The organism is Pseudoxanthomonas putridarboris, assembly GCF_038321125.1.
Taxonomy (GTDB): domain Bacteria; phylum Pseudomonadota; class Gammaproteobacteria; order Xanthomonadales; family Xanthomonadaceae; genus Pseudoxanthomonas_A; species Pseudoxanthomonas_A putridarboris.
In genome coordinates, this window is record NZ_JBBWWT010000003.1 from 283,474 (window position 1) to 340,982 (window position 57,509).

Sequence of the window (57,509 nt, forward strand, 5' to 3'; positions counted from 1 at the left end):
GGCAGCCACGCCCTGACCGGTGCCGTTCGCCACATATGCGGTGGCCGGCCACGGGTCATGAAGATGACGCGTGGCCGGTCGACCTGGGACGCCAGTCAAGAGCGCAAGCAGGCGGTACATCAGGCAGTCACATCCAGCGCACGCCACAACGCCTCGATCCGGCGCAGTGGTTCGTCGTATCCCAACCGACCCGGATAGGCACTCAGGCGCACCGTCATGCACAGCACGACGATCATGTCCTGCTGGATCGCCGCATCCAGATTCCAGATATCGGTCAGGTCGAAACCTCCGCAGCGTGGAGCATTCCACCAAGCCAACAGAAAGTTGGCGACCTTGCGGCTCTGGCCGCTGTCGTGCAGCGCAACGGCGATCAGCCGCTCTAGTGCGACACGCTCCAACTCGTTCATGGCTCCGGTCCCAAGTCTTCCCTTTCCCCAGCTTCCTCTGCCTGTCCGCGCCTGCAACCTGGAATCCCCGCCCAACCCGGCGGATTTCACTTTCAGCCTGTTCCGGGGTCGCCCTCCTCACCGCTTTTTTTCATGACTTCCGGCCGTTACGGGGCTGGTCGCCTCGCGTAGGATTGACGCCATTCCTCTTCAGGAGCTTCACGCATGCGCCGTGCCGTCCTGCTGTTGCTGACCCTGGTTCCCTTGGCCGGAGTCGCCGCCCAACCGCCGATACCTACGCCCTCTCGTATTGATGCCGAGGCGCAGCGCCTCATGCGGGCAGCAAATGCTCGTGGAATGGCAATAGCGGTGATCGACGGGGGCAAGGTGGCCCACATAGCGGCCTATGGCGAGCGGAATTCTGCCGGCGAGCCGTTGCAGACCGATACCGTGATGTATGCAGCGTCGCTGACCAAGATGGCCTTCGGCCACTTGGTCGCCCAGTTGGCGCAGGACAACGTGATCGACCTGGATGCCAGCATCGCCCGGGGTCTGGACAGACCGCTGCCGGACTACCCGGCCGAGCCGAAAAAGTACGCCGACTACACCGTGCTGGCCGATGACGAGCGTTGGCGCCGGCTGACTCCGCGCCTGCTACTGAACCATAGCAGTGGCTTCGCCAACTTCGGATTCCTGGAGCCGGACGGCAAGCTGAAGTTTCACTTCGATCCGGGCAGCCGCTACGGCTACTCCGGCGAGGGGCTGATCCTGCTGCAGTTCGTGCTGGAGCGTGGGCTGGGGCAGGATGTCGGCACGCTGATGCAGCAGCGCGTGTTTGACCGCTTCGGCATGCCCCGGACCAGCATGATCTGGCGCGAGGACTTCGCCACCAACCTGGCCGATGGCTGGACCGCCGACGGAAGCAGCGAGCCGCACGACGAACGCAGCCGTGTGCGCGCGGCGGGCTCTATGGATACAACCATCGCCGACATGGCCCATTTCGCGGCAGGCTACGTGAGCGGTGAAGGTCTATCCGCCGAGTCGCGTCGGGAATTGGTCCGTCCTCAACTACCGATCACCACCGCCAGTCAGTTTCCGACGCTGCAAGCCGAACTGCCGCCGTCGCAACGCCGCGCCGACTTGGCCGCCGGCCTCGGGGTGGTCACCTTCAGCGGACCGCAAGGCGCAGGCTTCTACAAGGGCGGCCACGATGATGCTGTGGGCAACACCTTGGTTTGCATCGAACAAGGGCAGAGATGCGTCGTGATTCTGGGCAACGACGTGCGCGCCGAAGCGACCTTTCCAGCCTTAGTAGCATTCGTGCTCGGGCCGACGGGGACGCCTTGGGAATGGGAGTATGGAACGAACAAGGCGTTCGTTCACTAAGGAGCCGGTGGTCCGCCTGCTCAACAGTGGTCAACCCATCCACAATCACCGCTGGCGGGCCTGGCTGGCGTCCAGCCACCGGTCCCCTGCACCGGTGAGCAGGAGTACCTCGTTTTGTTTTCAGGATCCTGGCCGACGGCTTGAAACATCTGGCCGGTGGCACGGTGTAACTCGAGATCCACACGAGCCCACCTTCATCCGTATGGAAACAGACTTCGAGCAAGCATGGGAGCGCCGCCCAGAGGGCCAGGTGAAGCTGCTGGCTTATCCCATTGCCTGCACAACCCGGATACCGGCCCGAGTGACGACTGACGGGAACCGGCGCGCATCGAATCGGGCGGCAACGACTTCGGCGAGTTCTTCGACCCGAGGGAAGGCGTCCATCGGCCGAGGAGATGCGGCGCGACATCCCGATGCATGTTCGGGGCGGGCATCCCATGCCAAAGGGAGGGGGGGATTACTCGCTCGTTCCGTATAGTGTTTTGAGAGCCGCCTTTAATCCCATGCTGGCGCCTATGCGTCCGTTCGGCAACCGATTCAAGCAAGGAGGAACTCAATGAAAGACCTCTCGGGCCGCACGGCCTTCATCACCGGTGGGGCCCAAGGCATCGGCCTTGGCATTGCGCGTCGCCTTACCCGCGAAGGCGTCAAGCTGGCCTCGGTGTTCGGGAACTGATAGCGTCGGCCGGACTGACCCAAGGCGCGTTCGCCAAGCAGTTCGCGACGAAAGAGGCATTGGCGGCGGAAGCCTGCACTTTTGCCTTTGAGGCGGCCGAGCACGCGCTCGGTGCTGCAGCACGCGGTAACGCACTGCAACTCACAGAGTACTATCGATGACCACGCTTGCCATGGACGCGGCCCGATCACTCAAAGATGGTGTGTTCCGCGAAACTTATACCGATGGACTTGAGCGCCTTGCAGAGCTGATCGCGGGCAACCCAGGCTCGGCAGCCCGTCTCACGCTGCTGGCAGCGATGGTCGGCGCTTCCGTAATGCGGAAGGCGACAGGCGAATGTGCGCTGATGGATCAAGTTGAGGCCGCGGTTCTGGAATTCAGCCGGTCCGTCGACTGAGCAGTGCGTGGCGCCTCAAGGTATCAACCCTATTCTGGTTTCCAGCGCAGCGTTTCGATCAAGGCCTTCAACGCCGGCGTGATCTGCCGGTTGGGATAGTAAAGGTGGCATCCCGGAAAGCTCGGACACCAATCGTCGAGTACCTTGACGAGCCTGCCCTGCGCTACCTCTTCCGCAACTTCATGCTCCATCAGGCCTCCCAGTCCGGCGCCGGCCCGCACGGCGGCTGCGGCGAGAAGTCCATCATTGACAATCAACTGCCCCTTGGCACGAACAGTGATCTCACGACCGTTGCGCAGGAAAGTCCATGGACGCAGCCCGCCGCCGCCCACCAGGCGATAATTGATGCAGAGGTGGGCCTCCAAATCTCGGGGTGTCCCGGGCTTGCCATGACGATCAAAATAGTCCGGCGTGCCTACGATTACGGCGCGGACGTCAGGCTCGAGCCGGACCGCAACCATGTCGCTGTCAATCGCCTCGCCGAGGCGGATCCCGGCATCAAAACCTTCGGCGACTATATCGACAGGCCGGTCATCCGCTATGACCTCCACCGACACATCAGGATGTTTCAGCAAGAAGGCTGGAAGCCGCGATGCGAGAACCGTTCGAGCGCCATAGTGAAGGGTCGTAAGTCGCACAGCGCCGGATGGAGTTCCGCGCCAGTCCGCCAGCGCCGCAAGGCCGCTGGCCACTTCGGCAAGCGCAGGATCGAGCGATCGCAAAAGGCGTTCCCCTGCGGCTGTGGGAGAGACCGACCTCGTGGTTCGCGCCAGCAAAAGCACACCCAGACGCTTCTCCAGACTGCGCATTGCATGGCTGAGAGCGGACGGAGATAGGCCCATCTCCGCCGCCGCGCGCGTGAAGCTGCGCGCTCTCGCCACTGCTGCGAATGCCGCCAAATCGTCCAGGCTTCCGCGTCTCATTATTGCATCCAGTTCATAAAGCCTTGTCACGATACCCCCCTAATGACGCCAGAATATCACCCCATTTCATACCCTACTGATTAGGGAGATGCAGCAATGAATATGACCCACTATCGTACGCTCGGCCATTCAGGTCTTGCGGTAAGCCCACTGGCTCTTGGCACCATGACCTTCGGTGCGGGACGGTGGGGCGCTGATGAACGGACTTCGCGTGCCATCTTCGATGCATATGTCGAGGTCGGCGGCAATTTCGTAGACACAGCCGATGTCTATTCGGGTGGCAACAGCGAAGTGATGCTGGGCCGATTCATTGCCGATCACGGCAACCGTGACCGGATGGTCATTGCAACCAAATCCGGATTCCCACGGCGTCAGGACACCCCCCTCGCCGGTGGAAATTCGGCGCGCAACATCCGCGACGGCATCGAGGGATCGCTGAAGCGGCTCGGAACTGACTATATCGACGTTTTCTGGACCCATGTCTGGGATCAGACCACCCCGCCGGAAGAGGTGCTGCGCGCTCTGACAGATGCTGTCCGCCGTGGAGACATCTTATACTACGGTTTTTCGAACGCGCCGGCGTGGTATGCCACGCAGATCGCCACACTAGCGGCCGCGCACGGTTTGCCTCGACCTGTTGGCTTGCAATATTCCTATTCCCTCATCGACCGTGGCGTCGAACTGGAAATAATCCCCGCCGGCAATGCCCTCGGGTTGGGCCTGGTTGCCTGGAGTCCCCTCGGCGCCGGCCTCTTGACCGGAAAATATGGTCGGGAAAAGCTTGCCGAGGCCGGCCCCGCCGGAAGCCTGCCCAACCGGTCAGGCGAGACGAACATGGGTGGAAGCGACGGACGCCTCAACGGTGACAATCCGGTCGGCGGCATGCTGTTTACCGAGACGAATTTTCGCATCGTCGATGTGCTTCGAGAGGTCGCTGAAGAGGTCGGCCGTCCAATGGCGCAGGTCGCGCTTGCCTGGGTCGCAAAACGACCGGGCGTCTCTTCGGTGCTGATCGGCGCCAGCCGAGCGGAGCAACTGTTGGAGAATGTTGCCTCCATCGATATCGAATTGACGACCGATCAGCAGTCGCGGCTGGACGCGGTGGGGCGCCCGCCCTTGCTGAACCCCTATTTCATCTTCGGCCTACCGCGAGAGCGTGTCTTCGGCGGGCGCTCCATAGAAGCCTGGAGACGATGAGGAGCGCTTGGATGGGGCCGTGTTCGGCGCATCTGTCGGGCACTTGATTCGTGTGCTGGGCGCGGCGACGTAACTGCAGGGTGATACTGACGTTCACGACGAGTTTTTCGAAACCAGTCTCTTCGTTCGCCTCGGTAAGCAGGGAAGTAAGTCCGAGGCATCGAGTCTCCGGCAAAGAGTGGCGCCATCCTGGCGGATTGACGGATGGGCGCCGCGAGGTTATATTTGAACACGCAGCCATCTTCATGGCTATGCCGCAGGCGTTATCGTCATCCAACGCGCCCAGTACCGAGTGGGCCTCAGCAGAGGGAACTCGGAGAATCTGCGCTGCGGCAGTACGCCCTCCCATCGCCCCTTCTCCTTGTAGCTCCGTCATGGCTTGGCCATGCGCTTGCTGAGGGATTCAAGCGGCATGTCATGGGAGAGCCGTGGCCTTTTCCTTTGACCCCCTGACGGAAAGGCAACAACCATGAAGATGACTGGGAACACCATCCTGATCACCGGCGGCACCAGCGGCATCGGCCGTGCGCTCGCCGAAGCATTTCATGATCTTGGCAATCGCGTGATCGTCACCGGGCGACGTCAAGCCATGCTCGACGAAATCACTGCAAGCCGTCCCGGCATCGTCGGCTTGCCGCTGGATCTGGGCGACGCGGCTTCGCTGGCCCGCCTCGTGGACGACATTCGCGCCAAGTTCCCCGAACTCAACGTGCTCATCGCCAACGCCGGCATCTCACGACCTGAGGATGTCACCGCGGATCGCTGGGACGGTTCCGATGCCGAGGCGATCATCGAAACCAACATCCTGGGCGTGGTACGCGCGACAGCAGCTTTCCTGCCGTTGTTGAAACATCAGCCGAACGCGACGATCCTTGCGACCAGTTCGGCCCTGGCATTCCTCCCGCTCGCCAGCTTCCCGACCTATTGCGCGAGCAAAGCCTTCCTGCATTCCTGGCTTACATCGTTGCGCCATCAGCTTCGCAAAATCCCTATAGAAGTGCTGGAGCTTTCTCCACCCTACGTACAAACGGAACTGACCGGCGTTCAGCAGGCTGCCGATCCTCGCGCCATGCCGATCGGTGACTACATCGGACAGGTGATGAGAATGCTCGAACATGGTGATCATCCCCATGGGGAGCTAGTGCTGGAACGCGATCACGCCCGACGCTGGGCCGAAAGAGATGGCACATACGACGCCATCTTTGCCACGATGAATCCCTAGGGATGAGCTCAGACTAAAACCAGACACCGCCCTAGAGTTGGGAGCCACGCTGCCGTCCAATTTCCCAGGACACGTTTCCGCCACGCACCGTGATGGTAGCGATGCACAGCACTATAGCGCGACCGGCCATGCCTCTTGGCCGGCGATAGACAGCTGATCGCGCGAGCCGCAATAAATGCAACTCTGCGCGTGACGCGAGGCAAGCTCAGCCATGGAGCTGAGGCCTTGAGTGTTGATGTCAACTATCTGGACATCTTCTGAGATTGTCCGGATAACTTCCTCTCCGTTCGCCTTGACCCGCTTGATGCCGATCTCGGTCTTAACTTTCATCCAGCTTCTCCGTAGACATTTCGCATCTCGATGTCCCTTCAGCGGCAGATTTCCACCGAGCCACTTAGAGGCCATCAGCCAGAAAATTCGGCCTTCTCATACCCCCGATAAACATCCCTAATCGAATCCGAAAGTGTTCGGGTCAAGTCGGGACACGCATGGGGTAGGAAATGCATGCCGTGGCCGAACGCCTCACGCAACGACCGCCGATGTCACGATTTCAATATGAAATCGTCCAAAGATACTGTTCTGTGCACGTTGGAACCTTAGCTCCCGTGCGCTACTCTACGCCGATGGGCCGACCACAGCTGCTCGACTACCGAATACCGGCGTGATCGCAAGCATCGATCATGCCCCTGTTGCTCATGTTGGTCAGAGCGCCGGTCTTATACCCCGGTGAGAGCACGCGCCAGATAAGCGCGTCAACGTCGGTTCGATTCCTACCAGGAGCACCACCGCACAAGCGGTTGCTCTTGGAGAATGGACAGCATGCGCTTGTTCCTCGACTGCGAATGGAGTGATGCCAAGAGTCGCCCAGCTGGTCAAGCTGGTGCTGGCCGATGTGTCTGGCCAGCATCGGTTCTATGCGGAGCGGGATCCATTGTCGAGCATTCCATCGGACTTCGTTCGCGAAGTCGTTTACTCACTGCTCGACCGTGGGCTACCGCCTGCCGGACCTTGCCTTCACCGATGCCCTATGCTCCTCCTGGCGGGCTTCGAGGATCCGTTGATCCAGGCCGACGCTGGCGAGGACTTCACGCTGCTGCTCCATGCACTGAGCGGTTTCGGCCGACTTGGCTTGCCGCAGGCGCTAACTTGGCGCCAAGTGCGGTTCACCTTCGGCGACGTACTGATGCGCATTGAGGGCTATTTCGAGGCTCGGCCAGAGGCCAGGACGAGGCGCCACGATGCGATGGTCGATGTCGGAGCACTGCGCTGGGCATTCGAGCAGATTGGAGGCAACAGAGCATGACCCGTCTATTCCTCGATTGCGAGTGGGCCGATAACATCGGCAGCGAACTGGTCAGCCTCGCTCTGGTGAGCGAAGACGGCCAGCGCCGTTTCTATAGTGAAGTGTCGCCGCTCCCGAAGCAGCCCAGCGACTTCGTCCGGACCATCGTCTATCCGTTGCTCGATCACGGCTTCCATGCCCGGCAGAAGATCGATTTCACTCGCGACCTGCGCGCCTTCTTGATCCGTTTCGATGCGCCGGTGGTGCTGTTCGATCATGTCGCCGATGGCGTTCTGCTCGATCACGCTTTGACCGGTTTCGATCTGCCGGCGAACGTGGTCAGCAAACTCGGGACCGTACCCTCTGTTACCGCGACCTTGATCCAGAATGAAAGCGTACGTGATTGGATCGAACACTATTTTCGCGAGCACCCCGATCAGGAACGGCGTCGTCACCACGCCAGCGTCGACGCCGAGGCTTTGCGGTGGGTGTTCTTGACCGCTCTTAGTCGTGCCTTAACGGCTTTTCGACTGCTACGACATGCCCAATTGCGACACACGGTCGTCAAGGAAAAGCACTGGGCGAATCACGTTCTTCATTGAACTATCCCTCTTGCTTTTCCTTGTTGCATACACCTCACCTTTCATTGGTGTATGAATTCTATTCTTCCTTACAAATCAATATGTTGAGTGGCACCCTCGGGACTGCTACTGTCGGAGTCCATTAGTCTTCGAAATGCCTTCAAGGCTTCCGAGCCTCGCCCTGCTCATTTCGATAAAGGAGGTTGAGACCAGACGACAGATCCGCTATGCGCCCGCCCTAAGCGGAAATGAAAACCCCCGGGTGCGAACCGGGGGCTGGGGTTCTGCAATGACTACTTTTCTTAGTCTGAAGACTACCCCCGTTTCTCGCCAACGTCTACCCCTTCCTGCATGGAACCCGGGGTACGGGCATGTTTTCCCTAACGGAGCCTACAGATGACTGATTCCTGCGCTACTCAGGCCGCATGCGGGCCTAAGTCGACACAACATCGCTGTTTCCGATCTCGCGCCAATAGACGTATCGCGCAGCGAAATCGGCTGCCTTCTGATTCCCTTTGACAATCGACCGAGAAAGCCCGGTCCCTCGCCATGCGCCTAAGCGCGCGAAGGAGTTGCCATGACTGCTGGAACCACCGCGACCGCGGACGCTTCGTCCGCGTCGTCGCATGCCATCGATCCCACCCTGCCCTACACACCTCGCAAACTGACCCGTGGCGAACGTAATCGCCGCGAAGTCTTCGTCTTCTTTTCGCCACGTAACCAGCGGGTCGTCACGATCGCCGACGTCGTCAACGCCACAGTGGCGCTAAAGTTTGAATTCGACCCCAACATCCAGAAATACGTCGAGCGTCCGCGCCGCATCCAGTTCACTCCTAAACAACAGATCGATGTTTCGTTCTGGACACGTGACATGTCGGGCGATGAGCGCTTTTACTTGGTTGTTCCCGATACAGGCATCGTCGGCAGTACGACGGGGACCGTCTCCATTCGGGATCGAAGCGAACTCGATGACGCCGCCCAGCGCAATGGCATCCGTATGCACTATGTCACCGAGCCGGAGTTGCTGTCGGCACGAACCTGGCTTGCAACCGGCTTCGAACTGTTACCGCTGGTGTGGGACTACGGACGACTGGCGACGCGCTCACTTATTCGAAACCAGATTCGTGCACGCCTCACCAACACCGGGCGTGTCTCGCTATCGAACCTCATCAAGACTTTGGATTTCACGCCTGCAAATGTTCGTGCAGTCGTGGCCGGCATGATTCATCAAGGCGAGCTGCGGCTGGTGGACTACTTGCCAGGCGCTGCCGATGCCGTCCTGGAGGTGGTCCGTGCGTAGCCTCTACACGTGCTATCCCACCGAGGAGCTTGATGCCTGGTACAAACCCAAGGAGTCCGATCTCGCTGAATCGATTCGGTCGCGCTTCAGGGAAGCATGTGCCGCCCTGACGGCGGTCCTGACAGGTGACATGGGCATTACCCGTGCGGCAGACGCACACGGGTTGTGCCACAAACGCCTGCGCGCCATGGTCAAACGCGCACCGCAACTGGCCCACGACGGGCAGCCGTACGGATTTAGGGTATGCGTGCCGTGGGGCACCTACCAGCGCGGCAAACAAGAAGGCGATGCAGAAATGCCGCGCCTGGCTGGCCCACATGCGATGAGCCATCTCCTCTCGGCACGCCCCGAGATCGCGATCTGAATCGACGAATTCGGACAGCCCTTGCCACCCGGACGACCGCCGAAAGCCTTCGACCGGTTGCACGCGAAGATCGTGGCCGAACTCAAACGTCTGGACCTGCGGGACTTCTACCCACTGAACCAAGCGGACCAGGGGCGTCGCGCCCTGCTCCGCTTTATCCGTCAGCGCCGCATCGACCATGCGGACGTCGGCAACCTCGATACCGCCGATGCGCCGCCTTCCACCTTGTCGGGAATTTTCCAGGGAAGCCCATTCGCTCGCACGGAAATCGACGGACATCGCATCGATATCGAGGCCGTCCTCGGCGTAGCATTGCCCAACGGCGGTTCCGTCAAGCGCCAGATCACCTCGATGTGGTTGCTGGTCGAGATCGAGGTCGAGTCCCGCGTCATCGTCGGCTGGATCCTGCGCGTCGGCAGGGCGTACAACAACCTCAATCTCGCCTCCTGCATCACGAAGTCCCTGCAGCCGTGGAAGCGCCGGGAACTGACGATCCCTGGCTTGGAATATGCACCGGGTGCCGGCCTACCTTCGGGCTCACTGGGCGCACACTCGCCATGGCGTTCGCGTTTTCTGGCGTTGGACAACGCGAAGGCGCATTCGGCTTTGGACTTCGAACAAGCGTTCTGTCGCGCCCGTGGCGGCATGCTGTTTTATGGGCGCGCCCACGAGCCACGTTCTCGCCCCATCGTCGAACAGTTCTTCTCACGCTTGGAGCGCGGCGCGCTCCGGGACGTGCCGGGCGGTTTCGAGCCTGCCAAGCGCCTGGGCGAGAACAAGATCCGCATCAGCAATTTCGCGCCGAACGACTATCCGATCCAGTTGCATGTATTCGAAGAATTGTTGGACGTCATCATCGCGAACTACAACGCAACGCCCCACCCCGCGCTGGGCGATCTGAGTCCGCTGCAGTTCCTGCAGATGCAAGGGCCGAAGGCCTTCGCGTTCATGCCGGACAAGGCTGAGGAAGACGCCAGCGACATGGGCAGCGTGCTGGTACCGCTGACGGTCCACGGCAATCGCAACGAAGGTGTGATGCCGCACGTCAATTACATGTACGTGCGCTATCGCAGCCCGGATCTGGACAACAAGTGGGAACTGGTCGGCAAGACGATCCTGGCCCGCGTCTATCGCCACGACCTGCGCTCGTTCGTGCTGATGCGCACCGCTACCACACCCCTGTGCGCCGTCCGGGCGGCCGCGCCATGGAACCGCACAGCGCACGATGAAACGACGCGAGCCATGATCATGCAGTGGTCGAAGTTGAGGACAGGATTCTCGATCACCGGCGTGGATTGCGCGATCGCGGCTTACGTTGCGTTCCTGCGTGCGCTGGCACCTAGCTCCCAGCAGGCCGTGGATCAACTTGCTCGCATGGAGCAGGTCCACAACGGCACGCCACCGAGCTCACGTCCGCCAGCGATCAATGCCCCCATGAAGATCCCTCCGGGTGGCTGGATCAGCCTCGACGACGAAAATGACTTCTGACGCTCTGGTTTTCCACCTTCCCGCATGGCGCGCTCGCGCCCAGGAGAACTCATGGATAACAACGAACACCCCATTTTCATTCCCAATAGCTATCAGATCTATACCAAGCCGACCGAGTACCTCGCCAACTTCATCCTCTCTAATATCAGTCAAGGTCATCACGGTTGCTCGGTGTACGGCGGTGGCGGGCTGGGCAAGACGACCGCGCAACAATATCTGACTGACAATGCGTCTCGCTGGCTGGTCAACAACAAGACGAAGCAGCAGATCGGCGTCGCGGCGCGCATGGTGATGCCCAGCGGCATCCGTCGCTCGGACCGTGCGTTCTGGACCGCCATGAACCGGCGCCTGAAGCTCGTCAACGCCATCCGCATGGATCCGGGCCTGGGCCTCGAACGCCTGGTGAATTTCATTCGCACGCGCTGCGGCCAGGCACGGCAACGCCGCATGGTGCTCTTCATTGACAACGCCCAGCGCATCACCGAGGCCGAGTACCAGTACCTCGAGGATCTGGATGGTTTGGTGCTCGACGAGAACCTCAGCCTGTTCCTCGTGCTGGTTCGCCAGAGCGACGCCGAGGGCATCGATGTTGGCGACGACTGGCTGGAACGCCCGTCCCACACCGTGCGCCGCTGGTTCATGGACACCGCCCCGTTCCGGCCGCTGGTGGGGATTGTAGAAATCACCCATGCCTTGGGGCGTTATGATCGTTCAGTCGCTTGGCCGACGCCGGACATGCCGTTCTCGCGTTACTTCGCCAAGGACGCGTTCGACCGCGGCTGGTGCCTGTCAAAGGATGCGCCGTTGATCTTCGAGGGCGTCCGGTCGCTGCGCAACGAGTACAAGTTGCCCGAAACCGATGCGTGGCCGATGGCAACGTTTACCTTGGTCGTGCACTCGCTCCTGGCCGACATCGCCCACGAGAAACCAGATTTCAACGGTTTCACGCCAGAGCAGGTCAGGCACGTCCTCCTAGCCAGTGGCTATCTCCGCCTGGAGTTCGTCCGCGCCAAGATGCGCATGCCGGACATGGGCCATGACGAGGCCGCCTAATGACTTGGCGTGACGTCATCCAAGGAGGGCCGGCATTGGCGGCCCTCCTTGGCGCCGAACTCGAACCCTATCCCTACATCTCCGGCTACGGGCTGCTTCGGCGGATGACGCAGTTGGGCCGGTTGATGGGCGTTGAGCTGACAGCGCTAGGGATTCGCAACCGAGTGACATCCGACGCACTGACCGCGACCCAAAGGCCTGGCGCCCCCAAAGCGGGGCTGCTTCACGCGCTTGGGCTGCAACGGACGCGCGTGGGCGACTATTGGTCACCAGAAGTGTGGAGCCCGCTGCGCACCGGGCATGTACTGGAGCGCCACAACGTCCCCCTCCGCGATTGCCCTCTTTGCGCAGCCCACGGCTACCACTGTGCGCTTTTCCAGCTGCCTTTCATCGATCACTGTCCGTGGCATGCCGCCAAGCTGCACACCGGCTGTCCTCAGTGTGGTCGAACCTGCTGGGCACGCTTTCACCCGGATCTTCGTCTTGGTCGCTGCGAGTGCGGGTACGACGCGTTCGAGGTCAGGACGGCTTCGATCGACATGTGGCATTTCCCGGCTGCCGAAGTCGACGCATGGGCCAGCCGATATCTGGATTGGGCGGCCGAAGAGCGAAAGTCCCGTCTGCTCGTAGTCCCCGCCCTGCATACCGACTGGATGCCGGGATACGCCGCGCTGGCTCGCCAATCGCTTGAACTCGAGAGTATGCTCGTAACCACCAAGCCCACAGCCGAACTGACGGAGTTTTCCGACGTTGGGGAAGATCCGCCTGAAGGCGAGTTCTGGGGCTGGAGCCTTCTGGGTGGCGAGCGTCCACTGACGTTCGTGCCGCTCCCCGCCACGATGCACGCCAAGCTCGCTCAGGCAACCCGAGATGCCGTAGCTGCGTTTCCGGCCGATACCCCCACCCCGCTCGAGCTCGCCACCCTGAATGGCTTGGAGGAAGGACAGACCCTCGAACAGAACCTCGTCAACCGCCCTGAATGCCTGATCGCTCCTCACGGGTTGTCCAGCGACCAAAGCACTTGGCTCAACCTCTCGGCCGTCGACCCGACAGCAGCCTGCTTTTGCGGCGAGTTGCTGGACAGAGTGATCTCCGGCCTGGAGGCACGCGACGACGGGTGTAGCCGATCCCTTCAAGCTGCCCGATCCCACGCGCTGGATGGGATCTCGGGGCGACGCCACGTGGCCAGAGCTCTGGAAGCCATCCTTGCCCGCGCGTATACCCAAGGTTTGGAGACGGTACTCAGGTCGATGATGGCCGGCGGGAAGGCATCGATGTGCCAGCGCTGGTCCTTGCCAACAGCAGAGATCGTCATCGCGAACGACGAAGTCCGTTCGGTCTGGGTGTGCTGGACGGCGACACGTCCGCCCCCTTCCTGGCGTACTGTCGACATCCCGGTGCCCGTCTCGCCCGCGCCGAAGACCAAGACCGGATCCAAGTCGTCGGCAATGCGGCTGCAGACCCGGAACCGCCTGACGCGCCGAGCTGGCAAAGTACGGCAGAAGAAATAGCGGGCAGATCGTCGGCGGTTCGAGGAAACAATGGGCGGTTGCTGGTAGTTCTGGGAATTCCGGGCGAGTTGTTGGCAAGGAAAGCTCCGACGAAATGCCCGGCCAGTTCGCGCTTCTCTTTTGAAATCAGGTAGTTAGTCTCATGGCGAATGCTCGGCGTCAATCACTCGCCCCATAGTCAGAGCGGTTACAGACAATTCGTTCGTGACCGCCGATAGGCGTGTACGCAGTTGCTACCTGCCGACCGTTGTGGGCGCGCGACGAGCGCTAAAGTTGTTCAGGAGCAGCTTGTTTGGCCGGCCGGTCCCGAGCTCGCGGGCGATCCTTTCCTTGGCGCTGCCGCATACAGCCTTCGTCCGGCGCGATGGACTTAAACATCTGTTGCTCTGGATAAGAAACGAATATTGCTGGCCTCGCATCACAAAGCGCCTGACTAAGAGCCTGTTGCTATGGAATGGAAATGTGTGCCGCCTCACGTGGTCTCCAGACCCCGAAAGCGCACCGTCATCTTGGCTTGTCTGCCAAGTCGGCGCTCAAGCGCGACTGAATTACGAGCGGGGACCCTAGGGGGAGATGACTTCCAGATAACGCCTCCTGCCCCTGATAACCATTCCTGATCCCCTGCCCTAGTGACGTCAACTATCGGTCAGCAATGAACATCCCTCTCTCGATCCGCCCCGAGGGGGGATCTCCAACATACTGCTTGGGCGACGCTTGCCCTTACCAACTTGGTTGAGATGAGACTCGGTTTCACTCTAACATCCGCATGCTGCCCGATCCTTCGATGCCCATGACCCTTCCATCGATACACCGCGTGGTTACCGGACATGATGCCGATGGCAAAGCCATCATCGCAATCAATGGACCACTACCCAAGGTTGTTGAGCTGGATGCCATACCGGGCATGATATTTCATGAAGTCTGGGAGACCACCGGCACGCCTGCCGCAGTTGACAACAGCCTCGACCCCACGACCGGCCCACTAGTTCATCAACCGCCAGTACACGGTACGCGCATTCGTTTCGTTGATATGCCACCCGATACGGCCTATCTGGCTGAAGCCGATGACCGAATGAAGAAGCTGTTTGATGAGGTCAGTGACAAGAAGGGCCTAACGGCCAAGGCCGATTCGCCTCATCCGATGATGCATCGGAGCGAGGCAATCGACTACGGCGTTGTCATCGATGGCGAAATATTCCTGATTCTCGATGATTCGGAGGTACTTCTTAGACCAGGGAGTGTCGTGGTCCAGCGCGGCACAAATCATGCCTGGGCGAACCGGTCCGGAAAGAATTGCCGCATGCTCTTCGTCCAGATCGATGGCCGGTACGATCCTTCGGTAGCGGCATCAATCGCAGGAAGATGACATTTACCTGTGCCAGCATCAACTTTTCCGCTTGCCGAGAGAAGCGAGAAGATCGCTTGCCATCATCAAGTCGTGCGTAAGGAATCCTTCGCGAAACATGCCGAAGGTTGCGGACAATACTGCATGAGCTTCTTCTGTTCTTGAGCCGACTTGCCATAGCCGCGCGAGGTCGATGGCTGTTCTCAGCATCCAGGAAAGCGCCCCCATTTCTCTGGCCATATCCAAAGAGGTTTTCAAGAAGGCTCCCGCGTCCTCCGCATGACCTTCCAGACGGAGGATTGATGCTTTTATTCGCAAGATTTCCGGCATGCACCATAGATCGTTCTTCGCGCGCGCCCTGTCCAACGCCGCCTTGATAGCCACCCTTGCTTCGTTGAGGAGCCCTGATCTGGCCAAAGCCTCGGCATACACACTGAGATAGAAAGGCATTCTGGCCAAATGTCCAGTAGCCCGGAACTCGGACAATGCCTGATCGAGCCCACGTACGGCATCTATCGAGATACTGTCGCTGGCACACGCCAGAGCGTGACGATAAAACGAGACGACTGGTCGCCTGACCACAAATCCATTGCGACGCACCTGCTCGTCCAACATTGAAACATGGCGTTCGCAGTCCTCGGACCTTCCAGCCAGGAAGAAAACCGGACATACCCAAGAGAGCGCATTGCTGAGCGACAGATTGTGCTTGGTGCGTTGCGCGTATTCGACCGTCGACATGGCCGTCGCTATGGCGGCGTCGGGAGAGCCTGTGAGCCATTGTGCATGCGACAGTAGATTCGTGACGTCAACTATCCTATCCGAAAGATAACGCACGTGGTACCTGACACGCTGCACATCGTTGATCTCCAGAAGGTCATTGTCATGTCTGGCCTCGAAGCGCTCTCTTACCTCACGTAGTCTCCCGACAAAGAGATGGCCTATGCCCAGTGCAACTTCGGCCTCAAGGCTGGCCGACGGCATTTCCTCTGCCGCCAGCGATGAGAATTGCTCCAGAGTTGCAATGGCGGCCTCGTTTTCGCCGCTGAAGAGCTCATAGACCCCAATGAGTCGCAAGCAGCGCACGCGATAATCCGTGTTGCCTAGTCGTTCGGCGATCTCCAATGCTCTCTTCATTGCAGCCACCGCTTGCGGCATGAGCCCGCAGGTGAACATGGTTGCGCCGCCCAGCCAAGCCTGAAGGCGCATTTCTGCTTGCGTCCCCGCCAATCCCACGGCGTTTATCTCGTCAACCGCTTGAGATACATGCGATCGGCACTCTTCAGTCAGCGAGAAGTGATTCCAAAGAAGAAGGCCAGCTACAGTCAGTCGAATGCGCATGGGACCGTTGGCAGGATCTCTCCTCGCCCATGCCAGCGCCGCACGCAAATCATCCAGTGTCCGGAAATAGGCATCCCCCCACTCGCCAGCCGGACGCTGTGGCCACTCTTCCTCAGCGAGTTCGAGGACGCGGCAAACATACTCCGCATGACGTAGTCGCAAATCTTCCTCTTCGCCGAAATATCGCAAGCGTTCGATTCCATAATTCCGGGTAGCATCCAGAACCCTGAAGATGATTTCTTCGGCGCTTACATCAACCGCTACTAGCGACTTGGCGGAGAGCTGCGCCAGAAGATCAAGCGTATCGGAAGGCGCGTAACCCGAAAGCGCGGCCGCCGCGTCAGTGCTGAATACTCCAGCGAACATCGAGACACATCGCAGCAGCCTGGCCTCGCGATCTGAAAGAAGGCTATAACTCCAATCAAGCGTTGCCCTGAGAGATTGGTGGCGCGGCGGCGCATCTGAAGCCTCAAGCCTCAATAGCCTGAGCCAGTCGTCCAGCATCCGAAGAATCTGTTCCGGATCGAATGCCGCCGCTTGCGTCGCGGCAAGCTCGATCGCCAAAGCGTTGCCGTCCAGGCGCCGGCAGATCTCGGCCACAGCAGGAGCGTGCCCATCTGTAAGTTCATAGTTCGCTCTCTCGTACGCACGCGTAGCGAATAGTTCAATCGCTGCGAACTTCAGAGCGTCGCTTGCGCTGGAATCCGATGCGGGGTCGCACTCAAGCCCTGTCAGGCGGTATACGTGCTCGTTTCGCATCCTCAACGGCTCACGGCTCGTGACAAGGATTCTTAGTCCGTCAATTCCCCGCATCAGCCGATCGACTGCGCTCGCCGTTGCGGAAAGCAGATGCTCACAATTGTCAAATACCAGCAGCTTCTCTTGTGAGCGCATCGCGTGGATGGCGGTTGCCAGCGGATCCGATCCGGACAGGTTGAGCCCGAGGGCAGAAGCGATCGCGAGAGGGACGAATTGCGAGTCGCCGATGGTAGACAGATCGATGAAAACTGCGTGTTCCGCACTCTCTCGTGCTGCCGCGATGGCTACGGTCGTTTTTCCTATACCGCCGGATCCGACGATTGACACGAGACGGGTCCTGGTCAGCTCCCTCCGGATAGTCGCGATATCGCTGGATCTGCCGACGACGTGTTGGACTACAGGAGGGAGGTGATGTCCACACACAACATGCGGCGCACGCTCGTCTCCCGGGTCGATGGCGGACTCGACGGTCGCCACGAACTTGTAACCTCGCCCAAAGACGGTTGCTATGTACTGGAAGCCACCGGGCCCCTCACCCAGGACCCGCCGTAGAGCGGTCATATTGACCTTCAGATTGCCCTCTTCAACAATCGTTTTTGGCCACACCCGGGCCACCAACTCGCGCTTGGTAACAAGTTCGCCCTGTCGTTCCACGAGTGCGGTCAACAGATCAAGGGCACGTCCACCTATGCGAATGGGTATCCCGTCCCGCAGCAGAAGCTGCTTCGATGGTACGAGCACGAAAGGGCCAAAGCTGAAGGCGCGTGCAGCCGATTCAGAGGAGTAGTCCACCATATATAGTTCCAAGGCTGAAGACGCCACGTTTCTCCATGCTAGACCTATAGCTTGGGTACCCGCGAATCAAAGTAGATCAAAAGATGTGGAGGAAGCCAGATCGAGTGTAATGGGCTTCCAGGAATATCAATGGATCAAATCGGATTGGAACAGCATCGCGCCTGATTTGTTGTCCGCTTGTCCGAAGGACGGACGACAATCCGGTTCCGTCGATGAATGAGGGCGCCCGTCGGGCGCCCTGCAGAGTCCGGCCACCAGCATGGCACCATGACCGATCGCTCGCGTGGACCGCCTAGCCCATGCCCACTGCGCGGCTCTTGCGCAGATGCGCCTGGAATGCGTCCTGGAAGGTCTTCTTGACCGGCCCAAGCGCCTTCACGAATTCCAACTGCTCACCCTCCGGACCCTTGCAGTAGATCAGCGTCCAGCCATCAGACTGGCCCTCCGTGATGGGATTCGAGTTCGCCTCCAAGGGTGCCGCCAGACGCTGTTGCTCGTTGGCGACGGTGACGACGCGATTGGCCCTTACCTGGGTCATTCCACGATGCGCGCACTCCGCTTCCAGATCGCGAATGAAGACATTGAAGTCCACGTCGTCTCGCAAGTAGAAACAGATGTGCATCGAGCGCGGGTAGGCCGGACTCATATGGTCACGCGGCTCTGCGAATGCGTTACCCCGCCCCATCGGCTGATCGGCATCCCGGTACTGCAGCAACTCGATCACCACGTTGTCGAACTGGATGAAACGCACGTCGAGCCGTTGAGCGCCTCCCTTCAAGTCCGGGACACCGAGTGTCAGCGGATTCACCCCTCGTTCCCGGGCCAAGATTTCCTGATCCGTCAGAAGCGTGTTGTGGATGCGTTCCCCCTGGAAGTCGCCATCGCGCATGACCTCCGTGCCACCCAGCACTTCCGTGTAGAACTCGTAGGCACGATCCATGTTCTGGACGGTCAGGCCGAAGTGCTGGACGCCCTGCAAGCGGGTGCCAAGAGAGCCACTGACCTCCGACACACCGGCGCGGCGCGCTTGTTCGGTGGCGGAGCCGATGCCCGGCAAAACGCTCGCGGCCAAGCCAGCCAGAACGGCGGTACCCGTCGTGCGCAGCGCATCGCGACGTCCTGTATCGATTTCAGGATTCTTAGGTAGCTCTTTCATGTCTTTTCTCCAGGCATTGAGGGATAAGCACGGCCACTGATCAGAACGGATAAGAAATTGATCGAGCCCTAGACAACCGCCGCATTTGCGGACAGCACGTCAGCTACGATGAACGGGACCACGACGTAGGACTGTCTCTCAGCCATTGAGTCGATGACAGAAAAGTAGTGCTTGAAATGCGGTGTCTCACGGTGTTCCGCCACGGCTGAAACATCGCGGTACAGCTCATCGATCACAAATCGGCCCGGGTGGGCGGGGTCTTTCCAGAGGTCCCAGCGCAAGTTGCCCGGTTCGCTGCGGCAGGGTTCGACCATTCCCCGCAGAAGGGACTCCAGCGCCTGTTCTTGTGCCGGTCTGGCTGTCAGCGTTACCGCAATCTTTGCTTGTGGTCCAACGATCTTCGCACCTTCGAACCAGTCATCCAGCCTCATTGAAGTTCCTCGCTTGGCGTATGGACTCCCAACGTATCGAAGGCCGAGCCTGCCGAAGTCAATATTGGTTCCAGGGCAGGAAGCGACCGCCTTGGCGATCAGCATGTAGTCGAGGTTTCCCGGCTTGCCGGCCTGCGGTGGCAGTGTCGCGCGGCGACCCACTGAGGGATAGTTAAAAGTCGTAAAGAGCGGGTCACCTCATCCGCAGATGGGATCGAGGCTTCGATGCTCATCGACATCGGTTTTAACCACTATTAACGAGCCAAGTGCGTCGCGGGGCGCTAGCCTCAAGCGAAAGGAGCCCAACATGGCGCACCCTCTTGCATCTCGTCGTGCAGTGCTGAAAGCGGTAGCGGGCGCGGCTGCGGGATTGGCGCTGTCTCGTGCCGATGCGGGCGCAAGGCTGCCGATCATGCTGGGGCAAGTCTCGCTCAGCTTCTACGCAGTCGTGGGTAGCGTCATCAAACACGTACTGATTGGCCTTGGACATGAGGTCGAAGTACGGGAGGGGCCGCATGACCAGATGTTTCCGCTGCTTGGCTCCGATTCCATCGATCTCATGGTGGCCGCTTGGCTCCCTGAGGGGCATGCCGGGTACTGGCAGAGATATGGGCAGAACGCCATCGAAGTGACGCGCCTGTATGAGGGGGCGCGCTTCTACTGGGCCGTTCCTGAATATGTGCCGAGCACATCGGTCGGCAGTATTGCCGATCTCGGCAAACCCGAAGTCGTCCAGCGGATGGTCCGCGAGATCCAAGCCATCGGCCCTGCCGCAACCATCACGACAGCATCTCAGCAGGCTGTTGATCGATATGGCCTGAATGGTCATTTCCGTGTGCTTCCAGGGACGGCGAGCGCCTGGATCGAAGCCTACCGGCAGCATCTGGCCGACGAGCGCTGGTTCGTGTTCCCCGGCTGGACGCCGCAGTTCCTCAACAACGCGGGCACGCTGCGCGTACTGCGCGATCCCCTCGGCGTGCTGGGTGGCATCAACCACGCAGCGCTGGTCGCCCCCACCCGGCGGTTCGACGCCCTCCCCCCGTCGACCCGCCGGATTCTGGGCCGCGTGCGGCTGAGCCTGGACGCCGTGAACCGCATGGATTGGGCGGTGAACGTGGATGGAGCGTCAGCGCAAGACGCCGCACGTGCCTGGATGCAGGCCCATCCCGATCTCGTTGCCCAGTGGCTGGAAGACGCATGAGCCCCCCTCACAGGAGAGAAACGATGAAGTGCACTCCGATTTATGCCTTTGTAGCCGCTTTCGTACTGGCTTCCTGCGCGAAGCAGGATGCTACGGCCCTCCAATCTGACGCAGCCGCGGCCGCTGCATTGTCTGCAGATGCGACTGCACCCGCGACCCCTGCGGTGGGCCAGATCGAGATCGTCGCCGAACTCGACATAACGCCTGGCAACGTCACCGCGTCCAAGGACGGACGTGTGTTCGCCAGTGTGCACGGCATGCGACGTGGCCCTGTGCAGATGATCGAGGTGACCGGCCGGAACACCTATATCCCATTCCCGGATGAGGCCTGGAACGCCGAGCCCGGCTCCGGCAAGGACGTCTTGAATACCCCGCATGGCGTGGTCATCGATGGCCTGGACCGGCTGTGGGTGATCGATCATGGCAACTGGATGGCCACGCCGCAGCCGCCGAAGCTGCTGGCATTCGACATCAACACGCGCAAGCTGGTCTACCGGCACGACTTCGACAAGACCACGGGGCCGGACGGCCAGATCCTCCAGGACCTGGCCGTCGACGGCGAACGCGGGTTCGTCTACGTCGCGGATTGCGGGCCTGATCCGGCCATCGTGGTGGTCGACATCAACAAGAACACCGCGCGTCGCTTTGCGGGGCATCCTTCCCTGCAGGCCGAGGACGTGGAACTGGTAGTGGAAGGCAACCCGCTGCTGTTCCCTGGTCCAGGAGGACGGATGGGGCCTGCACGCGTGGGCGTCAATCCGATCACCTTGTCCGCCGACGGCGAGACGGTCTACTTCGGGTCCATGAACGGCACCAGCTGGTACTCGGTACCGGCCCGTCTGTTCCGGGAAGGCGCGGCGGATGCAGCCATCGCCAGAGGCATCATCCGCGTAGGGGCCAAGCCCCTTTCCGACGGCGCCGCCACCGATGCCGAAGGCAACCACTTCATCACCAACTTGCCGGACAACGGCATCGACATGCTCACCAAGGACGGCGAGTTGCGACCGCTGGTCAGGGATCCTCGCTTCCTGTGGGCGGACAACGCGCATTTCGGCCAGGACTCCTGGCTGTACGTCGCCATCAACCAGCTGCACCGCAACCCGATCTTCACGGGTGCAGGCGACCGCGGTGTACCGCCGTACCTCATCGCCCGCGTCTGGACGGGGACGCCCGGGCAGCCCGGACGCTGACGCGGGCTGCCCCACGGCGACACCACCGACCAGGTGCCGCCGGCCTTTCCGCACGCCCACAGGCCTGGAGGCCACATGACGTACACGCCCGATCCGGATCGCTACAAGCACGCCACGTTCCGTCGTTGCGGCCGGAGCGCCTTGGTCCTGCCGCCGATCTCGCTGGGTACCTGGCAGAACTTCGGCGACACCAGCCCGTTCGAGACGGCGCGCGCCATCGTGCGGCGCGCCTTCGACCGCGGTGTCACCCACTTCGACCTCGCCAATATGTATGGACCACCACCCGGCAGCGCCGAAGACAACATAGGCCGAATCCTGCGCAAGGATTTCCCGGGGATGCTGCGCAGCGAATTGATCCTCTCGTCCAAAGCGGGCTACGAGATGTGGCCTGGTCCGTACGGCATCGGCGCATCGCGCAAGCATCTCATGGCATCGATCGACCAGACGTTGTGGCGCCTTGGGACCGATCATGTGGACATCTTCTACGCGCACCGCCCATGGCCGGACGTGCCGATGGAGGAAACGATGGCCGCACTGGCGCAGATCGTCCGCCAGGGAAAGGCGCTCTATGTCGGTGTGTCCTCCTACAGCCCCGAGCGTACGCGACAGGCGCACGCGCTGCTACAGCAAGAAGGCCTGCCACTACTGATCCACCAGCCGTCGTACTCGATGCTGAACCGGCACATCGAGGCCGGCTTGCTGGATACGCTGGAGGAATTGGGCGCGGGCTGCATCGGCTTCTCGGCGCTGGCCCAGGGCTTGCTTACCGATCGCTACATCGGTGGCAAACCGTTGCATGGGCGCGCACTCGAGCAGGGCGGGACATTCAATGCATCATTCCTTTCGGAAGACAACCTGAGGAACATCCGCAGTCTCGCCGCCATCGCAAAGCAACGGGGACAGACGCTGGCACAGATGGCGATCGCCTGGGTGTTGCGCGACCCGCGCGTGACCAGCGCGTTGATCGGTGCGCGCACCGTCGAGCAGTTGGACGATTCGCTGGACGCGCTGGAGAACCTGTCATTCACCGCCGGGGAACTCCACGAAATCGACCAGTACGCGCAGGAGGCGGGGATCGATCTGTGGAGGAACCTTTCGTCCCTGTGACGCCCACCACAATGCCCTGGAGGCCGCAACATGCCCAACCTCATCACGCCCATGCGGCGACTCGCCGCCGCGCTACTGGCATTCGCCGCACTAGGCGCGGCCCCGTCCGCATTTTCCGCCGACGATACCGGCAATGGGCGAGTGCTGATCATCGCATCCGCCGCGGACACACTGGAACTCCGTGCAGGAAAGCGCATTTCCACGGGCACCTATCTCAACGAACTCGCCATTCCCGCCAAGGCGATCATCGCGGCCGGTTACGACATCGTGTTGGCTACGCCGACCGGTACCAAGCCGGTCATTGACGCGCGGTCGCGACAAGCGTCCCACTTCGGTGGCGACGAGGTGGCCCTGCACGAAGCCGAGGAGTTCTTCGCCACCCATCCGGCCATGCAACAGTCGCGCAGCCTGCGCGCCGTCAAGGACGCAGGACTGGATGAGTACGCGGCCGTCTTCGTCCCCGGCGGCCACGCTCCCATCACCGATCTGGCGCGGGACGCGGACTTTGGCGCCATCCTCCGTCACTTCCATGAGCGCGCCAAGCCCACCGCGCTGCTATGCCACGCACCGATCGCGCTGATTGCTTCCGTCCCCTACCCCGCTGCATTCCATACCGCCATGGAAGCCGGCAATGCGCCGGGCGCCGCGCAGGCCGCGAAAGGCTGGCCTTACGCCGGATACAGGATGACGGTTTTCTCAAACGAAGAGGAACAGGGCGTGGAAACACGGACGTTCCAAGGACGCCTCAAGTTCTATGCCGTCGATGCCCTGGAAGCTGCGGGAGGCCGTGTGACGACTGCTTCAAAGCCTTTCGAGCCAAACGTGGTACACGACCGCGAACTCATCACCGGACAAAACCCACGCTCAGACCATGCACTGGCCGCCGCGCTGGTTGCAGCACTTGAGGCGCAGACGCCACAGATCAGTTCAACCGATTCAGACGCCCGGTAGCGTGCGGAACCCCGGCGGCAACATGAATCTCACACTTGTCACTGGCACCAGGATGGAACAGGCGCAGCAGGATAACCGCTTCGATCCAACCCCTCAAACCATTGAGCAGGGACTGCACGAGAAGCAGGATGGCCTTCGACCCGGCGGGCAAACCCACCTCCCAAGGCAACGGCCATGGATCGTCATCACCTTGGAAAAAATACGCGTATGGACGAGGCCGAGCTTGATGGAGCTATCGAAGCAGGAACGCACGTATCGCGGACTCGCGGTTTCCGTCTGGCGCGATGACTGCACGGGCGCCTGGGAATGGGAAATCTTCGATAGAGAAAGCGACCTTCATGTCGATGGTGGGAGCGCAAAGACACGAAACCTGGCGATGCTGGTGGCTGCATGCCGTGAAGCAATACTCCCTCGCGACGCCCCGTGCGGTTTGCGCCCGGGCGGCGCATCTCGCCGCTGGTGGGCCGACGCCTCGCGTACGGCCTCGGCCCACATCCTTCTCACGCACCCGACGCCAGAAACGGAGCCGTAATGCTCACCGAGGATCGCATTGCCACTACCCATCACCGGATCAACGGCTGGTCTGATCGTATTGCATACTCGATTACCAGAAGCCTGCGATTCTTGGCCGATGTTCTTTTTGCCAAACGCTATGGGAACCGAGCCATCGTTCTCGAAACCATCGCCGCGGTTCCCGGGCTGGTAGGAGCGGCGATGATTCACTTGCGATGCCTCCGCTGGATGAGGCACGACGAAGGCTGGATCCGCATCCTCATGGATGAAGCGGAGAACGAGCGGATGCATCTGATGACCTTCATTGAAATCGCGCGCCCCAGCTGGTTCGAGAGAATCATGGTGCTGATTGCCCAGGCTCTTTTCTTCACATTCTTTCTGACGCTTTACGTGGTTTCCTCCCGCACGGCCCATCGCCTGATGGGTTACTTCGAAGAAGAAGCGATTGTCAGCTACACCCGTTATCTGGAGCAGATCGACGCAGGCCGCATCGATAATGTTCCGGCACCCGACATAGCCATTGGCTACTGGCAACTGGCACCCACCGCCCATCTGCGCGAGGTGGTCATTGCCGTCCGGCAAGACGAGGCTGGCCATCGCGACGTGAATCACGAGTTTGCCAATCGACTGGGCTAGCGGCGCTCGCTCCAAGCGGCGTGGAAGGCAACACGCAGTTCAACGCCCCCCTGGCGAACTTGGCCCAGTCAAGCCCAGGCCGTGCCTTCGCTCCATTCGCAACACCCGATCACTCAGGAGTCCACCATGTCCCTCAAAGACCTTCTCCCCGGCAAGCTCGGTTTCGGCACGGCCCCGCTCGGCAACATGTTCCGCGACATCCCGGAAGCGGAGGCGCATGCGACGGTGGAAGCCGCATGGAACCACGGCATCCGCTACTTCGACAACGCGCCCTTCTACGGCGCCGGCCTGGCGGAAATCCGCATGGGCGAGGCGTTGGCCGGCAAGCCGCGCGAGGAGTACGTCATCAGCACCAAGGTCGGCCGACTGATCCTGGGCGAGGTGGAGGACGTCGGCGCCCGCGACCTCGGCGAGAAAGGCGATGTCTTCAAGTACGGCCGCCCCAACAAGATCGTCAACGACTACTCCTACGACGCCACGCTGCGTTCGATCGAGGGCAGCCTGGAACGTCTGAAGACCGACCGCATCGAGATCGCCTGGGTGCATGACGTGGCGCAGGACTTCTACGGGGACGACTGGCTGTCGATGTTCGAGAGTGCGCGCAAGGGTGCGTTCAAGGCGCTCGACCGGCTGCGCGATGAGGGCGTGATCCAGGCCTGGGGCCTGGGCGTGAATCGCGTGGAGCCAATCGAACTGCTGTTGGACTTGGAAGGTCCGCGCCCCGACGGTTTCCTGCTGGCCGGCCGCTACACCCTGCTGGACCATGGCCGGGCGCTGCAGCGTGTGATGCCGAAGGTCGCCGAGCGCCGACTGGGCATTGTGGTTGGCGGGCCATACAGTTCGGGCGCGTTGGTGGGTGGTCCGAACTTCGAGTACGCGCCGGCCACGCCCGCGCTCCTCGACAAGGTCGCACGCATCAAGGCCCTCGCCGACCGTCACGGCATCAGCATGAAGGCGGCCGGGCTGCAGTTCGCCCTCGCCCATCCGGCGGTGGCGGCGGTCATCCCCGGCGCCAGCAGGCCGGGTCGGATCGCGGAAGACCGCGCTGCGTTGCTGGAAGCAGTGCCCACCGACTTCTGGCGCGATTTGCGCAACGTCGGCTTGGTCCATTCGGATGCACCGTTACCCATCATGAGTTAGTCATATCAGACCAGCCGGAATCGGAACAGCGATATCTCAACAGGAGCGGCACTCTGTTTTTTATCGCGGAAGTCTGGCCGGCATTCATCTGATGCTTCACATCAAGGTCCGCCTCATTTCATTTCAAGAAACCTCATTCATCAATGAAGGTTATCGCCATGAAAAAACTATTCACATTGGTCGCCGCTCTCGCACTCACAACCTGGACATTGCCCGTACATGCAACCGAGCCCGCACCGGTCAAGAACATCGTCTTGGTGCATGGTGCCTTCGTTGATGGTTCGGGCTGGTCGCAGGTCTACCGCAGCCTGCGGAGCAGCGGCTATAACGTCACCATGGTCCAGAACCCCACCGCCTCGCTGGCCGACGACGTGGCCGTTACCCATCTGGCCATATCCCAGCATGATGGCCCGGTGGTCTTGGTCGGCCACTCCTATGGTGGCGTGGTCATCACCGAAGCAGGCACCGACCCCAGAGTGAAGAGTCTGGTCTATATCGCTGCCTTCGTCCCGGACAAGGGCGAGTCGGTCCAGACGCTAATCGCCAGCGCACCGCTGGGCGCCCCGGAGCCTCCGATCCTGCCACCACAGAAGGGTTTTCTGTTCCTGGACCGTGCCAAGTTCGCTGACTCCTTCGCTGCCGACGTCCCACCCGAAGAAGCCTCCTTCATGGCTGACTCGCAAGTGCCGTGGGGGCTTGATGCGCTAGGCGATGCTGTGACCGAGCCAGCCTGGAAGAGCAAACCGAGTTGGTACCTCGTGGCCACCGATGATAAAATGATCCCTCCTCCGGCACAGCGATTGATGGCCCAGCGCATGGGCGCTACGGTCTCCGAGGTCGCGGGTAGCCACGCCATTTACGTCTCTCAGCCGACGGCTGTCACCGAGCTAATAAAGCAGGCTGCAGAAGGATCCAAGTAAACGGCGCATCTGGCCGCAAAGGAAGAAGCGTCTCGGCCGTTATGCGACCTGTGCGGCAAGCGTCACGGCGTCCGCGCCGGCCGGGATGCGAAGCGGAGAAGACGCATCGGTCACGGCCCGCCAAACCGCTTCCGCCACGTCGCTCGCGGTGGTGACTTCGACGGGCTGCGGTGGCGCTGCGGAGAACACCTGCTTGGCCCAGGCGGCATAGGCTTCGGGTATGCCGTTCTGCGAGCGGGCACGGGCGGTCGCGCTAAAGGACGTTTCCGGCGCTCGACCGGGGATGACCAGCCGCACGCGCACTCCGAACGGCTCCACCTCCAACGCGAGGTTTTCGCTGAATGCCTCCACGGCCGCCTTGCTGGCCGTGTAGGCGGACAGCATCGGCAACGGCTTGAGCGTCACGGCGGACGACACGTTGACGATCACGCCCGTCCCTTGCTTACGGAAGCCGGGCAGCACGGCTTGCGTCATCGCCATGGTGCCGAACGTGTTCAGCTCGAAAAGCTGGCGCGTTGCGTCGATCGACACGCCTTCCAGCGCGCCCATGAGGCCGGCTCCCGCATTGTTGACGAGGGCGTCGATCGGTCCTGCTTCGTCCACGGCGCGAGCGATGCTGGCAGCGTCGGTCACATCGAGCGCAACGACGCGCAGACGTTCGGATGCGGGCAGCACGTCCCCATGAGGCGCGCGCATCGTGGCAATGACGGTCCAGTCGCGATCGAGGAAATAGCGGGCAGTCTCAAGCCCGAAGCCGGACGAGCTGCCGGTGATGAGAATCGTGTTCATGCAAAACTCCTGTTTGTGGTCATGGCGTAGCGCGACCGTGGATGGGGCTGGACGCGCGTTGCGAGGGAGTCGGAACAGGCGTGTCCGGCTTACTTCGTCTCGACGCTGCCTTCCGGCGCGATATCGGCTGCCGGTGTCGCGATCGCCTCGGAAGAACTGTAAAACGGATCAATGATCCGTTACACTATATACGGATCATTGATCCGTTTATCAAGAGGGATTCCAGAAATGGCATTGCCAAAATCCCGGAAGGCGGTTGGGGGCGCGTCCCCGACTGCGGACGATACGAAGACACCCCTGCCACGGATGCGCGCCGATGCTCGCAGGAACGAGGAAGCGGTTCTGGAAGCCGCGAAGATCGTGTTCGCCCGCTCGGGGGTTGATGCGCCCATCCGGGAGATCGCGACACAAGCGGGTGTTGGGCTGGGTACGCTCTACCGCCGTTTCCCGACCCGCGCAGATTTGGTGGCAGCGGTGTTCCGCCGCGAGGTCGATGCCTGTGCCGATGCGGTCGGGCCGCTTGCCGCCGAGCGAGGACCAACCGAGGCGCTGGCAGCCTGGCTGATGCGCTACACGCGTTTCCTGGCCACCAAGCAGGGGTTGGCTGCTGCGCTCCATTCCGGCGATCCGGCATTCGCCACCTTGCCGGACTATTTCCGAAGCCGGTTTGAGCCCGCCTTGTCGATGCTGCTGAATGCCGCTGCCGATGCGGGCCAAGTCCGTGCCGACGTTGCGCCCTATGATCTGCTGCGCGCGATCGGGAACCTCGCCGTGGCTTCCGGGGACGATGGGCCAGCGCATACCGAACGAATGGTCATGCTGCTGCTGGATGGCCTGCGCTATGGTGCGGCAAAGCCGAAATAGACCGGATCGCTGCGAGGACGCCCGAGAGGACCATTCCTGATCCACGCATTTAAAGCAGCAGCGATGCGCTGCGCGTCAGCTGTTCGCCGAGAACCGCCGCGCCAGATCCTGTTCGAGGAACGCGTCAGTGACATGGTCGATGAATACGCGGGTCTTGGCCGGCAGCAGTTTCTGGCTGCTGAAGTAGAGCGAGATCGCACCCAGATCCGAATGCCAGTCGGGCAGTACACGTTGCAGTTTGCCGCTTTGCAGATGCGGCAGTACGAACGGTACGGCGATCAGGGCCACGCCCAGACCCATCAACGCGACGCGGCACAGCGCTTCGGGGTCGTTGGCCACGACGCGCGCCTTCTGTTCCAACACAGCTTCGGCGCCATGATGATGTCGCATCTTCCAGACCCGCACGCGACCACTGTGAGCCGAACGCATGACGATGCCATCCAGCGCCGCAAGATCATCGGGATGCTGCGGCAATGGCCGATCTCGCAGATAGTCCGGTGAAGCGACGGCGATGATGTGCAGCGGCGCCAGTTGCCGCGCCACCACGCCGGCCGCCAGTTCCATGCCCCCGCCGATGGCGGCGTCGAAACCCTCGGCGATCAGGTCGACCTGCCGATTCTCGAAACTCCAGTCCGGCACCACGTCGGGATAGCGCTGCATGAAGGACGGCAGCAGCGGCAATACGTAGTCCAGGCCGAAACCGAACGCCATGCTCACCTTCAGCGCACCAGCGGGCTTGCCGGCATGCGTGGCCGCGCCGGCAATGGCGGACTGGATGGATTCCACCCCGCCCACCACCGAAGCCAGGAAGCGCTCGCCTTCCTCGGTCAGGGTCAGGTTCCGGGTGCTGCGCTGGAACAGGCGCACGCCCAGGTTGCGTTCGAGCATGGCCACGTTGCGGCTGACCGCAGCCGGGGTCAGGCCCAGCCGCCGCGCAGCCGCGGAGAAGCCGCCGCATTCGGCGCTGCGGATGAAGGACTCCAGATTGGCGAGCGTCTCCATCCGCAGATCTTAAAGGAACCATTGAAGCTGATTCCAGCCATTACCGGCTTATCGCACGCCAATCCCGGCGCCAAGCTGCTTCCTCGCCCACAGAGCCACCGCATGTCCATCTCATCCGACACCGCCATCGACTACGACGGCCTGATGCAGGCAAACCTCGTGCGCGTGTTCGGCGAGCGCGATGCGGGGCGGCGCCTCGAGGCGATCCGCGAGCTTTACGCCGAAGACGCCGTGCTGAACGAGCCCCACGCCACCGCCACAGGGCATATCGCGATTCGCGATGCCGTCACTGCACTGCTCGCCAGCCTGCCATCCGACTTCGTTTTCACCGCGATTGGTCCGGCCATTGGTCACCACGGCATCGGGCGTCTGCAGTGGCGCTCCGGTCCGGCAGGTGGCCCCGCCGTCGTCACCGGCATGGATATCGCCCATTTCGTGGGTGGCCGCATCCACTCCCTCACCGTCTTCCTCGACCCCCCTGCAGCCTGACAAGCCACCCATCCAAGGAGTTTCCCGTGTCCGCCAAGCCAGCCAAAAACGGCCTCGATGCCCTGCTTCGTCCCGAGGACAGCGTTCTCGTGCTGATCGACCACCAGCCTTACCAGCTCGCCAACCTCAACAGCCACGAGCCGCAGATGGTGATCAACAACACGGTGGGCCTGGCAAAGGCAGCCAAGGCATTCGACGTTCCTACCATTCTGACGACCGTGGTCGCCGAGCGTGGCGGCTATATTTTCCCCCAGATCACCGATGTGTTCCCCGGTCAGGAGGTGATCGACCGTACGCTCATCAATACCTGGGAAGATCCGAAGGTGGTAGACGTGGTCAAGGCGACCGGCCGCAAACGGCTGATCATCGCCGGACTGTGGACCGAGGTGTGCGTTGCGATGCCGACGATCCAGGCGCTCGGCGAGGGCTGGGATGTGACGGTGATTACCGATGCGTGCGGCGGCGTTTCGGTCGAGGCCCACCAGGTCGCCATCCAGCGCATGATCGCGGCTGGCGCCAACGTGATGACCTGGGCGGCGCTCGCGGCCGAATGGCAACGCGACTGGGCGCGGGCGGAACAGGCCGCCAAGCTGACGGAGGTGATCAAGCAGCACGCCGGTGGTAGCGGTATCGCCTATCTATGGGAGCAGCAACTGCTCAACACGCCGGTGCCGAAGAGCGCAGGCTGATCCGCGAGGGGATGGCGGCGTTCCTGAAGGACGGGGCGCGAAAATCGGACCGTCGTTCAGGCATCGTCGCCCCCGTCTTTCAGCAGTTCCGTACAAGACCGGGATGCAGGCTTCTGGTCGACTCTCGACCGGGAGCCGTGCTGCTTTCGTCGCGCGCGGATTGGACGCAGGAGCATCCTTGGGCAGGCCAGCGGGCTGTTTTCTTGCGTCCGATTCCGGTGCGCTCGAAACATGCGCCATGGCGCAGCCCCTGCAGCCGGTATCCGCGACCACGGGCGGAAGCGCCTGGCTATTCACCACCTACGCAGGATGAGCCATAAAGATGTCGATGGACGGTTTCCCCGTTGGCCTGGAACTGGATGTCTCCTATCCGGATTTCCAGGTCAGTCTGACGCTGTTGTCAGTCACGCAATTGCAGTTCGAGATCAAGGAGGGGCCGTTTGCCCGGACCGAGATCGTCGATATTCGAGTCGTCCCCCTCGGCAACAGCCTCTTCGCCGTCAGCTGGCAGGAGCAGGACGGTGCGACGGTCACCAATGTCCAGGACTACGACCGCGGTGTGGTCCACTCGTTCGCGACCCTGCCCGGTGGCCGGTTTCTGCGGATGACCGGAACATTTGCGATCACCAAGCCCGCGGATGTCGTCTCCGACGATCGTCCCCAGCGCAACAAGGCGCTGGTGCTCGAGGCGATGACCTCGTTGTTCCAGCGCCATGATGCGTCGGTGGTCGAACGCCTCTACGCTGCGGATTACATCCAGCACAATCCCGGGATCCCCCAGGGACGCGACGCGTTGCAGGCGCTGGTCGCCGCGATGTCGCAGGACGTTTACTACGAGCCCGGCCTGATGGTCGCCGAAGGTGATCTCGTCGCCATCCATGGCCGTATCCGCGGCTGGTCGGACGTCCCCCAGGTAGTGGTCGATCTGTTCCGGATCGAGGACGGCAAGCTGGCCGAGCATTGGGACGTGTTGCAGAACGAAGTGCCGGGCACGACGGCCCTCGGTGGGATCTCGATGTTCGACCCCGGGGAAAGCGCGCACCATCGCGCAGATCCGGCCATCGCTGGCGGCTTGCGCCAGCCAGGGAGGATCGCATGATCGAAAGGGTCATCGAACAGCGCCGTCGCGACCTGGGTGGCGGAATGGAGGTCGGTCGCGTGCTGCCCTTCGCGAAGCGCCGCATGGTCGGCCCCTACATCTTCTTCGACCACATCGGGCCGCTCGATCTCCCACCCGGCGTGGACCGCAGTGTCGACGTGCGCCCGCATCCGCATATCGGGCTGTCGACCGTCAGCTATCTGTTCGCCGGCGAAATCATGCATCGCGACAGCCTGGGGTACGCGCAGGCGGTCCGTCCGTGGGAGGTCAACTGGATGACCGCCGGCCGCGGCATCACGCAGAGTGAAGGGCTCGAGCACGCACGGGCGCACGGCGATCATGTGCACGGCATCCAGGCCTGGTCGCGCTGCCGACCGAACATGAAGAGCTGGCCCCCAGCTTTTCACACCAGGCCGGCGGCGACCTGCCGCAGTGGAACGCAATCGATTGGGCAGCGCATCCGGGCCGAACATCTCCCGCTCCCCACCGCAGAAAACCCACACCCCGCCCCCTTCCTCACGGCCGAAACCTGCCCTGCCTGCCCCGCTGACGGGCGGCATCGGGCTTGTGCGGGACTACTGCATCAACCCACCCCAACCGACACCCACAGGACACCAAACATGCCAACCGGGTTGCTGCCCACCCCCAGAAAGCACCTGCTGCTTGCAGGCAGTCTGGCATTGGCGTGGATCGTTGCGCTCGGCAACCATGTGGGCATGGATGCGACGGGGGTACCGACATTCACCGGAGATCCAAGATGAGCGAAACCACCACCGCCCCCGAGCCTGCGCCGAAGAAGCGCACGGAGTGGAATGCGGTCGCCGCCGTGATCGCGGCGCTGATCGGCCTGCTCGCGCTGGGCGTGTCGGGTTACACGGCTATGTTGCAGCGCGAGCAGGTGCGCGCCGAGGTCTGGCCGTACCTGCAGCCTGCGATCACGATCGCACAGGACAGCATGGCGATCAGCCTCGAAAACAAGGGCGTCGGACCGGCATTGGTGGGCGGCCTGCGTGTCCATGTCGACGGACAACCGCAGCGCAACTGGCCGGACGTATTCGATGCGCTGGGCCTGTCCGACCTCAGGGATACGCGAGCATCCACCATCAACGGCATCGTCATTGCCCGGGGGGAGACGATCCAGCAGATCGGATTCGACGATGCGGCGGATTTCCAGCGCGTGCTCGGTCAGTACCCGCGCATGGCGCTGGTGCTGTGCTACTGCTCCACGCTCGGCGATTGCTGGCTCCTGGACCAGCGCGAGCGCCTGCCAGAGCATCGCCGCACGCAGATCGATGCATGTCCGGCATCGGGCCCGGACGAGTTCATCGACAACGAACGGGTACCGCCGGGGATGGCGGGAGACGGATGAAGCCCACGGCCCGACGGCGCGTGCGGCCGCCGCTTCCTCCATGCCAAGGCATCGTCGCACCACGAGCTGCCACGACCCGCGGCCCGCGTGCCCCGATATGGTTTGCGCCTGTGCTTCGCACCCATGCGCCAGCACCCTCGGATTGAAACTGGCTAGATGCCCATGATCCGCGATGAAACCGGAGTGATGCCCATGATCCATGTTGCCGTGGCGGCTGGTCTGGTGGCTCTGGCTCTCACTGCCTGCCAGGAAACCGTCGAGGGCGCCGCTTTGACAGCAAGCAAGGCCGCCGAAGAGTTCGCGCCTCGCCGCTTCGTGAGCGACGGCGAAGGCGAGTTCGGTGGGGAGAGCGTGCGTTACCGCCTCATCGCCGAGGACACGATAACGAACGGCGCGGATGGCCGCCCCGGCGCGGCGATCTTTTCGTTCACCTATCTCCGTATCGATGAGCCGGCTTCGGCGGAGCGCCCAGTGGTGTTCGTGTTCAATGGAGGGCCTGGCTCCTCCTCGATCTGGATGCATATGGGCCTGTTCGGTCCGAGGCGGATCAGCCTGCCTGATCCGCTCAACCCGCCGACCACGCCACTTTTCGAGCTTGAGGATAATCCTCATTCCCCCCTTGATCTCGTCGATCTGGTCATGATCGATCCACCTGGGACCGGTTTCAGCCGCGTACTCGAAACCGGGCGGAGCGAGGACTTTCTCGGGACCGCCGCCGACGCGGCGGCGACCGCCGCTTTCATCGAGAACTGGCTGGACGTTCACGGCCGCTGGAACTCGCCCAAATATCTTGTGGGAGCGAGCTACGGCGCGACCCGCGCAGCGCTGGCCGCGCGCTCACTGATGGGCGGGCCCACCGATCCTGCGGGACGGCTAAGCGGGGTCGGGGCCGATGGCGCTGTGCTGATCGGCCAGGCCATATTGAGTCCGGACGGAGCTAATGAGCGCCAAGCCGCGTCTCTGAGCGCTTTGGCCGCGACCGCCCATTATCATGGGCGCGCGGGACAGGGCCAGTCTCTGAACGATTTCGCCGACGAGGCCGCGGAATTCGCCCGAACCCGTTATTTGCCGGCGCTGTTCGCCGGTGACCGGTTACCCCAGGAAGAGCGGCGGGAGATCGCGCGGATTCTGGCGGACTTTACAGGGCTTGGGGCGAGCTGGATCGAGAACAACGGCCTGCGCATTTCGTCAACGGATTTCCGTCAAGGGCTGCTGGCTGAAGAGGGGCTGGAGATCGGTGCCTACGACGCGCGCTATGTTCTGCCCGCACGGGGGCGGCCTGCATCATCCGACCCGGTGGGCGATGATCCGGCCATGGCGCGCTACAGCCCCGCTTTCGCGGCGGGCCTCCGGCTGTTGTTCGCCGAGGCGAGCATCGAAGTAGACGCGCCTTACGAGACCATCGCCTTCCGAAAGGTGAACGCGGCTTGGGATCACGCCATGCCGCCGGGAGCAGTGCCCGCCCCTGAGGCGCTGGCCGCCATCATGCGCGTCAATCCCGATTTCCGCCTGCTGATCGCGACTGGCCATTACGATCTGGTCACGACGCCGGGGGACGCGGACTATTTTGCTGCGCATGCGGACTTGCCTGCCGACCGGGTCGCCCTCGCCCGCTATCCGGCCGGCCACATGCCTTTTCTGGGCGAGGACAGCGCCGAGGCGCTTACCGCCGATATCCGCGCCCTCATTGCGGGGAGACGCAAATGATTCGCGCGGAGTCTTTATTCAAGGTAATTCCCAAGCAAACCGGACCAAATCTGAAAGGATTTGGTCATGAAGCAATGTCCTGCTTGCGGTGGTAGCCGACACTACGGCCTGTCGGATGGACGACTCAAGTGTCGCGCCTGCGGCAAGCGGTTCACCTGGACATCGATATGGGACTCGGTGCGCTTACCAGGCACCAGCAAGCACCGCCTGCTGGAGCTGTTCGTGCTCGGTGTGCCGTCCTACCGGCAGCGTTTCCGGAGTGATACCACGGCCGCCACACGTGAACGGTTCTACCGGCTGGTGCGCGCGTGCTGCGCGATGGTGGAGCAACTGCGGGAGCCGTTCGAGGGCGCGCTGGAACTGGACGAAACCACGTTTGGGGGCGCCAGGAAGGGCAAACGTGGTTGGGGTGCTGCCGGCAAGGTGATCGTCTTTGGACTGATCAAGCGCAACGGTCAGGTCAAGGCCATGCCGATCGCGGCGCATGACCGGGCCTCGGTCATGCAGCAGATCGATGCGCACAGCCGTGAAGGTTCGCTGTTCCCCTACCCGTTCCATGTCAGCTTCCTGGCATACCTGACGTTCGTCGAACCGGTCGTGGGCGTCACCATGATGACGATGCCGGTCTGGCACCAACTGCCGACGTCCAGAGCGGCTCGGCTTTTGGTGCTCGCCCTGCTGGCCGCGCTTCTGAAAGGGGTCGTCGGGATGACATTCCTGTACAGCTTTTTCATGGCGCAACCGCCGCCGCTCGGCATGCTCAGCTGGAGCCAGTTCCTGTTCGAGTTTCTCGCGCTCGGACTGCTGGCCGGACTCGCATGGGAGACATTCGGCAGTCAGCCAGTGTCGACCAATCGTCCGTCGTCAGCGACCTGACAGGCTTCCCCGGCGCACTGAAGGTCACCACCCGCGCGTCGAACATTGCTTGATCCGTGAATACCGTTAGTCACCGGGATGGCCGGTATTGGCCATCCCGCGAACCGCTCATCACGCGTTGAAACCGGCATCCACCGTGATCACGGAGCCGGTCATGAAGCTCGCCGCCGGGCTCGCCAGGAACGTCACCGCCGCGGCGATGTCGGCAGGCGTGCCGTAGCGGCCCAGTGCCGTGAACTGCCGGTTGACGTCGGCCCATGCGCCGTCCGCCGGGTTCTGGTCGGTATCGATCGGTCCGGGCTGCACGAGATTGACGGTGATGCCCTGCGGACCGAGGTCGCGTGCCAGCCCGCGCGTCAGCGCCAGCATCGCCGACTTCGTCATCGAGTAGACCGTCAGCCCGGGAAAGGGCACGCGCTCGGCCACGCAGGAACCGATGGTGATGATGCGACTCCCCTGTCCGAGATGCGGCAGGGCTGCCTGCGAGGCGAGCACGGCGGCACGCGTGTTCACGTGCAACAGCGCGTCGATGTCGGCGAGGCTCATCTCCGCGAACGTGCCGTCCCGGGAAATGCCGACGTTGTTGACGAGAATGTCCAGTCCGCCAAGCGCGCCGACCGTCTCTTCCACCGATCGTTTCACGGCGGTGGGATCGGCGCTGTCGGCACGGATGGCGACGGCACGCCGGCCCTTCGCCTCGATCATGCGCACCACTTCGGCGGCACGCTCCGGCGAGTTGAGGTAGGTGATCGCGACATCGGCGCCTCTGTCCGCGAGCGCGAGTGCGATCCCTGCGCCGATTCCGCGCGAGGCGCCCGTCACCAGGGCACGTTTGCCGAGCAGATCGGACGGATATGCGGCGCCTTCCCGTTGCCCGGCGGCGCCCGCGGATGTCGCGGCGCCGGCAAGGCCGGATGCGGCGATCGCGGCGACACCCGCTGCGGCCGTCATCATGACCTTGCGTCTGGCGATACTGGTGGGTGCTGTCTGGTGCATGTGGCTCTCCTCGTCGGTCGCCGGATCGGCGGTTGTGGGCTTACGGGGTCGACGGCGCGCGGGGCGCCCGTTCCATCTCGCTCACGCCGCGATCTTCGGACGCATGTCCTCCAGGATCCGCTGGCGCTGCCCGGTCTCCGCGGCACGCTCGACCGCCGCGATCAGGCGGCTGTTGTGCGCGGCATGGACGAACCCGGGGGTGTGGTAGGTGCCCGCCGCGATATCGCGCGCGAGGCTCGCGTAGACCTCGCCGACATTGATCGACGCGCCGGTCCAGAAGTTCGCGGCGGTCGGGCCGACGCCCCCCGTTGCGACGGGCGCGTCCGGTGCCTCGAACGGCACGCTGGCCGAAAGCGTCAGGTCGCCGACCTGCACGCCCGCCAGGTGATGCCCGGTCAGCGTGAGCGTGCCCTTCGTCCCGCGTACCGACATGACGAAGCGCGGGGCGTCCTCGATGCCGGCCAGGACCTGGACGGACACGGATGCACCCAGGGTCGTCTCGGCGATCAGATCAAGATGGTCGGAGACTTCCCGGAGCGAGGTCTCGCCGGTATCGACCACCGCGACCGTCGGCCAGATGAGCTTGGTCCGCGCATCGACCTCGGTGATCGTCCCGAGCACGGCCTCGACGACGTCGAGCACATGCGCCGACGTGATGGTCAGGAAGCTCGCGCCGGAGGCCGCTTTGTTGAAGTAGTCGTAGCCGCTGAGGGTGGTCGGGCCGTAGCCGAACGTGGTGGCCTGGACGTTCGCCGACAGCAACGTACCGAGTTTGCCCGACGCGACGATCTCGGCTGCGCGCCGCACGGAAGGATTGTGCCGTCCCTGCAGGCCGATCGCGGTGTGCAGCGATCCGGTGGCGGCAGCCATTTCTTCGGTTTCCGCCTGGGTCGCGCCGAGCGGGGATTCGCTGTACACGGCCTTGCCGGCGTCCAACGCGGCCAGGACCAGGTCCCGGTGCGCCGGCACTTTCACCGCGACGGTGACCAGGTCGATGCTGTCGTCGTGGATGAGGTCGTACGGATTCGCATACCAGCGCTCGGCGCCGAACGCCTCGGCGGCGGCCTTCGCGCTCTCTTCCCGACGGGTGGCGACCGCGGCGAGGGTCAGCCCGGGGTTCGCCTGGATGGCGGGGATGTGGGATGCGCCGGCCCAGCTGGCCTGGGTGTCGGCGCCGATGATGCCTACGCGCAGAGGAGTGGTCGACATGGGTTTTTCCTTGGATGATGTGGGGGAATGCAATGCGGCGAGCGCGGAGCGCGTCGCGAGGGATGCGGGACACGGCGGTCAGGCCTGTCGCTCGCCGAGGTGGCCGAGCAGCCAGCCGGGATACTCGATCGGCAATGCGCTGACCTGGTCCAGCTCGGACAGATCGGTGGCGTCCAGCGCGATCCGGGTGGCCTGCACGTTCGCCGACAGTTGTTCCACGCGTTTCGCACCGAGGATGACGCTGGTGACCACCGGCTGGTGCAGGAGCCAGGCGATGGCGATCTGGGCGGGCGTGGCGTCATGTCTGCTTGCGACGCTGCGCAGTACCGGGATCAGCCGTTCGCCCCGCGTGCGGTCGATCGGCGGGAAGTCCAGCGTCTGCAACCTGCCGTCGCGTCCGCTGCCGTCGTCGGCGTACTTGCCGGTCAGGTAGCCGCCGGCCAGCGGACTCCAGACCATCAGGCCCACCTGCTCGGATGCCAGCATCGGCACGATGTCCCGCTCCAGATCGCGGCCCACCAGCGTGTAGTACGCCTGCAGCGACACGATCGGCGCCAGGTTGCGGGCCTTGCCGATGCTGATCGCCTTCATCACCTGCCAGGCGGCCCAGTTCGACAGCCCGACATAACGGACATCGCCGGCGCGCACCAGCGCGTCCAGCGCTTCCAGCGTCTCTTCGATCGGCGTGGCGGGATCGAAGGCGTGGATCTGGTAGAGGTCGATATGGTCCAGGCCGAGCCGCACCAGGCTTGCGCGGCACTGGTCCAGGACATGGCGGCGCGAGCCTCCGCGCATGTTCGGCCCCTCGCCCATTGGCGAGGCGACCTTGGTGGCGATCACCACCTCGTCCCTCGCCACGCCAAGATTGCGCAGGGCCTGGCCGAGCATGATCTCGCTGCGACCGTCGGCGTAGACGTTGGCGGTATCGAAGAAGTTGATGCCGGCGTCGAGCGCCGCGCCGACCAAGGCATCGGCCTCGGCCTGGCCGAGCTTGCCGACCTGTCCCCAGAGGCCGTCGCTGCCGCCGAAGGTCATCGCACCGAAGCAGAGTTCGGAGACGAACAGTCCGCTGTTGCCCAGCGTGTGCATGCGCATGTGGGTGCTCCGTGGAAAGATGTGGCGGGCTCGGATCGCGGCGGATGTCCGGAGCCCGATGGCGAGCCGCCTGTCTGTCCCATCACTCGATGGGAGACGACGTTACGCCGCAGATTGATTTATAAAAAGTACCAAACAGGTACATAATTGATAAGCGTGGGTTTACAATAAAGGCATGAATCCCTCGTTGCTCCCCTCGCTCGCGTGGTTCGCCCACGTCGCCCGGCACCGCAGCTTTTCGCGGGCGGCGGAGGCCATGGGCGTGTCGCGGGCGGCGTTGTCGCAGAACCTCAAGGCCCTGGAGCTGGAATTGGGGGTGCGGTTGCTCCACCGCACCACCCGGCACATGTCCCTGACCGAAGCGGGCCAGCAGTTGTTCGATACCCTGCAGCCCCGCCTGGGCGAGATCGAATCCGCGGTCCGGAATCTTGGCGATGCGCTCGGGGTGCCCTCCGGCGTGATCCGGATCAACACCTCACGCCTGGCGTCCAAGGCCCTGATCGAACCGCACCTGGCCGAGTTCCATGCGCGTCATCCGAAGGTCATGCTCGAACTGGTGATGGCCGATGGCCTGTCGAACATCATCGCCGACGGGTGCGACGCCGGCATCCGCCTGGGGCAGAGCCTTGCCGAGCATGTCGTCGCCGTGCCGATCAGCCCGCCCCTGTCGATGGCGGTCGTGGGTTCGCCGGCCTACTTCGAACGGCATGGCATCCCGAAGACGCCGATGGATCTGGCGGAGCACGACTGCATCAACTACCGGTTCCCGGGCAGCGGGGCCCTGCACGATTGGGATTTCAACGCGCCCGGCAAGAACGGACGGCACTTCACCCAGGCGGTGACCGGCCCTCTCACCACCAACGACGATGGCTGCATGACCCGGGCGACCCTGCAGGGACTCGGGCTGATGCAGATCGTCGACATCGCCGTCCGGCAGCCGTTGGCCGACGGTCGCCTGGTGCGCGTCCTGCGCGACTGGACGCACCATCACGCCGCCTTTTACCTGTACGTGCCCTCGCGGGAGCAGATGCCAGCCAAGATGCGTGCGTTGATCGACTTCTTGGTCGAGAAGCGAGACGCCGCTTCATAGCGGTTTCGTGCGCACACTCGCTTCAGACTCTTGCCGCCGATCAAAGTCCTGCTGTGCCGTGAGCAGTTTCGGGAAGTTCTTTTCCGCCCAGTCGTCGATGGGAACCAGCACCAGGTTCAATGATCGCCCTATCGGGGTGAGCCGGTATTCGACGTGCGGGGGGACGGTCCGGTAGTCGATTCTCTCCACCAAACCATAGCGCTCCAGTTCCCGCAGCGTCTGGGTGAGCATCTTCTGGGAAACCCCGTCGATCAACCGCAGGAACTCGTTGTTGCGGACAGGCCGCTCCGCCAGGAGCGGGATGATCAACAGCGCCCACTTGGTGGAAATCATCTCCAGGACTCCCCGGGAAGGACAGGACGCACTGTAGACATTCCCCCTAGGCTTCCTTGTTTTCGGCTTGGTATTCATAGGAACCAAAAGGTGCGTACTTGTCGTATGGAGAGCATATCTTCAGTATCCGCCCCAGTCCGTCGTCGAGATCGTCATGGCGGCCGCACTCAAGGCTGCCGACGGCTGGTCGAAACCGGTCCCCAGCATCATCGGCGTCACAGCGGCATTGGCGTCCATTTTTCTGCTTGCCCACGCAATCAAGCAACTCCCCATGGGTACAGCCTATGCCGTCTGGACGGCCATCGGTGCTGTCGGCGTCGCGATCTACGGGATCGCCGTCAACGGCGATTCCCCCTCCCCGGCTCGGTTGCTCTGCATCGCGCTGGTTGTCGCGGGTGTCGTGGGCCTGCGCTTGATCGAATCCTGAACTGGAGAACATGCATGGCAAACCTGCTGCACATCAGCGCATCCCCTTCCGGTCCGACTTCCCACTCGGGAACCGCAGCCCGTGAACTGGTCGACGCTTACCGGCACCTCGAATCCTCAAAGAGTGTAGAGACGATCGATGTCTGGGACCTCGATCTACCTGAGTTCGACGCCACCATGATCTCCGCGAAGTTCGCGGTCCTGCGTTCCCAGGCAGCCACCGACGCACAGCGCGACCAGTGGGCAAAGGCGGTTCGCCTTTCGGAACAGTTCAATCGGGCCGACAGTTACGTCTTCAGTCTGCCGATGTGGAACTACGGAGTCCCATATCGTCTCAAGCATTATATCGATGTCGTGACCTTGCCCGGGCAGAACTGGTCATGGTCGAGGGCAGAAGGCTATCGGCCACTGCTCAAGGACAAGCGAGCCGTTCTGGTTTATTCCAGCGCCGGCGATTTCTCCGCGGAAGCGGTCAAGGTCTACGAGAATTACCAGAAGCCCTTCATGCGCCAGTGGTTGCGCTTCATCGGCGTCGAGATCGTCGATGAGATCGCGGTTGCGCCCACCCTGACCGATGCGGAGCATCTGGCACAGGTAAAAACGGCCAGTGGCCAGCACGCCCGCGCTGCGGCAGCGCTTCTGTAGTGCGCGCCATCGAATCGGGCCGGCCCGACTTCGCGCTTAGCCGGTGTGGCCGGAAATGGCTAACGCTGCCGGCCCGATCAAGGCCAACGCGGCCCGGTTTTCATGTCGTCCACTCGGAGGCGGGTTCCAGACCGCGTATCGCCCTCGCCGCTTCGTGCTGCTCTTCCGCCGACAGCGCTTCCAGGAAAGAGACTTCGTTCGCCGCCAGCACCGCCATCGGCAGGCCATCGCGATACAGGACGCGGTTGCCGGCAACGCGCGGCACCTTGTCGCCCGGCAGCAAGGCGCCGAGCAGATTGGCCGGGTCGGTCGCGGCCACGCTCATCCATCGTCCATCCGGATGGATGCGCCGTACGCGCCGCAGAGCCACGACGGCTTCCGGCAGCGCGAACTGTTCGCCGGGGATGCCGGTGACGAAGCGGCCGCCGCGGATCTCGCCGCGCGCTTCCAGGCGCTGGTAGACGCGCACCAGTTCGCGCCACGGCGGCAGCCAGGCGGCTTCTCGCTCCAGCAGGCGCCAGCACACCACGCCATAGCGGCGCAGCAGCACGCGCGCCACGTGCTCGAGGGCTTCCGCCTGCGCATCGGCCGAGGCGGTCCGCCCGGGCGCGCGCACCAGCGCCCAGCGCCCCGCGTCCTGGATGCCGAACAGCGCCTTGCGGCGGCGATGGCGCGATCCCGCGCCTTCGCGCCTGGACGCCGGCACCAGCAGTGCGCGCAGCCCGCCGAAGCTGTCGCAGTGCGCGCGGCCGCGCACCACCAGTTCCGCCAGCGCATCTTCCAGCTCGGTGCGAAGCAGGTGCGCGCCGTCGGCGATCTCGTCGAAGAACGAGGCGCCGTGTTCGCCCAGGTAATCCGCCACGCGCTGCGCGCGCGTGCCCAGGTCGGAGGCATCGGCCGGCGCGGGCGCCAGCCGCGTCCACAGCGGCGCATCGCGGCGTGGCAGCAGCAGGATCGGCGTCGAGCGCAGCGAGATATTGCCGCGCCCTCCGCCTTCGGTGGCGTTGGGCCGCAACCGCGTCCACAGCGTGCGCCCGGCCGTGCACAGTTCGTCCAGCCAGTTGATCGAATAGCCGCGCACGCGCGCCGGCAGCAGGTCCGCCTCCCAGCTGGCCGCGGGCGCCTCGAAGCCCTCCAGTTGCGCCAGCACGCTGGCCAGCGCTTCCGGACCGCTGACGCGCTCGGCATCGGCCAGGCGCTGCCAGTCGAACAGGAAGCGCTGGAAGTCGCGCGGCGGGACCGGTTCGATCTCGCGGCGCAACTGCTTCAGCGTGTAGCGATGGATGCGCGCCAGCAGGTGCCGTTCGCACCACTCCATCCCGGTGGCGTCCGGGCTGAAACGTCCCTGCATCACGAAGCCTTCGCTCTGCAGCGCGAGCAAGGCAAGTTCGATTTCCTGCACCGGCACGCTCAGCGAGGTGGAGAGCGCCGAGGCCGGCGTCGGGCCCAGCGCGGTCAGCCGTGAGCGCAACAGCTCGCGCAGCGCGGTCTCTCGCGACCACTCCATGGCCGCGTATTCTTCCGGCACTTCCAGTTCCGGGACGCAGGCCGCATCGGGGAACAGCGCCTGCACGGTGGGCAGTTGCTCGGCCGCCACCCACAGTGAGCGGCTGTCGCCCACCGGCGCGGCCACGCGCGTGGCTCGCCCTGCCCCGGCCAACGCCTGCAGCCACGAGGCCCAACCGGGATTCGCCTGCGCTTCCTCGTCGGCGATCACGCCGATGCCGGTCAGCGCTTCGTGCATCTCGTCGACGCTGCGCGGTTGCGGCCAGGCTTCGTCGCGCACCGCTTCGATGGCTGCTGCATCCAGCTTACCCAGTTCGTCGGCCGATTCGGCCTCGCGGTACAGGCGGCTCTGCACGGCCTGCGTGCGCCGTTCCTCCAGCGGTGCGTCGTCGAGGAAGGCGTATGGCCGCGCATTGATCACCTCGGCCGACAGCGGCGAAGGCAGCGGCAGGTCGCGCGCCACCACCTCGATCTCGCCCGCCTCGATCCCGCGCAGCACCCGCAGCCAGCCGTCCGCGTCCATGGCTTCGTGCAGGCAGTCGTCCAGCGTCTGCGCGACCAGCGGATGGTCGGGGATCTCGCGCTCGCCGACGATGTTCTCCAGGCACGCCACCTGGTCGGGGAACACCGTCGCCAGCAGGTCCTCGGACTTCATGCGCTGCAACTGCGGCGGCACCTTGCGTCCGCCGACGAAGCGCGGCAGCGCGAGCGCGGTGGTCGCGTTCCAGCGCCAGCGGACGCCGAACAAGGGAGCGTCCAGCAGCGCCTGCACCAGCACTTCCAGCGCCGAGGACGAATGCAGGTAGCGGGATACTTCCAGCAGCGGGAAGCTGTGGCTGGTGGACAGCGACAGGATGATCGCGTCCTCGGTGGCGGCGGCCTGCAGTTCGAAGTTGAACTGGCGGCAGAAGCGCTTGCGCAGCGCCAGTCCCCAGGCACGGTTGAGCCGGCTTCCATAGGGCGAATGGACGACCAGCTGGGTGCCGCCGGATTCGTCGAAGAAACGTTCCAGCACGATGCGCGACTGCGTGGGCAGCTCGCCCAGCGCGGCGATCGCCTTGCCCAGGTAGTCGACGATCTGCCGCGACGATTCCTCGTCCAGGCCCACTTCGTCGATGAGCCAGCGCATGCCGGCCTCCGCCGCGCCCTCGCCCATCGCCGTGGCCACGTCCTCGCGCAGCCGCGACACGCCATGGGAAAGCTCGTCGCTGCGCCCGGGCGCTTCGCCCAGCCAGAACGGGATGTTGGGCGGCGTGCCCTTGGCGTCCTCCACCCGCACGCGGCCCGGTTCGACGCGCAGGATGCGGTAGCTGGCATTGCCCAGCTGGAACACGTCGCCGGAAAGGCTTTCCACGGCGAAGTCCTCGTTGACCGTGCCGATGGTGTGCGCCTCAGGTTCCAGGATCACCGCGTAGTCCCCGGTGTCGGGAATGGTGCCGCCGGACATCAGTGCCGTCATGCGTGCGCCCTTGCGCTCGCGCAGCCGGCGATGCACCGCGTCGCGGTGCACGTAACCGGCGCGTGGGCCGCGCCGGGTGGTGAAGCCCTCGGCCAGCATCCTCACCACCGCCGCGTAGTCCTCGCGCGAAAGCGCGGCATAGGGCGATGCGCGGCGCACCAGCGCGTACAGTGCATCCTCTTCCCATTCGCGGCTGGCCGTCTCCGCCACCAGTTGCTGGGCCAGCACGTCCAGCGGGGCGACCGGAATGCGGAGCGCATCCAGTTCGCCACGCCTCACGCAGTCCAGCAGCGCCGCGCACTCGACCAGCTCGTCCCGCGATTGCGGAAACAGGCGCGCCTTCGGCACGCCGCCGACCGCGTGGCCGGAACGCCCGGCGCGCTGCAGGAAGGTCGCGATGGAACGCGGCGTGCCGAGCTGGCAGACCAGGTCCACGTCGCCGATGTCCAGGCCCAGCTCCAGCGATGCGGTGGCCACCAGCACCTGGAGTTCGCCGCGCTTGAGCCGTTGCTCGGCGTCCAGGCGCGCCTCGCGGGCCAGGCTGCCATGGTGCGCGGCCACCGCCTCCTTGCCCAACCGCTCGCCCAGATGGCGCGCGGCACGCTCGGCCATGCGCCGCGTGTTGACGAACACCAGCGTGGTCGAATGCGCGCGCACCAGCCCGGCGACGCGGTCGTAGACCTGCTCCCACTGGTCGTTGGACATCACCGCGCCCAATGGCGAGGGCGGCAGTTCCAGCACCAGGTCGCGCTGCTTGCCGTAGCCGATATCGATGATTTCGCAATCGACGCCGCATTGATCAGTCGCCGCAACGCTGTCGAAGCGGCTCCCGCAAGGCACCGACTCCCCCTCTCCCGCTTGCGGGAGAGGGATGGGGTGAGGGACATCATGCCCGGCCGGGACCACAGGCGCCTCGCTCACCCCGACCAGGAAGCGCGCCACCGCCTCGATCGGCTTCTGGGTGGCCGACAGGCCCACCCGCACCGGCGGCGTGGCGCACAACGCCCGCAGGCGCTCGAGCGAGAGCGCGAGGTGGCTGCCGCGCTTGTTGGCCGCCACGGCGTGGATCTCATCGACGATGACCGTACCCACCGTGGACAACATGGCGCGGCCGGAGGCGGAGCCCAGCAGCACGTACAGCGACTCGGGCGTGGTGACGATCACGTGCGGCGGCTTGCGGAACGCCTTCTGCCGCTCCCCGGCGGGCGTGTCGCCGGTGCGCACCGCGGTGCGTATCTCCACGTCGGGGAACCCCATCTCCGCGAGCGCGTCGCGGATGCCCGCCAGCGGCGCTTCCAGGTTCAGGTGGATGTCGTTCGACAGCGCCTTCAGCGGGGAAACGTAGACGACGGCCGTCTCGTCCGGCAGGCCGCCTTCCGCCAGGCCCCGCCGCACCAGGCCGTCGAGCGCGGCGAGGAAGGCGGTCAGCGTCTTGCCGGAGCCGGTGGGCGCCGAGACCAGCGTGTGGCGGCCGGCACGGATCGACGGCCACGCGGCGCTCTGCGCCGGCGTGGGACCGGCGGGAAAGGCGCGCCCGAACCAGCGGGCGACGGCGGGATGGAACAGGTCTTGCGGCATGGGGCAACGATACCGGCAGTCATGCCAAGGGGATGTGGCCAAAGATGGGGGCGCATCGTTCCCGATTCCATGCATCGCGGATGAACGCGCCCCACCCCGAAGCGGCATCCAGCATGGATCCGGTACCGGCCGCGGCCGGGCGTGTCCGCATTCGCCGGGGGCCTGCGTTGTGTCAAGCATGGGGGATCCGGGCAGACGCGCTGGCGCGCGCCGATGGCTCATCGCTTGTCGGCATTCGCGTGCAGTGAGCAGGGAGCAAGCCGCCCATGCCATATCTCACCCTACAGGCCCCCGGCCTTCCGAGCCGCTTCGACTACGAAGGCACCGTCCTGAGGCGCAGCCAGATCAAAGCCGGCCGCGGCGAGGTCGCCACGCCAGTCGCATGGCCACAGTTCGTCTGCATCGACGATCCCGACGCCGTGGATGATCACGCATGGCGCACACCGCCCGCGAAGGACAGGGCCTACCGCTTCGACGGACTGCGGGTGAAGTCACCGCGCTCGAAGCTACTGACCCAGGCCGCCGATGGCGCACGACTGATCTGCCGCAACGTATCGCTGAGGAAGGGGGACGTATTGCGCTTCCACTGGCATTTCTTCAGTTGGGGAGACGATGCCAGGTGGAACGACTTCGCCGGGTTCGAGATGGTGCCCGACGATCCCGACGATTACGGCCAGCCGCTCGAGGTGCTCTGCGACCTGGCCGAACTGAACAACAAGGGACGCAAGTCCAGCGGCTGGAACGAGCACGGCTGGGAAATGCTCTACCCGTTCAAGGGCTCGCTGATCTGGATCGCGGCCAACGGCCAGGCGGTCACCAATCCCAACCGGTTCCGGCTTTCGTCCGCCGCCTACACCAATCCACCGGCACTCTTGCTGGACGACATCCGCATCACCGCTCAGTAGCCCAGCGCAAGGAGGCGGCATGAACATCACGCATCGAATGGCTTTGCTGCGCGGATCCCTGGCCGCGGCGACGCTGGCCCTGGCGTCCTGCGCCACGCTCGGCGACGGCAAGCGGCAGGAACAGCCGGGCGCGTGGACACCCAAGCGCGTCGTCACCGCCGACGTGGTGGCGATCAACCAGCCGCTGGTCTACAACCGGTTCGGTTCGCTCAATCCCTGGGGCATGGTGTATGCGCTGCGCGGGGACCTGGCGGATCCGGCCGCCGGCCCTGGCGAGGCCAGGCTCAAGCCCGAACGGCGGCCCCGTCCATTGGTGTTGCGGGTGGCCGAGGGCGACGAGTTGCGGATCCGTTTCCAGAACCTGCTGGCCGATGTGCAGTGGGTCGATGGCCAGGCGGTGTGCGACTCCGGTGCGGAAGGCGGGGAAGCGGAAGCGAACTCGATCAAGGACTTCACCTTGCCGCATCCGCCCAACGATCCGTGCAACCGGCGCGCCGGCATCGCCGTGGTCGGCCTGGCGCCGATCGACGGCAACGACCCGGTGCAGACCGGCCTGGTCAGCCCGGCGCCGGGCGATGCGGCGGTGGAATACCGCTACAAGGCGCAGAAGGCGGGTTCGTACTTCTTCTCCAGCCTGGCTGCGATCGCCGGCGGCGAAGGCAATGGCGGTTCGCTGACCCACGGCCTGTTCGGCATGGTGATCGTCGAGCCGGCCGGCAGCCGCTACTACCGCAGCCAGGTGCTGAAGGCCGATCTGGACTGCGCCCGCGATCCGGCCAACGGCGGCCCGGGCTGCCAGAGCGCGCCGGGCGCGGCCTGGCTGGACTACGAGGCCAGCCGCGACGGCAAGCCATTGCTCAACATGCTGCGCGCCAGCGACGACGGCAGCTACGAGATCGTGCACGGCGACCTGACCGCGATCGTGGTGGAGTCCGGTGCCGCGTCGCGCGTGGGCCAGCCGGCGTCCGACCAGTCGCGCGCCGGTGCGTCGGCCTGGCGCGAATTCACGATCGTCTTCCACGATGAGCTCAAGACCGTGCACCACCCCGACTTCGACGTGCTCAACACGCCCTCCGAAGGCGCCAGCAAGGCCGCGCAGGCACGGCATTCGCAGATGGTCGGCACCCGCGACGGCTTCGGCATCAACTACGGCGCCAGCGGCATGGGGACGGTGCTGATCGCCAACCGCCTGGGCAAGGGGCCGGCGCGCGACTGCGTGGACTGCGCCTACGAGGAATTCTTCCTGGGCAGTTGGGCGAACGGCGACCCGGCCCTGCTGGAGCAGTACGGCGACGACCCGAGCAATGTCTACCACTCCTACCTGGGCGATCGGGTCAAATTCCACAACGTGCATGCCGGGCCGAAGGAAACCCACGTGTTCCACCTGCACGCGCACCAGTGGCTGTCGCAGGCGTCCGAAGCGCCGGCGACGCCCGGTGGCCCGTTCCGCGCCAGCAAGGGCGACTACCTGGACTCGCAGACCATCGCCCCGTTCCAGAGCTTCAACTACGAGATCTATTACGGCGGCACCGGCAACCGCAACCTGACGCCGGGCGATTCGATCTTCCATTGCCACCTGTATCCGCATTTCGCGCAGGGCATGTGGGCGCTGTGGCGAGTACACGAAGTGCTCGAGGACGGCGCGCGCAAGCTGCCCGACGGCGGCGGCGCCTGGACCTTCGACCGTGGCGCCGGCTGGCGCTACGACCCGCGCGCTTACGCCGGCCCCGGCACCGACCGCGACACCGGGCTCCACGGCGCCGGCACCCCGATCCCGGCGCTGGTGCCATTGCCGGGACAGGCGCTGCCGCCGGAACCAACTTATGCCAATTCGCCGCCGGTGCTGCAGGCCGACGGCAGCCGTGCGCCGGTGATGCCCGGCTATCCGTTCTACATCGCCGGCAAGGCCGGCTACCGCGCGCCGCAACCGCCACGCGACCTGTTCGAGGACGCCGGGCTGCCGCGACACGTGACCGAGAAGCCCGATGGTTGCCCCGCCGGCATCAACGGCTGCGCGCGCATCGTGCCGACCCTGGCGCAGGCGCTGGACGCCGGCGACATGACCTACGAGATCAAGAAGGTGAAGGTGACGGTGCTGCCCAACGGCGGCGACGCCTACGAACGGGCGGCCATGAACTGGCACGCGGGACTTCCGGCGGACGCGAATCCATGGGACCAGGATGTGCTGCAACGGCTGGAAGCGCTGAAGGCATCGAAACCGGCGACGACACCGGTAACCCTGGAGGAACCGGAGGAACCGGACGCGCGGCCGACCCGCGGCTACCAGCCCTCCCTGCTGGTCGACCGCTACCGCGAAGGCGTCGCCGCGCCGTTCCTGGTCAATGGGTTGCGCGCCGCGCCCGGCGCGCCGTTCGCCAACCCTTGTCCCTTGAAGCAGGACGAGGCCGACCACTGGGTTCCGGGGCTGTCGTCGCTGGCCACCGGCACCCGGCTCTACGAAGTCTCGGCGGTCGAGCTGCAGTTGCTGGTGAACCAGTACGGCTGGCACGACAAGCAGGCGCGGATCAACGTGCTCAGCAAGCATGCCGACGGCTACAGCCTCAGAGCCCCGCCGCGCGCTGCGGATCCGTTCTTCTTCCGCGCCCATTCGGGCGAATGCATCGAGTTCCTCCACACCAACCGCACGCGCGACAAGACCGGCAAGGACGCGTTCCAGGTGGCCACGCCGACCGACGTCATCGGCCAGCACATCCACCTGGTGAAGTTCGACGTCACTTCGTCCGACGGCTCGGCCAACGGCTACAACTACGAGGACGGCACGCTGGCGCGCGACCACATCGAGCACATCATCCACGCGTCCAAGGTGCCGGGCGGCTCGGCGGTGCGCGCGGACACCGGCGAACCGGTCGCGCTGGAAGCCAAGACCGCCGGCGGCAAGCCGGTGTACCAGACTTCGATCCAGCGCTGGTGGGCCGACCCGCTGCTGGACTCGGAACGGCAAGACCGCACCATCGCCACGGTGTTCACCCACGACCACTTCGGGCCGTCCACGATCCAGCAGCACGGCTTCTATTCGGCGCTGCTGATCGAACCACCCGGCACCGTCTGGAAGCGGCCCGACGGCCGTCCGTTGGAGGATGGCGTCGGCACCCAGGCGATCATCGAGGTTCCGGAGGGCGTGGATACGCACGGCATGTCCGAGAACCTGCGTGTCACGCGCCGCGAGTTCGCGCTTGCGGTGGCGGACTTCGCCCTGCTCTACGATCGCAACGACCGGCCGATCGCGCCGCCGCACGGCGACCCGACCCGGCCCGAGGCGATCTCCGTCGATCACCACGATCCCTACCTGTTCAACTACCGCAACGAACCGGTGCCGCTGCGCATCGGCAGTTCGGAGAGCAGAAGTCACTGGGCCCAATACGATTCCGACGATGCTCGTAACGGCGAGCGCGGCGATCCGGCCAACCTGTTCAGTTCGGTGGTGCATGCTTTCCAATCTCCGCACAAGGACCACAAGGGCAGGTGCGCCGCCGACTCGAACACGCTCGGCAAAGATGACAGGGAGTACTGCCGACGCGCCAACAACTTGGCCACACTCGACACACGCGAGAACCATGCCTGGGGCGATCCCTCCACCGAGATCTTCGAGGCCTACGAGGGCGACCCGGTGCAGGTGCGCCTGATCCAGGGCGCGCAGGAAGTGCAGCACACCTTCACCCTGCACGGGCAAAGGTGGCGGCGACTGTCCGCCAATGACGCGAGCACCTGGGTGTCGGCGCAGGAAGTGGGCATCTCCGAGCACTTCGAAATGCACATGCAGGCGCAGCCTTCGACAAAGGGAAATGTGGAATGGCTGACCAGCGATTTCCTGTATCACGCCGGCTCGGTGGACGCGTTGTGGAACGGTGCCTGGGGCCTGTTCCGCACGTACGCCGACCCGGCCAGGAGCTTCGATCGCTCCCGCTTGGCCGATGACGACACGCCGACGCCGGTGCGCTGCCGGCTGGCGGCGCTCGACAAGCCGGTCGCCGGCGAAGCCGACCCCGACTGCCCCGACGTGCCCGCGCCTGCGACCGCGGCCAAGGACATCATGCCGCTCCGCTTGGCCGGACTGCCGGCCGGGAATGCGTTCCGCCCGGACCGCACGGTGGATGCGCGGCTGTTCTGCATCGAAGCGATCGACGAACCCATCGACTACAACGCCAGGCTGAAGATCAGCGATCCGGCCGCGGCGCGCTTCGTGCTGGTCGCGCAGGGCACGTTCACCATGGAACCGGATGGCTCGGGCGCTCCGTCCTGCGAGGATCTCGGCGAGGAAGCGACCGGCAACAGACTGGTATTGCCGAATGCTCTCGTCGAGCAAGGCAGACTCGTGCCGTTGCCGGTGCCGGACGACGCGCAAGCGCCGCTGGTGTTGCGCATGCGCAGCGGCGAGATGGCCCATGTCAACGTACTCCATCGCCTCGAGGCGCCGCTGGGACGCACGCGCGGCAACGCCGTGCTGCCGCCGATCGTGTCGCGCCGGGAAGACGGAGTGTCGCTCAACGACAGCCTCACCCCCAGCAGCATCGTCGGACTGCATGCGTCCACCGTCAGTTACCAGGTGCACGAGTCCGACGGCGTCAACGTCGGCTTCAACAACGCTGAGGAACCCGATCCGGGCAATACCGAGCCGATGCCGAATCCGTCCGAGACGGCAGCCGGTGGCATGCCCGCCACCGTCAGCTGGTATGCGGGGCACGTGGCGACCCGGCGCTCGGAGTCCGTGCTGGAACTGGAATGGATCCCGTTCGCCACCGAGACCGGCATGGTCGCCACCCTGTCGTCGATGACCGACCCGATCCGGCACCCGGTCGCCGGCCTGGTCGGCGCGCTGGTGATCGAACCGGCCGACGCGGAACTGGACCAGGCCTACCTCGACGGCCAGGTGCGGCCGGGCGGTACCCAGGCGCGGCTCTGCCGCGGCAGCGGGTCCAGGCGCGAGTGCTGGGACGAGATGGTGCTGGTCTACCAGGACGGGCTGAACCTCAAGCATGAAGAAGCCCTGCACACGATCCCCGATTGCCACGTCTGCGACGACAGTTACGACAGCGGCGACACCGGGCTCAACTACCGCACCGAACCGTTCTGGGCGCGGCTGGGGCTGCCACGCGAGGTCCCGGGTGAAAACGCCGGCGATCCGCCAACGCTGGTCGACCTCAACAACCACTACCCGCCCGCCGACTACCTGCTGCCTACCAGGGAGCACCCGGTGGCGACCCCGACCTTCTGCACCGCGCCCGGCGAGCGCGTGGTGGTGCATGCGGTGCATCCGGGCGGTCGCGCGCGGCAGCGCAGCTTCATCAGCTACGGCAACCGCTACGACGATCTGTCCATGCCGCGCTTCGGCTCGCCCTCGTCCAGCCTGTTGGCGCCGCAGAAGGCGGCGACCATGGACCTGGGACGGATCAACGAAGGCCTGTGGCTGTACCGGGACGGCACCGCGTTCCTGATGGCGGGCGGCGCGTGGGGCTACATCGATGCGCGCGCCAGCAAGCCCGACGGCGCATGCGCCGCGGCGCCATGATGCGGTCGATCTGCCTGGGGCTGCTGGTGCTCGCGCTGGGCTGCGGGCCGGCGCTGGCGGACGGGCGTGCGATCCGGGTCGAACTGGCGGCCGAAACCGGCGGCGGCGCGCGCGCCGGCGAGCCGGCGGCGGTGTCGGTGCGGGTGCAGGACCCGGCCAGCGGCTTCCCGCTGACCGGGCTGACCCCGGCGTTGTGGCTGCTGCCGCTGACCGCCGGCGAACTGGAGGAAGGCTGCGAGCAACAGGTCAACCGGCTGGCGGGCGCCGCCGCCCCGCCCCGCGGCAGCGTGGATGTGAATGGCTTCGACCTCATCCAGGCCACATCCGAGGGACGGCTGGCATGGGTCGATCCGCTGCTCAACCTGGCCAGCGCCAACCTCAGGGGCATCCTCGATGTGGGCGAAGTCCCGATCGCCTGGGCGCTGGAGCCCGGCGGACGGGTGCTGGCGGTGGCGACCGCGGGCGACCGGCGGTTGCGCCGGATCGACCTGGCCAGCTTCAAGCAGACGGACGCGATGCCCTTGCCGGCCGAACCGGTGGCGATGGTCGCCTCGGCCGGCACGCTCTGGACCGGACTGGCGGACGGCAGCGTGCTGGCCGGGGGGCCGGCCGGCAGCCGGTATCCCCTGGGCGACGGTGCGGTCCACCTGAGCGCGACGCCGCTCGGAGCGCTGGCGGTCGCCGCGTCCGGCCACGGTGCCTTCCTGCGAGGCGGCGGAATCGCGGCGAGCGTCGAACTGGGTGCGCCTATCCGCGCGCTGGGGTATTCGCCGCTGGCCGACAGCGGCTATGCGGTCGAAGCCGATGGCCGTGGCCTGCGGGTGGTGCCGCAGGACGACCCGCAGGCGGTCCGCCGGATCGCGCTGCCGCGGCCGACGCGCGCGCTGGCGGTGGCGCCGGAGGGACGCTGGATCGCGCTGGTCGCGGACGACGGCCTGGCCGTCGATATCTTCGACACGGTGCGCGACCGCATCCGCTGGACCATCGAGGTCCACGATCCGGTGATCGCGGCGGATTTCAGCGATGCCTTCCTGTACCTGATGCACGCGCGCCAGGGTGGTGCGAGCCGGGTGGTGTTCGACCCCCAGGGCGGGCCGCCCGGGGTGGTCACGATCGCCGCCGGTTCCACCGCCCAGGGCGAACAGCAGGCCGGCCCGCTGCCGCTGCTGGCGCGGATCCCGGCCGCCGGCATGTTGCTGGCCAGCAGCCGCGACCGCCAGGCCTTCATGGTCAACGACGACAACGCCCAGGCGGCGATGTCCAGCCTGCCGCTGCGGGCGGGAGCGCCGGCCGGCATCCTGTTGCGCTACCGCGGCCTGGAACCCGCCGCCGGCGAGCGCGGCCTGTACCGCGCCGACGTGGTGCTGCCGCGTGGCGGCGACTACATGGCCGTGGTCCGCACGGAGCGTCCGGCGCTGGCGCATTGCGCGCGGCTGACGGTAGCGCCGGCCGACGGCGAAGCTCCGGCCGTCGCGATCGAGGCCGAGGCGCCGCCGGTCGAACGGCAACTGCTGGCGGACACAGGGCAGGACGACGACGGCCAGGTGCTGGACTTCACCATCACGGGTTCGCCGCGGGCCACGCTGCTGGCCGCCTCGCTGGTCGGCGACGGCTGGCAGCGCACGCCGCGCGACCTCCAGCGCCGCGCGCACGGCTACCGCATGCGGATCGATGGCGCGGCCGTGCCGTTCACGCTGTTCGTGCGTTACCGCGACCGCGAGGGCGGCCCTGCGAGGGTGCTCGCGACGCCGGTGCACGACGCGCGGAGCGACGCGCCATGACGATCCGGCTTTCGCGCCGTTCCCTGCTTGGCGCCGCGCTGGGCGCCGGCGTCGCCGGCATGGCGCCGGCTTTCGCCGCACAGCGACCGTTGCAAGCGCCGGTGAAGCTGGTCGATGCGTCGATGCTCGACGTGCACGCCGGACGCCAGCTGCGACTGGTCAGCGACGTGATGCGCGGCCGGGTGGTGGCGCTGAGCTTCTTCTTCACCGGCTGCTCCACCGTCTGCCCGGTGCAGGCGCTGGCGATGGCGCACGCGCAAAAGCGCCTGGGCAATGCGCTGGGCGCGCGGGTGGCGTTGGTGTCCATCTCCATCGACTGGTACGGCGACACCGAGCAGGACATCCGCCGCTTCGCCGCCGCGCACGGTGCCGGTACGCACTGGCATTTCCTCAAGGCGCCGCCGGCCACGGTGGACGCGGTGCGCGAAGGCTTCGACGCCTACGCGCCGCAGCGCGACAACCATCCGCCGGTGGTCGCCGTCGGCCGCGCCGGCAGCCGCGAATGGAGCCGGCTCTATGGGCTGCCCTCGGGCGACACGATCGCGGACGAGATCGGCGCGTGGTTGGCCTGAGGCGGCAGGCGGCCGGCCTGCTGCTGGGCCTGGCCTGCGCCACGGTGGCGGCACAGGCCGATGCTCCCGGCCGCCAGCTGTACCAGCACGGCCGAGGCCAGGATCCGGTCGCCGTCAGTCTTGGCGATCCGCCCGTGCGCGTGCCGGAAGAACGCTATGCCTGCGCGCGTTGCCATGGGGCCAGCGGCATGGGAGGAAGCGAAGGCGGGATCGCCGCGCCGGCGCTGGCCGCGAATGGGCCGTCCGGCGAAGCGCGGCTGGCCTGGCTCGAAGCCGCGCTGCGCGAAGGCCGTGGCCGCGACGGCCGCAGGCTGTTGCCGGCGATGCCGCGCTATGCCCTGTCGCGGCGCGACCTGGTGGCGCTGGCCGATTATCTTTCGCGCCTGCCCTATGCCGCGCAGCCGGGCCTGGATCCGCACCGGCTGCGGATCGCACTGGACATGTCGGGCACGCCGTTCCCGCCGGCCGGACAGGCCTGGTTGCGTGCCGACCTGCGGGCGACGGTGGAGCGGCTCAATCGCGAAGGCGGGCTGTTCGGTCGCACCCTGGAACTGGTGGACGACGACCGCGACGCCTACTTCGGTTTGGGCTGGGTCGCCGATCCCGGACGCGGCCTGCCGCACCTGGCCGTGCGCGCGCCGCCGGACCCGGCTGCCCCGCCCTGCAACGGCTGTTGCGCCACCCTGCATCCCGGCCTCGCCGCGCAACTGGATTGGCTGCGCACCCATCTGCGCGACCAGGGCCTGACGCCGGCGTTGCAAGGTTCGTTGGCGGGTGCGCTGGGCGCGGCCGATGCTTCCACCGACCAGCCGACCGCCACGGTTTATGTGGGCGATCCTGCTGGATTGCCCTCACCCCGTATAGACGCGCCGGTCTACGCCTTCGCCGACCTCGGCCTGCCGGCTGTCCCGCGCGACGACGTACTGCTGGTTTCGCCGGTCGAGCTGCACGAACAGATGGCGGAGGTCGAACGCCTGCAACAGGCCGAACAGGCGTTGCGCGCCTCGCCGCGCCTGGCCACCGCCGCGGTGGAACTGCGCAAGGCACTGGCGCTGTTCGTGGAGGCACTGGCGTCGAGCGGCCGCCAGGCGAGCGCGGCCGAGGTATGCGCGCGGCTGCTGGCGCAAGCCCCGGCGCGGCAGCGGGTGAGCCTGCTGCGGCTCTCCGACGGCACGGTGGTCGCATCCGGCGAGCCGTGACATCTTATTCCCTTGGGCTACGTCGACATGAACATCGAAACAGACATCACCGCTTCCGGTACGTTCCGCATCGGAGGAGACATCCGGATCCACCGCCTGGGCTTCGGCGCCATGCGCATCACCGGCCCCGGCATCTGGGGAGCGCCCGCCGATCAGGCGGAAGCGCTGCGCACCCTGCGGCGCCTTCCGGAACTGGGCGTCGACTTCATCGACACGGCCGACTCCTACGGTCCGGACGTATCGGAACTGCTGATCCATGAAGTGCTGCATCCTTACGATGGCCTGCTGGTCGCCACCAAGGGCGGCCTGAACCGTGGCGGCCCGGACCAGTGGGGCATCGATGGCCGCCCCGAGCGCCTGGTAGAACAGGCGCTGCGCAGCCGGGACAAGCTGGGCGTCGAAACCATCGCGCTCTGGCAGCTCCATCGCGTCGATCCGACGGTTCCCCGCGACGAGCAGTTCGCGGCCGTGCGGCAACTGTTCGACGAGGGCGTGATCCGCCACGCCGGGCTCAGCGAAGTATCCGTTGACGACATCGAGCAAGCCCGCCGGTTCTTCCCGGTCGCCACCGTGCAGAACCGCTACAACCTCACCGATCGGGCCAGCGAGGACGTGCTGGCCTACTGCGAAGCGCACGCCATCGGTTTCATCCCCTGGTATCCGCTCGGCGCCGGCGACCTGGCGCGAAGCGACTCGCCGTTGCAGGCGGTGGCGCGGCGCCATGGCGCGAGCCCGGGGCAGATCGCGCTGGCCTGGCTGCTTCGCCGCAGCCCGGTGATGCTGCCGATTCCCGGCACGTCCAAGGTGGCCCATCTCGAGCAGAACGTCGCCGCGGCCGCCATCGCGCTGTCCGACGAGGACTACGCCTCGCTCGATGCGATGGGCAGTCGCGGCTGACGCATCGCCAGGCCATGGGCGACGCAGCGCATGCGCGCGGTTTCAGCACGACTCCGTTGCGTCTCCCTTTACCCACACGAAGATCGCCTTGAACACCGGCGCGAGGCCCTTCGCCTTGGAGGTGATCTCGTATTCGACCCGGGGCGGGACTTCCGGGTA

50 protein-coding genes and 3 pseudogenes (2 of these 53 only partly in view) are annotated in these 57,509 nt (G+C 64.6%); 38 read left to right on the forward strand and 15 right to left on the reverse strand.

All coding sequences use genetic code 11. The features are described from left to right. Positions 1-16, forward strand: the final stretch of a protein-coding gene (locus AAD027_RS08760) for a sialidase family protein (protein WP_341725638.1). It extends 1,031 nt beyond the left edge of the window; only the last 16 of its 1,047 coding nucleotides appear in the window; its start codon lies off the left edge, out of view; its stop codon occupies positions 14-16. Between the two features lie 103 nt (positions 17-119). On the opposite strand, the gene AAD027_RS08765 is transcribed toward AAD027_RS08760, so the two are convergent. Beyond that, positions 120-407, reverse strand: coding sequence for a DUF7673 family protein (locus tag AAD027_RS08765; RefSeq protein WP_341725639.1), 288 nt, complete (start codon positions 405-407; stop codon positions 120-122). Positions 408-611: 204 nt separating this feature from the next. Here AAD027_RS08765 and AAD027_RS08770 point away from each other — a divergent pair, with 204 nt between their 5' ends. Continuing rightward, entirely contained in the window at positions 612-1,772 is a 1,161-nt protein-coding gene (locus tag AAD027_RS08770; protein ID WP_341725640.1) for a serine hydrolase domain-containing protein, read from the forward strand. A gap of 833 nt (positions 1,773-2,605) precedes the next feature. Further along, positions 2,606-2,845, forward strand: a complete 240-nt coding sequence (locus AAD027_RS08780) for a hypothetical protein (protein WP_341725641.1) — start codon at positions 2,606-2,608, stop codon at positions 2,843-2,845. Between the two features lie 29 nt (positions 2,846-2,874). Here AAD027_RS08780 and AAD027_RS08785 read toward each other — a convergent pair whose 3' ends face one another. Then, complete coding sequence (locus tag AAD027_RS08785; RefSeq protein WP_341725642.1) at positions 2,875-3,798, reverse strand: LysR family transcriptional regulator; 924 nt, start codon at positions 3,796-3,798, stop codon at positions 2,875-2,877. 66 nt (positions 3,799-3,864) lie between these two features. Between AAD027_RS08785 and AAD027_RS08790 the strand changes: the two genes are divergently transcribed. Next, the gene (locus tag AAD027_RS08790) at positions 3,865-4,965 is read left to right on the forward strand and encodes an aldo/keto reductase (protein ID WP_341725643.1); all 1,101 of its coding nucleotides are present in this window, start codon (positions 3,865-3,867) and stop codon (positions 4,963-4,965) included. 469 nt (positions 4,966-5,434) lie between these two features. After that, the gene (locus AAD027_RS08795; protein ID WP_341725644.1) at positions 5,435-6,187 is read left to right on the forward strand and encodes an SDR family oxidoreductase; all 753 of its coding nucleotides are present in this window, start codon (positions 5,435-5,437) and stop codon (positions 6,185-6,187) included. A gap of 111 nt (positions 6,188-6,298) precedes the next feature. Here the strand turns inward: AAD027_RS08795 and AAD027_RS08800 are convergent, their stop codons facing one another. After that, positions 6,299-6,517, reverse strand: coding sequence for a hypothetical protein (locus tag AAD027_RS08800; protein ID WP_341725645.1), 219 nt, complete (start codon positions 6,515-6,517; stop codon positions 6,299-6,301). Between the two features lie 520 nt (positions 6,518-7,037). On the opposite strand from AAD027_RS08800, the gene AAD027_RS08805 reads away from it, so the two are divergent. From AAD027_RS08805 to AAD027_RS08840, 8 genes are all read left to right on the forward strand, one after another. Then, complete coding sequence (locus tag AAD027_RS08805; protein ID WP_341725646.1) at positions 7,038-7,490, forward strand: hypothetical protein; 453 nt, start codon at positions 7,038-7,040, stop codon at positions 7,488-7,490. Then, complete coding sequence (locus tag AAD027_RS08810; protein WP_341725647.1) at positions 7,487-8,071, forward strand: hypothetical protein; 585 nt, start codon at positions 7,487-7,489, stop codon at positions 8,069-8,071. The genes AAD027_RS08805 and AAD027_RS08810 overlap by 4 nt, the downstream gene beginning before the upstream one ends. 556 nt (positions 8,072-8,627) lie before the next feature. Further along, a complete protein-coding gene (locus AAD027_RS08815; RefSeq protein ID WP_341725648.1) occupies positions 8,628-9,350 on the forward strand; it encodes a hypothetical protein in 723 nt (240 codons plus the stop codon). After that, on the forward strand, positions 9,343-9,714 hold the full coding sequence (locus tag AAD027_RS08820) for a helix-turn-helix domain-containing protein (protein ID WP_341725649.1): 372 nt from the start codon (positions 9,343-9,345) through the stop codon (positions 9,712-9,714). The genes AAD027_RS08815 and AAD027_RS08820 overlap by 8 nt, the downstream gene beginning before the upstream one ends. A gap of 57 nt (positions 9,715-9,771) precedes the next feature. Next, positions 9,772-11,202: a hypothetical protein gene (locus tag AAD027_RS08825; RefSeq protein WP_341725650.1), complete on the forward strand. Its 1,431-nt coding sequence runs from the start codon at positions 9,772-9,774 to the stop codon at positions 11,200-11,202. A gap of 51 nt (positions 11,203-11,253) precedes the next feature. Continuing rightward, positions 11,254-12,255: an AAA family ATPase gene (locus AAD027_RS08830; RefSeq protein WP_341725651.1), complete on the forward strand. Its 1,002-nt coding sequence runs from the start codon at positions 11,254-11,256 to the stop codon at positions 12,253-12,255. Between the two features lie 35 nt (positions 12,256-12,290). Next, positions 12,291-13,766, forward strand: coding sequence for a hypothetical protein (locus AAD027_RS08835; protein ID WP_341725652.1), 1,476 nt, complete (start codon positions 12,291-12,293; stop codon positions 13,764-13,766). A gap of 784 nt (positions 13,767-14,550) precedes the next feature. Beyond that, the gene (locus AAD027_RS08840) at positions 14,551-15,132 is read left to right on the forward strand and encodes a cupin domain-containing protein (RefSeq protein WP_341725653.1); all 582 of its coding nucleotides are present in this window, start codon (positions 14,551-14,553) and stop codon (positions 15,130-15,132) included. An 18-nt stretch (positions 15,133-15,150) separates the two neighbouring features. Here AAD027_RS08840 and AAD027_RS08845 read toward each other — a convergent pair whose 3' ends face one another. The 3 genes from AAD027_RS08845 to AAD027_RS08855 all read right to left on the reverse strand — a co-directional run bounded on the left by AAD027_RS08845 (position 15,151) and on the right by AAD027_RS08855 (position 19,695). Then, complete coding sequence (locus AAD027_RS08845; protein WP_341725654.1) at positions 15,151-18,003, reverse strand: ATP-binding protein; 2,853 nt, start codon at positions 18,001-18,003, stop codon at positions 15,151-15,153. A 292-nt stretch (positions 18,004-18,295) separates the two neighbouring features. Then, complete coding sequence (locus tag AAD027_RS08850) at positions 18,296-19,159, reverse strand: VOC family protein (protein WP_341725655.1); 864 nt, start codon at positions 19,157-19,159, stop codon at positions 18,296-18,298. Between the two features lie 68 nt (positions 19,160-19,227). Continuing rightward, positions 19,228-19,695 (reverse strand): putative quinol monooxygenase, encoded by a 468-nt coding sequence (locus tag AAD027_RS08855; RefSeq protein ID WP_341725656.1) that lies wholly within the window; start codon positions 19,693-19,695, stop codon positions 19,228-19,230. Positions 19,696-19,897: 202 nt separating this feature from the next. Between AAD027_RS08855 and AAD027_RS08860 the strand changes: the two genes are divergently transcribed. The 8 genes from AAD027_RS08860 (at position 19,898) to AAD027_RS08895 (ending at position 27,248) form a co-directional block, all read left to right on the forward strand. Continuing rightward, entirely contained in the window at positions 19,898-20,791 is an 894-nt protein-coding gene (locus AAD027_RS08860) for a glycine betaine ABC transporter substrate-binding protein (protein ID WP_341725657.1), read from the forward strand. Positions 20,792-20,814: 23 nt separating this feature from the next. Continuing rightward, a complete protein-coding gene (locus AAD027_RS08865) occupies positions 20,815-21,981 on the forward strand; it encodes an L-dopachrome tautomerase-related protein (RefSeq protein ID WP_341725658.1) in 1,167 nt (388 codons plus the stop codon). 75 nt (positions 21,982-22,056) lie between these two features. Next, entirely contained in the window at positions 22,057-23,088 is a 1,032-nt protein-coding gene (locus tag AAD027_RS08870) for an aldo/keto reductase (RefSeq protein WP_341725659.1), read from the forward strand. A 30-nt stretch (positions 23,089-23,118) separates the two neighbouring features. Continuing rightward, positions 23,119-24,039, forward strand: coding sequence for a type 1 glutamine amidotransferase domain-containing protein (locus AAD027_RS08875; RefSeq protein WP_341725660.1), 921 nt, complete (start codon positions 23,119-23,121; stop codon positions 24,037-24,039). Positions 24,040-24,061: 22 nt separating this feature from the next. Further along, the gene (locus tag AAD027_RS08880; protein WP_341725661.1) at positions 24,062-24,571 is read left to right on the forward strand and encodes a hypothetical protein; all 510 of its coding nucleotides are present in this window, start codon (positions 24,062-24,064) and stop codon (positions 24,569-24,571) included. Next, complete coding sequence (locus AAD027_RS08885) at positions 24,571-25,188, forward strand: alternative oxidase (protein ID WP_341725662.1); 618 nt, start codon at positions 24,571-24,573, stop codon at positions 25,186-25,188. The genes AAD027_RS08880 and AAD027_RS08885 overlap by 1 nt, the downstream gene beginning before the upstream one ends. A 126-nt stretch (positions 25,189-25,314) precedes the next feature. After that, positions 25,315-26,328: an aldo/keto reductase gene (locus AAD027_RS08890; protein WP_341725663.1), complete on the forward strand. Its 1,014-nt coding sequence runs from the start codon at positions 25,315-25,317 to the stop codon at positions 26,326-26,328. 143 nt (positions 26,329-26,471) lie between these two features. Then, positions 26,472-27,248: an alpha/beta hydrolase gene (locus tag AAD027_RS08895; RefSeq protein WP_341725664.1), complete on the forward strand. Its 777-nt coding sequence runs from the start codon at positions 26,472-26,474 to the stop codon at positions 27,246-27,248. A 39-nt stretch (positions 27,249-27,287) separates the two neighbouring features. On the opposite strand, the gene AAD027_RS08900 is transcribed toward AAD027_RS08895, so the two are convergent. Then, the gene (locus AAD027_RS08900; RefSeq protein ID WP_341725665.1) at positions 27,288-28,037 is read right to left on the reverse strand and encodes an SDR family oxidoreductase; all 750 of its coding nucleotides are present in this window, start codon (positions 28,035-28,037) and stop codon (positions 27,288-27,290) included. A 306-nt stretch (positions 28,038-28,343) separates the two neighbouring features. On the opposite strand from AAD027_RS08900, the gene AAD027_RS08905 reads away from it, so the two are divergent. Next, a complete protein-coding gene (locus tag AAD027_RS08905; protein ID WP_341725666.1) occupies positions 28,344-28,901 on the forward strand; it encodes a TetR/AcrR family transcriptional regulator in 558 nt (185 codons plus the stop codon). A 75-nt stretch (positions 28,902-28,976) separates the two neighbouring features. On the opposite strand, the gene AAD027_RS08910 is transcribed toward AAD027_RS08905, so the two are convergent. Beyond that, complete coding sequence (locus tag AAD027_RS08910) at positions 28,977-29,903, reverse strand: LysR family transcriptional regulator (protein ID WP_341725667.1); 927 nt, start codon at positions 29,901-29,903, stop codon at positions 28,977-28,979. A gap of 102 nt (positions 29,904-30,005) precedes the next feature. Between AAD027_RS08910 and AAD027_RS08915 the strand changes: the two genes are divergently transcribed. The 7 genes and pseudogenes from AAD027_RS08915 to AAD027_RS08945 all read left to right on the forward strand — a co-directional run. Next, complete coding sequence (locus tag AAD027_RS08915) at positions 30,006-30,392, forward strand: nuclear transport factor 2 family protein (protein ID WP_341725668.1); 387 nt, start codon at positions 30,006-30,008, stop codon at positions 30,390-30,392. A gap of 26 nt (positions 30,393-30,418) precedes the next feature. Continuing rightward, complete coding sequence (locus AAD027_RS08920; protein WP_341725669.1) at positions 30,419-31,081, forward strand: hydrolase; 663 nt, start codon at positions 30,419-30,421, stop codon at positions 31,079-31,081. Positions 31,082-31,403: 322 nt separating this feature from the next. Then, complete coding sequence (locus tag AAD027_RS08925; protein WP_341725670.1) at positions 31,404-32,180, forward strand: nuclear transport factor 2 family protein; 777 nt, start codon at positions 31,404-31,406, stop codon at positions 32,178-32,180. Continuing rightward, on the forward strand, positions 32,177-32,941 hold the full coding sequence (locus tag AAD027_RS08930) for a pirin family protein (protein WP_341725671.1): 765 nt from the start codon (positions 32,177-32,179) through the stop codon (positions 32,939-32,941). The genes AAD027_RS08925 and AAD027_RS08930 overlap by 4 nt, the downstream gene beginning before the upstream one ends. After that, positions 32,938-33,549 (forward strand): hypothetical protein, encoded by a 612-nt coding sequence (locus AAD027_RS08935; RefSeq protein ID WP_341725672.1) that lies wholly within the window; start codon positions 32,938-32,940, stop codon positions 33,547-33,549. Before AAD027_RS08930 ends, AAD027_RS08935 begins: the two co-directional genes overlap by 4 nt. 156 nt (positions 33,550-33,705) lie before the next feature. After that, positions 33,706-35,256, forward strand: a complete 1,551-nt coding sequence (locus AAD027_RS08940) for a S10 family peptidase (RefSeq protein WP_341725673.1) — start codon at positions 33,706-33,708, stop codon at positions 35,254-35,256. Between the two features lie 336 nt (positions 35,257-35,592). Further along, positions 35,593-35,719: pseudogene (locus tag AAD027_RS08945) on the forward strand (IS1595 family transposase); the annotation flags it as partial. 524 nt (positions 35,720-36,243) lie between these two features. On the opposite strand, the gene AAD027_RS08950 reads toward AAD027_RS08945, so the two are convergent. From AAD027_RS08950 to AAD027_RS08960, 3 genes are all read right to left on the reverse strand, one after another. Next, complete coding sequence (locus AAD027_RS08950) at positions 36,244-37,128, reverse strand: SDR family NAD(P)-dependent oxidoreductase (protein WP_341725674.1); 885 nt, start codon at positions 37,126-37,128, stop codon at positions 36,244-36,246. A gap of 81 nt (positions 37,129-37,209) precedes the next feature. Further along, positions 37,210-38,337, reverse strand: a complete 1,128-nt coding sequence (locus AAD027_RS08955) for a Gfo/Idh/MocA family protein (RefSeq protein WP_341725675.1) — start codon at positions 38,335-38,337, stop codon at positions 37,210-37,212. A gap of 78 nt (positions 38,338-38,415) precedes the next feature. Next, positions 38,416-39,432 carry an aldo/keto reductase gene (locus AAD027_RS08960; protein ID WP_341725676.1) on the reverse strand — a complete coding sequence of 339 codons (1,017 nt, stop codon included), beginning with the start codon at positions 39,430-39,432 and terminating at the stop codon, positions 38,416-38,418. Between the two features lie 175 nt (positions 39,433-39,607). Here AAD027_RS08960 and AAD027_RS08965 point away from each other — a divergent pair, with 175 nt between their 5' ends. Then, positions 39,608-40,522, forward strand: a complete 915-nt coding sequence (locus AAD027_RS08965) for a LysR family transcriptional regulator (RefSeq protein WP_341725677.1) — start codon at positions 39,608-39,610, stop codon at positions 40,520-40,522. Here the strand turns inward: AAD027_RS08965 and AAD027_RS08970 are convergent. Beyond that, positions 40,517-40,855, reverse strand: coding sequence for a winged helix-turn-helix transcriptional regulator (locus AAD027_RS08970; protein WP_341725678.1), 339 nt, complete (start codon positions 40,853-40,855; stop codon positions 40,517-40,519). The genes AAD027_RS08965 and AAD027_RS08970 overlap by 6 nt on opposite strands. Before the next feature lie 148 nt (positions 40,856-41,003). On the opposite strand from AAD027_RS08970, the gene AAD027_RS08975 reads away from it, so the two are divergent. Together AAD027_RS08975 and AAD027_RS08980 are read left to right on the forward strand one after the other, a co-directional pair. After that, the gene (locus tag AAD027_RS08975) at positions 41,004-41,282 is read left to right on the forward strand and encodes a DMT family transporter (RefSeq protein WP_341725871.1); all 279 of its coding nucleotides are present in this window, start codon (positions 41,004-41,006) and stop codon (positions 41,280-41,282) included. A 14-nt stretch (positions 41,283-41,296) separates the two neighbouring features. Continuing rightward, entirely contained in the window at positions 41,297-41,926 is a 630-nt protein-coding gene (locus tag AAD027_RS08980) for an FMN-dependent NADH-azoreductase (RefSeq protein ID WP_341725679.1), read from the forward strand. A 112-nt stretch (positions 41,927-42,038) separates the two neighbouring features. Here AAD027_RS08980 and AAD027_RS08985 read toward each other — a convergent pair. Both AAD027_RS08985 and AAD027_RS08990 read right to left on the reverse strand, forming a co-directional pair. Then, positions 42,039-45,677: pseudogene (locus AAD027_RS08985) on the reverse strand (DEAD/DEAH box helicase); the annotation flags it as partial. A 111-nt stretch (positions 45,678-45,788) separates the two neighbouring features. Further along, positions 45,789-46,469: pseudogene (locus AAD027_RS08990) on the reverse strand (DEAD/DEAH box helicase); the annotation flags it as partial. A 266-nt stretch (positions 46,470-46,735) separates the two neighbouring features. On the opposite strand from AAD027_RS08990, the gene AAD027_RS08995 reads away from it, so the two are divergent. From AAD027_RS08995 to AAD027_RS09020, 6 genes are read left to right on the forward strand one after another with little or no spacing between them, the layout of a single operon-like run. Next, complete coding sequence (locus AAD027_RS08995) at positions 46,736-47,374, forward strand: hypothetical protein (RefSeq protein ID WP_341725680.1); 639 nt, start codon at positions 46,736-46,738, stop codon at positions 47,372-47,374. A 19-nt stretch (positions 47,375-47,393) separates the two neighbouring features. After that, the gene (locus tag AAD027_RS09000; RefSeq protein ID WP_341725681.1) at positions 47,394-52,901 is read left to right on the forward strand and encodes a hypothetical protein; all 5,508 of its coding nucleotides are present in this window, start codon (positions 47,394-47,396) and stop codon (positions 52,899-52,901) included. Continuing rightward, entirely contained in the window at positions 52,883-54,682 is a 1,800-nt protein-coding gene (locus AAD027_RS09005) for a YncE family protein (RefSeq protein ID WP_341725682.1), read from the forward strand. Before AAD027_RS09000 ends, AAD027_RS09005 begins: the two co-directional genes overlap by 19 nt. Then, positions 54,679-55,254 carry an SCO family protein gene (locus AAD027_RS09010; protein ID WP_341725683.1) on the forward strand — a complete coding sequence of 192 codons (576 nt, stop codon included), beginning with the start codon at positions 54,679-54,681 and terminating at the stop codon, positions 55,252-55,254. The genes AAD027_RS09005 and AAD027_RS09010 overlap by 4 nt, the downstream gene beginning before the upstream one ends. Beyond that, entirely contained in the window at positions 55,242-56,453 is a 1,212-nt protein-coding gene (locus tag AAD027_RS09015) for a c-type cytochrome (protein WP_341725684.1), read from the forward strand. Before AAD027_RS09010 ends, AAD027_RS09015 begins: the two co-directional genes overlap by 13 nt. 27 nt (positions 56,454-56,480) lie before the next feature. Next, a complete protein-coding gene (locus tag AAD027_RS09020; protein ID WP_341725685.1) occupies positions 56,481-57,350 on the forward strand; it encodes an aldo/keto reductase in 870 nt (289 codons plus the stop codon). A 42-nt stretch (positions 57,351-57,392) separates the two neighbouring features. Here the strand turns inward: AAD027_RS09020 and AAD027_RS09025 are convergent, their stop codons facing one another. After that, a protein-coding gene (locus tag AAD027_RS09025) for a winged helix-turn-helix transcriptional regulator (protein ID WP_341725686.1) crosses the window boundary here: on the reverse strand, positions 57,393-57,509 show its final stretch. 237 nt of this gene lie beyond the right edge of the window; the window shows 117 of its 354 coding nt (coding positions 238-354); its start codon lies off the right edge, out of view — the gene reads right to left on this strand; the stop codon is at positions 57,393-57,395.

Coding starts and splice junctions, on each gene's coding strand:
- AAD027_RS08765 (WP_341725639.1), bottom strand. CDS start 407: ATGAACGAGTTGGAGCGTGTCGCACTAGAGCGGCTGATCGCCGTTGCG.
- AAD027_RS08770 (WP_341725640.1), top strand. CDS start 612: ATGCGCCGTGCCGTCCTGCTGTTGCTGACCCTGGTTCCCTTGGCCGGA.
- AAD027_RS08780 (WP_341725641.1), top strand. CDS start 2,606: ATGACCACGCTTGCCATGGACGCGGCCCGATCACTCAAAGATGGTGTG.
- AAD027_RS08790 (WP_341725643.1), top strand. CDS start 3,865: ATGAATATGACCCACTATCGTACGCTCGGCCATTCAGGTCTTGCGGTA.
- AAD027_RS08795 (WP_341725644.1), top strand. CDS start 5,435: ATGAAGATGACTGGGAACACCATCCTGATCACCGGCGGCACCAGCGGC.
- AAD027_RS08800 (WP_341725645.1), bottom strand. CDS start 6,517: ATGAAAGTTAAGACCGAGATCGGCATCAAGCGGGTCAAGGCGAACGGA.
- AAD027_RS08805 (WP_341725646.1), top strand. CDS start 7,038: ATGCCAAGAGTCGCCCAGCTGGTCAAGCTGGTGCTGGCCGATGTGTCT.
- AAD027_RS08810 (WP_341725647.1), top strand. CDS start 7,487: ATGACCCGTCTATTCCTCGATTGCGAGTGGGCCGATAACATCGGCAGC.
- AAD027_RS08815 (WP_341725648.1), top strand. CDS start 8,628: ATGACTGCTGGAACCACCGCGACCGCGGACGCTTCGTCCGCGTCGTCG.
- AAD027_RS08830 (WP_341725651.1), top strand. CDS start 11,254: ATGGATAACAACGAACACCCCATTTTCATTCCCAATAGCTATCAGATC.
- AAD027_RS08840 (WP_341725653.1), top strand. CDS start 14,551: ATGCCCATGACCCTTCCATCGATACACCGCGTGGTTACCGGACATGAT.
- AAD027_RS08845 (WP_341725654.1), bottom strand. CDS start 18,003: ATGGTGGACTACTCCTCTGAATCGGCTGCACGCGCCTTCAGCTTTGGC.
- AAD027_RS08850 (WP_341725655.1), bottom strand. CDS start 19,159: ATGAAAGAGCTACCTAAGAATCCTGAAATCGATACAGGACGTCGCGAT.
- AAD027_RS08855 (WP_341725656.1), bottom strand. CDS start 19,695: ATGCTGATCGCCAAGGCGGTCGCTTCCTGCCCTGGAACCAATATTGAC.
- AAD027_RS08860 (WP_341725657.1), top strand. CDS start 19,898: ATGGCGCACCCTCTTGCATCTCGTCGTGCAGTGCTGAAAGCGGTAGCG.
- AAD027_RS08865 (WP_341725658.1), top strand. CDS start 20,815: ATGAAGTGCACTCCGATTTATGCCTTTGTAGCCGCTTTCGTACTGGCT.
- AAD027_RS08870 (WP_341725659.1), top strand. CDS start 22,057: ATGACGTACACGCCCGATCCGGATCGCTACAAGCACGCCACGTTCCGT.
- AAD027_RS08875 (WP_341725660.1), top strand. CDS start 23,119: ATGCCCAACCTCATCACGCCCATGCGGCGACTCGCCGCCGCGCTACTG.
- AAD027_RS08880 (WP_341725661.1), top strand. CDS start 24,062: ATGAATCTCACACTTGTCACTGGCACCAGGATGGAACAGGCGCAGCAG.
- AAD027_RS08885 (WP_341725662.1), top strand. CDS start 24,571: ATGCTCACCGAGGATCGCATTGCCACTACCCATCACCGGATCAACGGC.
- AAD027_RS08890 (WP_341725663.1), top strand. CDS start 25,315: ATGTCCCTCAAAGACCTTCTCCCCGGCAAGCTCGGTTTCGGCACGGCC.
- AAD027_RS08895 (WP_341725664.1), top strand. CDS start 26,472: ATGAAGGTTATCGCCATGAAAAAACTATTCACATTGGTCGCCGCTCTC.
- AAD027_RS08900 (WP_341725665.1), bottom strand. CDS start 28,037: ATGAACACGATTCTCATCACCGGCAGCTCGTCCGGCTTCGGGCTTGAG.
- AAD027_RS08905 (WP_341725666.1), top strand. CDS start 28,344: ATGCGCGCCGATGCTCGCAGGAACGAGGAAGCGGTTCTGGAAGCCGCG.
- AAD027_RS08910 (WP_341725667.1), bottom strand. CDS start 29,903: ATGGAGACGCTCGCCAATCTGGAGTCCTTCATCCGCAGCGCCGAATGC.
- AAD027_RS08915 (WP_341725668.1), top strand. CDS start 30,006: ATGTCCATCTCATCCGACACCGCCATCGACTACGACGGCCTGATGCAG.
- AAD027_RS08925 (WP_341725670.1), top strand. CDS start 31,404: ATGTCGATGGACGGTTTCCCCGTTGGCCTGGAACTGGATGTCTCCTAT.
- AAD027_RS08930 (WP_341725671.1), top strand. CDS start 32,177: ATGATCGAAAGGGTCATCGAACAGCGCCGTCGCGACCTGGGTGGCGGA.
- AAD027_RS08935 (WP_341725672.1), top strand. CDS start 32,938: ATGAGCGAAACCACCACCGCCCCCGAGCCTGCGCCGAAGAAGCGCACG.
- AAD027_RS08940 (WP_341725673.1), top strand. CDS start 33,706: ATGCCCATGATCCGCGATGAAACCGGAGTGATGCCCATGATCCATGTT.
- AAD027_RS08950 (WP_341725674.1), bottom strand. CDS start 37,128: ATGCACCAGACAGCACCCACCAGTATCGCCAGACGCAAGGTCATGATG.
- AAD027_RS08955 (WP_341725675.1), bottom strand. CDS start 38,337: ATGTCGACCACTCCTCTGCGCGTAGGCATCATCGGCGCCGACACCCAG.
- AAD027_RS08960 (WP_341725676.1), bottom strand. CDS start 39,432: ATGCGCATGCACACGCTGGGCAACAGCGGACTGTTCGTCTCCGAACTC.
- AAD027_RS08965 (WP_341725677.1), top strand. CDS start 39,608: ATGAATCCCTCGTTGCTCCCCTCGCTCGCGTGGTTCGCCCACGTCGCC.
- AAD027_RS08970 (WP_341725678.1), bottom strand. CDS start 40,855: ATGATTTCCACCAAGTGGGCGCTGTTGATCATCCCGCTCCTGGCGGAG.
- AAD027_RS08980 (WP_341725679.1), top strand. CDS start 41,297: ATGGCAAACCTGCTGCACATCAGCGCATCCCCTTCCGGTCCGACTTCC.
- AAD027_RS08995 (WP_341725680.1), top strand. CDS start 46,736: ATGCCATATCTCACCCTACAGGCCCCCGGCCTTCCGAGCCGCTTCGAC.
- AAD027_RS09000 (WP_341725681.1), top strand. CDS start 47,394: ATGAACATCACGCATCGAATGGCTTTGCTGCGCGGATCCCTGGCCGCG.
- AAD027_RS09005 (WP_341725682.1), top strand. CDS start 52,883: ATGCGCCGCGGCGCCATGATGCGGTCGATCTGCCTGGGGCTGCTGGTG.
- AAD027_RS09010 (WP_341725683.1), top strand. CDS start 54,679: ATGACGATCCGGCTTTCGCGCCGTTCCCTGCTTGGCGCCGCGCTGGGC.
- AAD027_RS09020 (WP_341725685.1), top strand. CDS start 56,481: ATGAACATCGAAACAGACATCACCGCTTCCGGTACGTTCCGCATCGGA.